This is a genomic window from Komagataeibacter sp. SM21, from assembly GCF_041402665.1.
GTDB classification, from domain to species: domain Bacteria; phylum Pseudomonadota; class Alphaproteobacteria; order Acetobacterales; family Acetobacteraceae; genus Komagataeibacter; species Komagataeibacter saccharivorans.
Genome location: NZ_JBGLOV010000003.1, coordinates 170,137 through 226,174 on the forward strand (window position 1 = coordinate 170,137; position 56,038 = coordinate 226,174).

Consider the following 56,038-nt stretch of genomic DNA (forward strand, 5'->3'; position numbering starts at 1 on the left):
CTGTGCTACCTGTACCAGAACAGGAAATGGGGGCCGGTTGATTACCGCTTCTACTTCGTGTTCTTCTTTACCTTCCCGGCCACACTATGGTTCAGGATACAGTATAGCGAATGCATGTTCGGGCTGTTCCTTATGGGAATGGCATGGTCGGTCCTGAATAACCGCTTTTTCGTGGCGTCGCTCTGTGCCCTGCTTCTGTGCCTGACCCGGCCGACTGGCATATTATGCGTGCTGACATTTGCCGTATTCTACCTGTTCAGCGCATGGCGGCAGACATCGGGAAACAGGGGCGGGCAGCGTCTGGCCTTACTTGCAGCGCCTGTCACGAATGCGGCCCTGCTGGTCACGGCTGGTGGGACCGGCATCTCACTGTTCATGATCTACCTCTATTATTTTATGGGTGACAGCCTGGCGTTTTCGCATGTGCAGATTGCGTGGCATCGGGTCTTTCATTTTCCCGGCTACTGGGCATGGTACAATATTACCCATAAAACCCACCTTAATCTGGTGATTGCGGCGCTGGTGGACGTGCTGGTGATTTACGAAGGGTTCCGGAAGAAACTCTATCTGGAGGCAACGGTGCTGCTGGTCACGTTTCTGGTGGCCTCTTCATCCGGCCTTGTGTCCATCCATCGCATCGTTATGGCGAACCCTTTCTTTTTCATGATCGTATATGCGTGGCTGATGGACAGGCGTCCTGCGACCCGCAGGGCGGTAGTGGCGTTTTTCTGTGTTACGCTGCTGGTGTTTACGGTCATCTGGTTTCATCACACCCATCTGCTTTACTAGGACAAGATGCGCCCTTTTTCACAGTCAGCCCGGTGGTACCTGCTGCGTATCGTGCCGATCATCCTGCTGGGCGGGATCAACCTCTTTGCCTTCAGTCTGCGCTGGCACCCGCATGTCAGCGAGAATTATCGCAATTTCTATATCCGGCATTCGATCGACCTGGGGGAGTATGAGGCCAATGAGATCCGTGGCGTCTACACCAGCCATGAGGATCGCTGGAGCCGGTAGCTGAGCGTATGCTGGTGCCTGTCCATGCCGGATTGAAAAAAGGGGGAGACCATGGTCTCCCCCTTTTCTTATTTGGGCTGGGATACGTTTTCGCCTGTGGCGGGGGCGGCCTTCTGTTCCGTCTGGCCTGAACCGGCATCAGGCGGGACCGGTCGGGCTGCGGGCTGCTCCACCTGCGCGGGCGCAGGTGTGGACGGCGCAGATGGCGTGGTGGTGCCCGATGCGTTGTCGGCAGGCTGCGCCGGTGTTTCCACCTTCGGTGGCGCGGCTTGCGGTGTGGCCGCCGTGTTCTGGGTCGCCGCAGGCGCTGTTGCGGCGGTATCCGTTGTCGGCGTGGATGCAGATGCAGGTGCCTGTTGCGGAGTTGCCGGTGTGGCCTGCGCGGCAGTGCTGCCTGCGTCCTGCTGCTGTTGTGCTGGCGTGGTCGATGTGGCTGCCGGTGCCGCTTCGGACTGGGCAGGCGGCGATACAGGGGCGGGGGCAGGGATCTGTGTTGCCGATGTCGGGGCGCTGGCCCCCACGGTGGACATCTGCGGCAGCGCCGGGGTCGGTGCCACCGGACGTGGCGTCAGGTCCAGTGTGGGCAGGCTGTAGCGGCTCAGCGTATCCGCATCGGTCTGGACGCCATAGGCGTTCATGGGCGGAAGCGGCTGGGGTGAAGGCTGGTCAGCCGCCGGGTTGCGGTCAAGCACTACGCGGGTGTTCTGCGGGTAACGGTTCATGAAGCCCAGCAGCGTGCCGTTGGTCCAGCCAAAGCCGATCTGCATCGGGTATTCGCCGCCGCCCTTGCCGCCTTTGGGATTGATATAGGGATTGACCACATCATATTTTTCCAGAAGCACGCCGGATTTTTCGTAGGTGCCGATCACGCGCCCCATCCAGCGCGCTGCAATATCGCTGGCGAGCGTATCGTAACCGTATTCGTTGAAGCCCTTTACCGCCATCCACTGTAGCGGGGCCCAGCCATTGGGGGCATCCCACTGCTGTCCGCTGGTACGTTCGGTGGCGATCAGGCCACCGACCTGAAGCAGGTTCTTTCTTACGGTTTCCGATACCGCCTTTGCCTGTTCCGGTGTCGCCATCTGCAGGAACAGCGGCATGACGGTCGCCCCGGACAGGATGGAGGTCGATTCGCCCTTCTTCCAGTCATAATCAATGTAGGCGGCCCTGCGCTCGTCCCACAGGACGCGGCGGACCGCTTCAATGCGTTCTTCCGCCAGACGCGCATAGCGCGCTGCCGCTTCCTTGTCGCCTTTCAGCTCATAGGCATGGGCCAGTGTCTGCTGCAGGTGCGGGATCAGGCAGTTCAGTTCGACCGTAAGCAGGTCCGTGGTGTGGATGGTGGACAGGGTATGTCCGTCCGCCAGCCAGCGGGAGGAGAAGTCCCACCCCGTTTCCGATCCCGCCCGCAGGTCACGGTAGACCTCTTCCTTCGGTCGGTCGGAATGGGCGGCGGTGGCCACGTCCTGCGGATAGCTTTCGTCGCGCGGGGTGTCGCGGTCATCCCAGTGGCGGTTCATGACCGTCCCGTCCGGCAGGCGCACCACGCGGCGGTAGGCTCCGCCGGGGGGCACGGAATCCTGCCCGTCCATCCAGTAATCGTATTCAGCCTGCAGTTCGGGCAGGAAGGTGGTGTAGGCCAGTTGCCCGTCATGCATGGCCAGAAGATCGACCATGAGCGAGAAGAACGGTGGTTCCGACCGGCTGAGGTAATAGGTCCGGCTACCGTTGGGAATATGGCCATACCGGTCGATCATCGCCGCCATGTCGCGCACCATGTCGCGCATGAGATCGATTTTCTGGTTTTCATACAGCCCGATCATCGTGAAGTAGCTGTCCCAGTAATAAAGTTCACTGAAACGGCCACCGGGCACGACATAGGTGTAGGGCAGCGGGAGCTGGGATGAATAGGCAACCGCCATGTCCGGCGGGCGGCTCAGCACTTCCCACATGCCGTTGATGTAGTCGCGCACGTTTTCATCCGGGCTGCGCTGGTACGACACGGTCTTGCGTTCGGGCAGGGTGAAGTGCTGCGCCACGAAATCCTTGAGCGAGAAATCAGGACGCAGCCGGGCGATCTTGTACTCGGCCAGCAGGTCTGCCGGGGCTTCATCGGGTATGGCGTCGGCGGCGGTCTTGGCGTCGGTGTAGATATGGGCCTCACCAATGGCCTGGAACAGGCCGTCCAGTGCAATGGACGGTGGGCGCAGGTCCTCGACGGGTGCCAGTGGCACGCCTGCCGCGTGGGGCTGCGTGGTTGCGGCCTGTGCCGCATCCTTCGGCGCAGGGCTGGTGCTGCCTGCCTGTGCCTGACCTGCTGGCGGTGCGGCAGCCGGTTGCGCGGTGGCAGGGGCGGGCGCATTGCCCGGGGCTGCCGGAACGCTATTGGCCGTGGGTCCGCTTGCCGGCATGGGCGTGGCGGGAGCAGGGGTGGCAGGCCGGGCCGCTGCTGTGGGGGCAGCCGGAGTAGCCGTTACGTTCGTATCGCTGTTGGCCGTAGGGCCGCCTGCCGCCGTGGAGGGAGTGGGCGCGGACGCATCAGGGCGTGCGGGAGCCTCCACCGCCGTCGGGGCTGGTGTGGGCGCGGCAGCGGGGGGGGTGGCTGTTGTCGTGGTGTTGCCCGTACCGGACCCGTCCGCTGTGGCGGGTGACGGGGCAACGGGCGGCGTATCGGTGCTGGCGGGGCCAGCCGCCGGAGTCGTGACGGGTGATGCAGACGGCATGGTTCCGCTCCCAGACAGCGGTTCAGGCGTTGGCACCGAAGGCGTCTGTTCCCCCTGTTTCGCGGGTGTGGCCGCTGTACTGTCAGTCGGGGCGGGAACGGTGGCGGAAGGTGCCGCTGCTGTCCGTTCCGCACCGGCGGGGGGCGCGGACGGGACGGCAGCGGAGGGCTGCGCGGGGGACGTGGCCTGTTGGGCGGCAGGTTCTGTCTGGGCCAGAGCCGGGGTCCCTGCGTAAAGCAGACCGGCCAGAAGAAGCCCGGCATGACGGGGAAGGGACCGGGAGAGACTTGAACCACACAGAAGGGAAATTTTCACGAGACGCCGTTTCTTCGAACAATGGATACCCAATTCTTGCACAATGCCCTGCCTTTCCTGCCTATCACAAAGGGAAACCTTCCAGATGGAGGGAAGTTCATTTTCACGTATGGCACCGGTCACGAAGGCTCCCCAACTTTCCCATGGGGGCAAAGCGGGCTATGCTGCCCGCCCCCTGCCGGGCTGAGCGGCCTGAGCGTTTCGTGTCCCTTACCTGTTCCGCCAACCGGAGTTGCCATTCATGCCCGCATCCCTTCAGGGTCTTTCCCCGCTGGCTGCAACCGATGCCCTGTTTTTCGAGCGCGCGGGCGCCCGCCTGGGCCGCCCCGATGCCGAACGCCTTGTCCAGCAGGCGCTGGAGGGCATGGACGATGGGGAACTCTTTCTGGAATATCGTGAAAGTGAGGCCATCTCCCTTGATGAGGGCGTGATCCGTTCCGCCACCTTCGACACATCTTCCGGCTTTGGCCTGCGTGCCGTGCTGGAGGAGGAAACCGGTTTTGCCCATTCCGATGAAATAAGCGAAAGCGCCATCCGGCGCGCGGCTGAAACCGTAACCCAGATACGCGCTGGCCGCACGGGCACGCTGGCGACGGGGCCGCGTTCGACCAATCACCGCCTGTATCCGGACATCAACCCGCTGGGGGAAGGTGCGTTCGCCACCCGTGCGGCCATGCTGTCGGAACTTGATACCTATGCCCGGGGGCGGGATGCGCGCGTGGTGCAGGTGATGGCGTCCATTTCGGCGGAATGGCAGGCAATCCAGATCCTGCGCCCCGACGGGCAGCGCATGGCTGACATCCGCCCGCTGGTCCGCATGAATGTATCGGTCGTGGTGGAACAGGACGGACGGCGTGAGAGCGGCGGCCACGGACTGGGTGGCCGCTACTCCTATTCCCGGCTTCTCGCGCCGCAGGTGTGGAAGAACGCGGTGGATGAGGCGCTGCGCATGGCGCTGGTCAATCTCGATGCCCGCCCGGCCCCGGCGGGGGAGATGGAAGTGGTGCTGGGGGCCGGGTGGCCCGGCATCCTGCTGCATGAAGCCGTGGGCCACGGGCTGGAAGGCGATTTCAACCGCAAGGGTACCTCCGCCTTCGCGGGGCTAATGGGCAAGCGTGTTGCGGCCCCCGGTGTGACGGTGGTGGATGACGGCACCCTGCCCGAACGGCGCGGCAGCCTGACCATTGACGATGAAGGCACCCCCACGGGTCGCACCGTAATGATCGAGGACGGAATCCTGACCGGCTATTTGCAGGATCGTCTCAATGCCCGCCTCATGGGCGTGGCTCCTACGGGTAACGGGCGGCGACAGTCCTACGCCCATGCGCCCATGCCGCGGATGACCAACACCATCATGCTTGGCGGTGACGCCACGACGGAAGACATGATCCGCACCACAAAGCGCGGCCTCTACGCCGTCAATTTCGGTGGGGGACAGGTGGACATCACTTCGGGTAAATTCGTGTTCGCCGCATCCGAAGCCTATCTGATCGAAGACGGCCGCATCACTGCCCCCGTGCGGGGGGCAACCCTGATCGGTAACGGTGCGGACGCCATGACCAAGGTGACCATGATCGGTGGCGAACCCGCGCTGGACCCTGGCATCGGCACCTGCGGCAAGGCCGGTCAGGGCGTGCCGGTGGGCGTGGGCCAGCCGACCCTTAAAATGACCGGCCTGACGGTAGGTGGCACGGGGGGCTGAGGCCCCCGTCAAAACCATGGAACAGGCCGCGTCGTGGTGATCGGCGTCGTGTAATGCCTTACCCTTCCGCCCCGCCGTAACCGGTGGGGGCGGAGGACGGTGTTCAGCTACGCGCCGCCGCCATCAGTTCCTTCATGTGGCGGATGACGGCGGGCAGGCCGTCAAAAATGGCCTGACCGATCAGGAAGTGACCGATATTGAGTTCAGTCACCTGCGGCAGTGCTGCAACGGGCGTTACGTTGTCATAGGTCAGCCCGTGGCCCGCATGGACTTCCAGCCCGCATCGCGCGGCATGGGCGGCGCCCGTGGTCAGGCGGCCCAGTTCCACGGCCCTCGCCGCTTCATCCGTGGCGTCGGCATAGGCGCCGGTATGCAGTTCCACGACCGCCGCGCCCAGTTGCGCCGCCGTTTCGATCTGGGCTGCGTCCGGGTCGATGAACAGCGAGACCCGGATGCCCGCGTCCCGCATGCGCGCAATGCGCGGGGCAAGCATGGTGGCCTGCCCGCGTACATCCAGCCCGCCTTCGGTCGTGACCTCCTGTCTGCGCTCGGGCACGAGGCAGCACGCATGGGGGTGCAGGCGGGTGGCGATAGCGGTCATTTCCTCCGTCGCGGCCATTTCCATGTTCAGCGGAATGCGCAGTTCACCGCGCAGGCGCTCAAGGTCGGCATCGCGGATATGGCGGCGGTCTTCACGCAGATGGGCGGTGATGCCGTCCGCGCCCGTGTCCTGCGCCAGAAGGGCGGCGCGGACCGGGTCGGGGTGGTGGCCGCCGCGCGCGTTGCGCACGGTTGCGACGTGATCGATGTTGACCCCCAGCCGGATCGTGGCGGGACGGGATGTATTCATGACCTGTTCCTGTGTTCGGCCATCTGCATGGCCATGCGCAAGGCGGCGACAAGGCTGGACGGATCGGCCACGCCGCGCCCCGCAATGTCGAAGGCGGTGCCGTGATCGGGCGATGTGCGGATGATGGGCAGGCCCAGCGTGATATTGACCCCCTGCGTCATGTCGATGGTCTTGAGCGGGATCAGCGCCTGATCGTGATACATGCACATCGCTACATCGTATCGCGCCCGTGCCGCGGGGGTGAACATGGTATCGGGGGGCCACGGGCCGCTTATATCCATGCCATCGGCACGCAGGGCCTCCAGCGCGGGGGCGATGACCGTCTGCTCCTCCGTGCCCATGCTGCCGCTTTCGCCCGCGTGGGGGTTCAGCCCGGCGATGGCGATGCGCGGGGAAGCAATGCCAAAATCCCGGCGCAGCGCCGCATGGGTGGTGCGTGTCGCGGCGATGATGCCTGCCGTATCCAGTTCATCCAGCGCGCGGCGCAGGCTGACATGGATGGTCACCGGCACCACACGCAGTTCGGGGCAGGCCAGCATCATGACCTCCGCGCCGGAGACGTCGCACAGGGCTGCGAGGTATTCCGTATGGCCCGGATAGGGGAAGCCTGCGTTTTTCAGCACGATCTTGCTGATGGGGCAGGTGACGACAGCCGCCGCCTGTCCCGTGCGGGCCAGTTCCACCGCCCGCGCGATGCTGGCGGTGATCGCCCCGGCATTGCGACTGTCCGGCTGACCGGGCGTGGGGGGCACAGGCAGGCTGACCGGCAGCACCGGCACGGCGTTGGCAAACACACCGGCGGCCTGTGCGATGGTGTCGATCTCACGCACCGGCACGTCGTACTGCCCGATCGCCTGCGCATCCCCGATAACGGCGAAATGCCCCGCCCCGTGGCGCATGGCCCGCCACGCACCTGCCGTGATCTCCGGCCCGATGCCCGCCGGGTCGCCCATGGTCAGGGCCAGCGGCAGTTCACCTTCATGCATCGGGGGTGGCCATGGCGTGCAGGATACGGACCCACGACCGGATGCCCTTGTGGAAGGATGTCAGTTCATACTTCTCGTTGGGGGAATGGGCGCGGTCGTCATCCAGTGCGAAACCTACCAGCAGCGCTGACATGCCCAGTATGCGCTGCATGTCCCCCGCCACGGGAATCGAGCCGCCACAGCCGATGGTCACCGCAGGCGTGCCCCATTCATCCCCCAGCGCGGCAAGCGCTGGCTGCAGGCCGAACGCCTGCTCCGGCACGGTGCAGGCAGGAGAGCCGCCGGCCTGGGCAAAGGTAACGGTGCAGTCTTCGGGCAGCATGCTGCGGACATGGCTGCAGAAAGCCTGACGGATGCGGACAGGGTCCTGCCCCGCCACCAGCCGGAACGAAACCTTGGCCACCGCCTCACCGGGCAGCACGGTCTTGAACCCTTCACCGGTGTAACCGCTGGAAATGCCGTTGATCTCGAAGCTGGGGCGGCACCATGTCTGTTCGATGGCGGTATAGCCCTTTTCTCCGGCGGGAACCGAAAGTCCGACCTCGCCAAGGAATGTGGCGTCATCCGGCGCGATTTCACGCCACCGCTCACGCAGCGCCTGCGGCGGGGCCTGCACGCCCGCGTAGAATCCCGGCAGCGTCACGCGCCCCGTTTCGGGATCGCGGATGGAGGACAGGATCTGGCACAGCAGTTCCGCCGGGTTGCGCGCGGCATTGCCATAAACACCGGAATGCAGGTCGCGCCGGGCACAGCGCAGGTGGACTTCCTCGCCCACCATGCCGCGCAGGGCGGTGGTGATGGCGGGCACGCCGGGCAGCATGGCGGTATCGCAGATCAGCCCCACATCGGCGCGCAGCTCCTCACAATGGGCTTCCATGAAGGGAACGAGGTTGGGGCCGCCGCATTCTTCCTCCCCTTCGATCAGCAGGGAGATGCGCACCGGCATCGTGCCCTGTGTCGCGCGGATGGCGCGTATGGCCTCGATAAAGGTCATGACCTGTCCCTTATCATCCGATGCGCCACGGGCGACGATACGCTGCGTGCCGTCTTCCGCCGTATCCATGACCGGCTCGAACGGGCCACTGTTCCACAACTCCAGCGGATCGACGGGCTGCACGTCGTAATGGCCATAGAACAGCACATGCGGCCCTTCTGGCGGGGTGCGGTCATGGGCGATCAGGATGGGATGGCCAGCGGTTTCGCATATCCGCGCGTCAAAGCCGAGACTGTCGAGTTCGTCATGCAGCCACTTCGCCGCGTGCGCGCAGTCCGCCGCGTGTTCGGGCTGGGTGGAAATGCTGGGTATGCGCAGGAAGGCGAACAGCCGATCGACAGCGGCATCAAGCGTGCGGTCCGCCTGCTCCAGAACGGGAGAAAGGGCGGAAGGGGTATCGGTCATGGGGTCTCCGTTTGCAGTCGGCAGCCGCGCGGGCCGGATCGTGATTTTGCCCGCCAGCGGATCAAAAGCAACTTAATCCATGCCTCAGCATTGCCCGTGCAGGAACCCCAGCGCGGGCAGGGGCCGCCATGCGCGCGGCAGGTCCGCCCTGCGGTAGGGCCGGATGCTGTAATGGGGCACGGCCACGTTGTTGCGTTCCAGAAAGCCACGATAGGCCGCAACCTGCCTGCTGCGCCATTCGCAGTCGGCTTCGGCCGCATTCCGTGTGGGATAGATGCTGGCGACGCGCGTGTCGCGCCCGGTGCGTGCGATCACGGCCCAGGATTCATCACGCCGCGCCGTAGTACGAAAAATGACGACCTTGCCCATTGTTTCGCCCCCGTGCCGGTCGCAACGGCGCTGTCGCGGCCTGTACCTACAGGCAACCACGGCTGCCGTGCGCGATCAAGCAGTGCGCCGGATGAATTGATTTTCTTGCAGGTCCCCGTGGTTGGCGGTAGGGAAACAGGATCATGATACGTCTTTTCATCACCCTGCCCGTGATCGTGGCGCTGATCATTTTCGCCGCCTGTAATCAGGCGCCGGTGGAACTGTCATGGCTGCAGTGGAAATGGACGTCATCGCCCGGCGTGCTGGCGCTGCTGGTCGCGGCCCTGCTCTATGCCACGGGATCGGCCAGCGTATGGATCGTGGTGCTGCGCCAGATGCGGCGCGCCCGCCGCGCCGAACAGGAAGTGCGCACCCTGCGCGCCCGTCTGGACAGCACGGATGAAACCGCTCCGCGTGTTCCCGGCCTGACGTCGGCACCTGCCGACTCGCCCATGCTGCGGGCCTATGCGGCGCAGCCTGCAGCCCCCGTCACGCCGCCCGCCGTAACGGAAACGCCCCCGGCCCCCGTGCCGGATGCTCCCGGCGGCACGGAACGTCCCGGTTCCTGAACCTTTTCCTTACGCCCCATAGCCTGCACCGGAGTTACCGCCAATGCGTGGACGGTCCACCCGCCTGATTGTTGCCCTCGATACCAAGGACACGGCGCAGGCCGTGCGCTGGCGGCACGAAACCGCCGGACATGCCGGGGCGGTCAAGCTGGGGCTTGAGTTTACCTATGCCTGCGGGCTGGACGCCGTGCGTGAGGCGGCGGGGGACAGTCCGCTGTTCCTTGACCTGAAACTGCACGATATCCCCAACACCGTCGCATCCGCCATTGGCAGCCTTGCCGCACTGCGTCCCGCCATGCTGACCATCCATGCGTCAGGTGGCCGGGCCATGATCGCGGCGGCTCGCGTTGCGGTGAACGAGACCTTTCCCGAAAATGCACGTCCCCTGCTGCTGGCCGTCACCGTCCTGACCAGCATGGATGCCGGTGCCCTGCATGAAACCGGGGTTGAGGGCAGCGTGGAAGCACAGGTCGTGCGGCTGGGCCGTCTGGCCATTGAATCCGGCGCGGACGGGCTTGTCTGTTCTTCGCATGAGATCGCGCCCCTGCGGCAGGCGCTGGGCGACAAGCCGGTGCTGGTCGTGCCCGGTATCCGTCCGGCAGGCAGTGCGCCGGGGGACCAGAAACGGGTCATGACCCCCGCCCAGGCACGCGATGCCGGGGCGGACTGGATTGTGGTGGGTCGCCCCATTACCCGTGCATCCGATCCCGCCGCCGCCGCCGCCGCGATTGCGGCGGAACTGTCTGCCTGAACCGGGTCGAGGGCACGGGTCATATGACGGTCAGGGTCAAGATATGCGGTATCCGTGATCGGATCGGGCTGGATGCAGCCTGTGCCGCAGGGGCGGACTGGATCGGATTCGTGTTTTTCGGCCGTTCTCCACGCCATGTAACGCCGGATGTGGCCGGAGAGCTGGCGCGTGGCATGATGTCCGCTGGCCCGCAGCGCATCGGACTGTTTGTCCGGCCCACGGATGACGAGATCCGCACCGTGCTGGATCATGTGCCGCTTGATGGATTGCAGATCTATGATGATGGTCCCCGCGCCGCCGTTATCCGCGCGCGGTTCGGCCTGCCGGTATGGCAGGCGACCGGGATTGCCGCTGCTGCTGACCTGCCCCGAAACTGTGCGGTGGATGGGCTGGTCATCGAATCCCGTGCGCCTGCCGGTTCCGACCGGCCCGGTGGCAATGCCCATGCCTTTGACTGGACCCTGACCAAAGGCTGGCAGGCCCCCGTCCCATGGCTGCTGGCCGGGGGCCTGACGCCTGACAATGTACAGCGCGCCATAGATCAGAGCGGCACGCGTGCCGTAGATGTGTCATCCGGGGTGGAGTCCGCCCCCGGCGTCAAATCCGCAGCACTGATCCACGCTTTCGTAAAGGCCACGCGGGGCGCGCCTTAACGGTAATATCCGCCGTAATAGGCCGGTGGCGGCGGTGGAGGCGGCGGCGGATAGGCATAAACCGGATAGGGCGGCGGATAACCGTAGCCATAGACCGGGTAGCGATAGCCGTAACCATAAGGTCCGTAGCGGTAAGGGGACATGGCGACACCCAGTGCGGTCCCGGCGGCGATGCCCATGCCGAAGCCACCCCAGCCCCAGCCACCACGCCAGCCGCCGCCGTGCCAGCCGGGGCCACCCCATCCGCCCCCACGCCATGCATAGGCGGAAGGTGCGGGCAACGCGCCGACCAGTCCCACGGACACGGCCAGCAACAGGGCCAATTTACGCATGTGGTCAGTTTCCTTTATCTGACATCCTGCCATCGGATATTGGTGCCTTCCGGCCAGATATCCAGCCTTGGGCACCTGTCATTATGTGACAGATCATTCACGATCATGCGTAAGGCGTTTTCATGGCAGGCATCGCCCTGTCTGTAACCGGGGCCGTTTCCCTCCGTCTGGCGGCAGGGGAGTGGTCAGGGCACCTATCGCCGGGTTTTCGGGTCGCGGGATGCGTTCAGCCAGCCGCCCAGACGGCCAAGTGCTTCCTTCAGCGGGCCATCGGGCATGTCGTCGATCTGAACGGGCGCAGGTGCCGTGCGCGGGGCGGGCCGGGCGACGGGGCGGGGCGTCATGGTCAGGTCCTGAACCATTCTCAGGCGTTTGACCACGCCCTGCCCGCATGTGGTGTTGATGCGGGCGATGACGGCGGGCGCAAGATGCTGCAGTTCCATCGCCACCGGCCCTGAACAGGCCACGGTCAGCGTCCCGGCGGCCAGTCTGCGCGGTACGGTCGTGGCGGCCAGATGGGGGCCGACTATATCAGGCCAGTCCGACATGACCTGCACGGCGGCGGGGGACTGCTTGCGAAAAACCGGCCTGCTGATATGGGGCAGAAGGGCCGCCATGCTGCGCGTGCGGAACGACCGGGGCGGCGGTTCCGTGGGGGTGGTGGCGTTCTTTCGCTTGCTGTCGGGGGGCGGGTTCGTCATAAACGGGTCCGTGTTACCTTCTGCCGCTGATCTGTTACGCTGGTATGACCGGCACCGTCGCACTCTGCCATGGCGCGCGTTGCCCGGCCAGAGCGCAGATCCCTATCGGGTCTGGCTGAGTGAGATCATGCTGCAGCAGACCACCGTTACGGCGGTCATTCCCTATTTTGAACGGTTTGTGGATGCGTTCCCCGATGTGAACGCGCTGGCCCGCGCCCCGCAGGATCAGGTTATGACCATGTGGGCCGGACTTGGCTATTATGCGCGGGCACGCAACCTGCATGCCTGCGCCCGTGCGGTGGCGGCGCGGGGCGGCGTGTTTCCCGATACCGTGGCGGGGCTGCTGGAACTGCCGGGAATCGGGGCCTATACCGCTGCGGCCATAGCCGCCATTGCCTTTGGTCGTCCGGTCGTGCCGGTGGACGGGAATGTGGAACGCGTGACGGCGCGCCTGTTTGCCCAGACGGACCCGTTGCCCGGCGCGCGCAAGGCTATCGCCCGTCAGGCCATGACCCTTAACGCGGATGCCCCGGCGCAGGGCCGACCATCCGATTTCGCGCAGGCGCTGTTTGATCTGGGCGCCGGTATCTGCACCCCGCGCGCGCCGGCCTGCGCGCTGTGTCCATGGCGTGACGCCTGCGCGGGTAACCGGCAGGGAATCGCCGCCACCCTGCCGCGTCGCGCGGCGAAGGTGGCCCGTCCCGTGCGCTATGGCGTGCATTTCTGCATGATGGATGCGGCAGGCGGCATGCTGCTGGTCCGGCGGCCGGAAAAAGGCCTGCTGGGCGGCATGATGGGCCTGCCCGGCCCGGTATGGCGCGATACCCCCTGGACGGAGGGGGAGGCGATGGAGCATGCGCCCGACGCACCCCGGCTGCGCGCGAAATGGCATGGAACGGGGCAGGTGAAGCATGTCTTCACGCATTTCACATTGCTGGTGGACGTGTATGCGGCGCAAATTTCCGCCTTTCCCAACAGTATCGCGGGACAGGGCGGGGAAGTGAATTACGCGGGGGAGGAAGCCGTGGCCCTGCCATCGCTCATGCGCAAATGTGTCGCGCTGGCGCGCGCCAGTCACGTTTTTGATTGACGTGGGCATGATACGCGCTGTTGACTGATGGAAGTCCGATCAGGAAAGGGACCGTGATGCTCACCTTTGTCCAGATGCTTTCCCCTGTTGTCGCCCTGCTGGGGCTTGTCGGTATGGCGCGTTGTCTCAACGCCCCGGTCCGGGCCATGCAGCCGGTCCGGGTACGCACCCGACGCTGACTGAACTTCTGACCTGAAGGCAGGACCCCATCTCCTGTTCCTTTGCATCCATACGCGGCTTCATGTAGCAGCCGTGTCATGACATTCATTACCGTACATCGCGCGGCGCGGCAGGAAGTTGCGTCCGCGCGCGCCGGGGTGCTTCTGAGCAATCTGGGCACCCCGGATGGAACCGGTTACGCCGCTGTCCGGCGTTATCTGGCGGAATTCCTTTCGGACCGGCGTATCATCGAAGCCAGTCCCCTGATCTGGAAGCCCATCCTGTACGGCCCGGTGCTGACATTTCGCCCCCGCCGGTCGGGGGAAGCCTATCATCGCATCTGGCATCATGACCGCGATGAAAGCCCCCTTCGCACCTATACCCGCAATCAGGCTGCCGGGCTGGCCGAACGTCTGGCGGCGGATGGCGTGCCGGTGGCATGGGGCATGCGTTATGGCAGGCCCTCCATCAGGCAGGGCGTGCATGATCTGGTGCAGCAGGGATGCGACCGTATCCTGCTGGCCCCGCTCTATCCGCAGTACAGCGCTACCACGACGGCCACTGCCAACGATCAGGCCTTTCGCGCGCTTATGCGCATGCGCAACCAGCCTGCCATCCGCACCCTGCCGCCCTTTGCCGATCATCCGGCCTATATCGCCGCGCTGGCCCGTTCCATTACCGCACGACTCCAGACACTGGATTTCAGGCCGCAGATGATCGTGGCGTCCTTTCACGGGCTGCCGAAGGTTTATGTGGAAAAGGGCGACAGCTATCAGGCGGAATGCGAACGCACCATCGCCGCCCTGCGTCAGGCGATGGGATATGACGGGCAGATGATGCCGCTGACCTTCCAGTCACGTTTTGGCCCGGCCAAATGGCTTGAACCCTATACCGCGCCCTTTATCGAATCCCTGCCCGCGCGCGGGATTACCCGGATTGCCGTGATCACGCCGGGCTTCATCGCTGACTGCATCGAAACGCTGGATGAAATCGGCAATGAAGCCGGTGCCGCCTTCGTCAAGGCAGGTGGCGAGGAACTGGCGCTGATCCCGTGCCTGAACGATTCGCCTGATGCCATCGACCTGCTTGAAACCCTTGTGCGGGAGGAACTGCAGGGCTGGGTGCCGCAGCCGGGGCAGGAAAAAGCCATCGACGCACCCTGACCGGCCCGGATGAAGGGCGGCCGTAATGCCAGCCCGCTTCCGGTGGGGGGAAACATACATCCCCCCATGCCGGTTGCCCGATCCCGGTCGGCGCTTATGGCCGGTCGCAGCTTTCAGTCAGGTCATTATAGACCTGTCCCGCCGGACAGGAACGGGACGGTTTCGGCTGCGCGGGGGCCTGCGTCGGGACTGGCGCAGGCTGGGGATTGACCAGCGTGGACAGATCCTTGTCATAGATGGTGTCATCTTCCGGCGTGGTATTGCCCGTGCCGCTATAGACTTCCGGTGCGGCCTGATAGCTGGCCCCGGCTGCGGCGGCACCCATCGCACCCCCCATGGCCATGCCGGGCCATCCCCAGCCCCAGCCACCCCACGGGTATCCCCAGCCACCCCAGCCGACATAGGCAGGGTAGTAGCCGCCGCCCCAGCCACCATTCCAGCCCCATCCGCCCCAGCCCCAGTTGCCGCGCCAGCGGCCTGAACGCCCGCCGTCCCATCCGCCACCGCGGCCTGCATTGTTCCAGCCTCCACCATGGCCTCCGCCATAGCCACCGCCGCCCGGACCACCCCGACCGCCACCGCCGCCGCCATGTGGTTCGGCATGGGCGTGCGGAGCCACCGGCCCGCATGCGATCAGTGCCAGCATCATTCCGGTCGCCACATGTTTCAGCTTGTGCATCTTCCATTCCTGCATGTCTGAAGAGGGTTTATCGCAGAAAATAGTCCGTTCGGGAAAGGCGTGGCGCGCATCATGCCGCCCGATGGTGCGATAACGCATGGCCTGCCGGATCGGATGCCCCGGCGCACCCATCGCCACCGGATCGTGCGCGGTATCCCGTTGAGGGGCTGCCTGTGGATCATAGGGGTATTTCTGCCCGGTCCGCACCAATGCGCAAGCGGGAAGTGCGCGAAAGATCCCCGGAAAACGGCCCGTGTAACATTCTGAATTATAAAGCCACATTCCGGTGTTATTCCCCGCCCGTGGGGCACGCTAGGATGCTCCGCCCGGACGGAGGCATTGACCGGGGCCGGATGGGCGTCTGATATGAAATGCAGGACCATCCGCATATCTGATCCGGGGCAGGCAGCCGTGCAGACCCCGAATAATTAAGTATTCGGAACGGAAGAAGCCGCTTTTCATATATGAATACCATACCAAGAGTATCAGGAACGATTGGCAGGTTATGGATCTGTGCCGGGATATTTCTGGCGACCTGTATGCTTGCCCCGCATATTGCAGTTATCGGGTATCATGTCTCCCTGTCCAGTAACGAGGGATGGAATGCCTATCAGGCCCGGCATGCCATGGGGATGGGGGGGGCCAGCCTGTACCCGCCGCCGGGCGGCATGGTGTTCAACAACTATCCGCCCAGTTCCTTTTACGTGGTGGGTGCGCTCGGGTGGCTGCTGGGGGACATGATCCTCGCGGGGCGCATCGTCTCGTTATTCGCCATGCTTTTCTGCGCTTTTGCAACCGGCCGGATCGTCACCATCATGGGGGGCACGCGCGCCGCCGCATGGTTCGCGGGTCTGCTGGTCATATTCTACGCGGCGGTTTTCTATAGCGATTACGTGGTCATGAATGATCCGCAATGGCTGGCGGAAGCCATTATCATGGCCGGTTTCGTGCTGCTGCTGGGGAACCGGGGCAATGCACGCGACGGCATGCCTGCGTGGCGGGCGTTCTGTGCCGGTCTTGTCATGGTGGCGGGACTGACCTTCAAGCACAATATCCTTGCCCTGCCGCTTGCGATCACCCTGTGGCTGCTTGTGACCGACCGGCGTGGCGCGCTGGCATGGATGCTGGGCGGGGTCGTGGGTGTGTCCGTTCTGGGCGGCCTGTTTTATGCCTGTTTCGGCCCGGATTTCATCCATGGCGTTTTTGGGCACAAGCGCATTTTCCAGATACATGGGGCCGTAAAGGGGGTGGGCAACGTGCTGGGGCTGGGGGGCATGATGGTCTCCGCGCTGCTTCTGCCCCGGCTGGGCCTGCGCAACCGGATGGGTCTGCTGCTGGGGACTTACCTGTTCTGGTCCGTCCTGTCGGTGGTGATCCAGCGCACGGGTGCTGGTGTTACACATAATGCGTGTTTTGAAGCCCTGATCGCAGCCGCGCTATGTGCCGGGCTGGCCGTATCGGGGATGGAAAGGGGTATGATCCCGCCCGGCCGGGTGCCTGCGTGGATGGGTGTTGTCATGCTGGCGGGGCTGGACCTGCTGCCCATCGTGGCCTGTACGCCGGTTTACGTGCCCTTTCTGTATCGCAGCACGGCGGAGGTCATGGCCCACGAACCCGCATGGCGCGAAACGATCGGGGCGGTCCGGCATATGGATGGCAATGTCGGGTGCGAGACGCTGGCCATCTGCTACTGGGCGGGCAAGCCCGTGGTCATGGATTTCTTCAATTATTCCCAGCATGTGGCCGTCACGCATGACGCCACGGCCCTGCGCCAGGCTCTGGACAGTCATGGTATCGTGGCCTTTGTCAGCAGTTCACGCTTCCTGCCGCCGCGTTATGTCTGGGAATATTCCAGCCTGTGGGCCATCATCCGCGACCGCTACACACATGTGCAACTGCGGGGCGTGGCCTATATCGTAACCCCCTGAATGGGGGAGGCCATCCGCCCCCGGTGGCCGGTGTGCCGGGAGCGGATGGAACGTGGTTCAGGGGCGTCCGACCCCACGCAGGCGGTGCAGCGTCACAATGGCCGCCGTCAGCACAAGGGCGGCGCAGGTCTGGTGCACGGTGCCTGCCCAGACCGGTACGACCAGCAGCAGCGTGGTGATGCCCAGCGCGTATTGCAGCAGCACCAGCCAGCCCAGAACCATCAGCGCATCATGCACGTCCTTGCCCAGATTGGCCGTGCGCAGTCCCAGCACGATGGTAAGGCCGATCAGCAGCGCCGTGCCGGTCGCCAGCAGGCGGTGGTCGAACTGGACCGCCGGAATGTTCTGGAACCAGTTCAGCCAGAAGGGATGCAGCCGTGCGTAGCCACGGGGGATCAGGTGACCATCCATGAGCGGGAAGGTATTATAGGCAAATCCGGCATGCGTGCCTGCGGTAAAGCCGCCCGCAATGACGGTGATGCCCACCAGACAGCATATGGTCCATACCAGCCGGTGGATGCGCACCACTGCGGTCGTGGCCGGGATGAAGGCGGGGCGCGGCGTGCGTACCGAAAGGGCTGTCCACAGAATGGCGATATACAGCGCAAAGGCGCAGCACAGGTGCAGTACCAGCCGCACCGGGGCAACGGCGGTGCTGTCCGGATTGAACCCCGATGCCACCATGAACCACCCGATGGCCCCCTGAAGCCCGCCCAGCACGAAAAACAGGATCAGCCGCAGCATGAGCCGCCGGTCCAGCGCACCGGTGATGGAAAACCACACCAGCGGCACCAGCAGCACAAGGCCCATGAGCCGCCCCCAGAAACGGTGCGTCCATTCTGCCCAGAAAATCTGCTGGAAACCCGAAAGGCCGAAGCCGTCATGCAGGATCTTGTACTGGGGAATGGTTTTGTACAGTTCGAACTGCCGTTCCCATTCCGCATGGCTTAGCGGCGGGATCATGCCGGTAATGGGCCGCCAGTCCATGATGGACAGGCCCGACCCGGTCAGGCGCGTATAGCCGCCAAGCGCGATCATGCCGATCAGCATGAAGCAGATTGCGAACAGCCACGTGGAAATACGCTTCCTGTTGCGCATTTCCTGCGCGGAAGGCGGCGTGCGGCCCAGCAGGGAGCCATGGGGAGAATATGCGGACATAATCGGATTTAGACCGCCCTTGCAGTCCGCCGCAAGGCGATGCTAGGCGCGGTGTATATAATTACTGCCGGACGGGACGCACGCATGACATTACCGCACGCCGTACCGCCCGCATCATCTCCTGCGGCTTCGCTGCGCATGCTGGTGCGGCCGGTGCTGCTGCTGGCGGTTTTTGCCGTTCTGGCGGTGGCGGTCAGCCGTATGCCGGGACTGCGGCATATGCTTGCGGCGGGACCGGCACTTCATTCCGGGGTGCGGGGTGTCGTGCTGTTCGTTGCGGTGGCCAGCCTGTCCTGCGCGGTCGGGCTGCCGCGGCAGATGGTGTGTTTTGCTGCTGGCGCCGCCTACGGAATCGGCGCGGGCTGCGTGCTTGCGACACTGGCGACCGTTGCCGGCGCCCTGTGCGGTTACGGCTGGGGGCGGTGGGTTGGCGGGGCACGCATGCCCGCGCGACTGGATGCAGTCATGGCGCGGCTGGATGCGTTGGTGGGGCGCGAACCCTTTGCCGCCGTGCTGATGCTGCGCCTCATGCCGGTGGGCTCGGCACTGCTGCTCAGTCTGGCGTCCGGCATGCTGGGCGTGCGGGTCGCGCCCTTCATGTTCGCCACGTTGCTGGGCAGCCTGCCGCAGACGGTCGTATTCGTGCTGGTTGGTGCGGGCACGCGGCTGGATGGGGGGCTGCGCATCGGTATCGCCACCGTCCTGTTCGGCCTGTCCGCGCTGGTGGGACTGTGGCTTATGCGGCGTATGCGAAACCGGGCGGTATAGGAATAACGAATTGCAGAAATGCCGCAATTAGGTGGTGAAAAGCAGGGCCGTGCTGGTCTACTAGTCCCGACAAGTCTTTTAATACTGGAGCGCCTCATGGGCTCATCCGCAATGGCGGGCCGTTCAGCAGAAACCCCCGCGCCGGAAACGGCTGTCCGCCCCATGGGCTGGATCGCCATCCTGCTTGGTTTCCTGACGGCGGTCGGTCCCGTATCGACCGATATATACCTGCCTGCCTTCCCCGAGCTGGAACACACGCTGCACGGACGCGCCGGGTCGGCGCAGATGACGCTGGCCGTGTGGTTCGTCGGGCTGGCGATCGGCCAGATCACCATGGGGCCGCTTTCGGACCGTTTCGGGCGGCGTGTGCCCATGCTGGTGGGCACGTTCGTGTATACGCTGGCATCGGTCGGGTGTGCGGTGGCGCAGGATATCTTCACCTTTTCCGCGTTTCGCCTCATTGCCTCGCTGGGGGCATCGGCCAGTCTCATCATTCCCAGCGCCTGCGTGCGCGACATGTCGCATGGCAATGAATCCGCGCGTCTCATGTCGCGGCTGGTGCTGGTGATGGGGGTCGTGCCCATTCTGGCCCCCACGCTGGGTGGCATGGTGCTGTCGATCGCATCGTGGCGGTCCATCTTCTGGGCTTCGGCCGTGTATGGCCTGATCTGCATCGTGCTGATCTGGCGTGTCCTGCCCGAGACGCTGCGGCCTGCGAACCGCAGCGAGTTTTCGCCCGTAACCCTGTTCAGCCGTTATGTGATGCTGGCGCGCGATCGCGGTTTCATCACGCATGCGATGATCGCGGGGTTCGCCTGTTTCATGTCCTTCACCTACCTGTCCGCCGCCCCTTCGGTGTTCATCAACCAGTTCGGGCTGTCGCCTGCGCATTTTGGCATGATGTTCGGCGTCTTCGCGGTGTGCATGATCGGGGCGTCGCAGCTTAACGGCCTGCTGGTGGGGCGGATCGATGCGGGCCGCATCCTTGGCGTGGCGGTGGGTGTCGCGGTTGCGGGCACCATCGCCATGACGGCGATGGCCATCGTCATCGCCTTCGCCATGCAGCATGGCGGTCATCCCCCCCTGTGGATGCTGGGCTGCCTGATCCTGTCGATGATGGTTTCACTGGGCACCACGGGCATTGTCGGCCCCAACGCCACCGTTGGCGCGCTGGCGGATCATCCGCGCTTCGCGGGCAGCGCCTCGGCCTTCGTGGGCACGCTGCAATATGTGCTGGGTGCCGTGGCGGGTGCGTTCGTGGGCATGCTGCCCGCCAATTCCCCCATACCGATGGCCGGTGTCATGCTGATGGGGGCCGCGATCATGATGGTCATGGTGGTGCTGCGCCCGGCCCGTCCGCCCGCCACGGCGGAGACGGAGGAATAAAATCTCCCGTTATGACAAAACGCACGGGGCGCATATCAAAGCATGTGCAACATGGGCCGATGGGCTTGTCCCCCCGCCGCGTGGCGGCTACAGCGGGGAGCCGTCTGCAAGGGCGACATTTTCGTGAACGGGGCACGCCTGTCCCGGATTTATATGACCACGCAACGGGGACTGCGCACCGATCATGACGACCGCCAAGATCGATCTGAAACAATACATCCGTAACATTCCGGATTTCCCCAAGCCCGGTATCCTGTTTTACGACATTTCCACCCTGATGCGCGACGCCGATGCGTGGCAGATCGCCATGGGCCGTCTGGCCGCCGCCGTCGCACCCTGGGCGCCGGACGTGCTTGCCGCCATCGAATCGCGCGGGTTCCTGACCGCGGCCCCCCTGGCCAGCCGTCTGGGCTGCGGGCTGGTGATGCTGCGCAAGCCGGGCAAGCTGCCGGGTGAGACGGTGTCCTACAGCTACGATCTGGAATACGGGTCCGATTCGCTGCACATCCAGTCCGATGCGATCCAGCCCGGCCAGCGTGTGGTGGTGATGGATGACCTGCTGGCCACGGGTGGCACGCTGGTCGCCTCCATTTCCCTGCTGCGCAAGGTCGGGGCCAATGTGGTGGGGGCTGCGACCATGATCGAACTGACGGGGCTTGGTGGCCGCAACCGTCTGGATATTCCGGTCAAGACCCTCGTCTCCTACGAGGAATAGGAACTGCGTCGGGTGCGCGTGGCATGGCGTACACGCTGCCACCCGGCTGTGGCCCTGTTCGTTCGGGCCGTATGATGTAACAGTATGCGTGGATCGTGTTTGACAGGGGAGGCTGAACGCCAGGATGAAAGGTCTTGAGCTTTCCCTGATCCGCTTCCAGGATCAGGTCCGCGATTTTTTCAGGCGCCTGTGGCCGCCGGGCATGACCCCGCGGCAGGATCATCTGCGCTGGCTGTACGCACCCGGTATCTTCACATTCGGTTATGCGCTGCGCACGACCATCACCTCGCTCATCGCGCTGGGCATTGCCCTGTGGTGGGAACTGGGCAGCCCGCAATGGGCGGCGCTGACGGTATGGATGGTGGCGCAGGGCACGCGCGGCAAGAGCGTGGCCAAGGCGCGATGGCATCTGTTCGGCATGGTGGTGGGCACGATATGCGCCGTCATGCTGGTTGCGGCCTTTCCACAGGCCCCGGTCATGTTCATCCTGATGCTTGCCGCCGGGATCGGACTGTTCTGTTTCATCGGCACGCTGCTGCCCGGTCCCGCCACCATGACCAATTACCGTATCCACGGCATGCGGGCGAGCGGGTTCACCTACGCCATCATCTCGCTTGACGGGATAGCCGACCCCCAGCACATCTTCATGACGGCAATGGCACGCGCGACCTATATCGTGCTGGGCATCGTGCTGGAGACGACCGTGTCCTCCCTGTTCCAGTTCCGGCTGGAGGAGCGCGCGCAGGACCGTCTGGCCCATAATTTCCTGACAGCCATCGACGGTGCGGGCCAGACGCTGGCCGCCCTGCTGTCGGGCGATGCCCAGATCCTGCGCAAGGCGCGCGGCGTCTTTACCAATATCACCACGCTGAGCGACCAGATCGAGTTTGCCGAAGTCGAGATGGGCTCCCATCGCGGGCATGAAGGCGACCATGCGCGTGCGGCCCTTGCGCGGGTGGCGATGCTGCTGTCACGCGGGCTGGATCTTGCTGCCCTCATGAACGGGCCGGGGGGTACGCCGGGGGCCGCTTTCCGGGCGACATCAAGCAAGGTGCAGGCCTTTCTGAAGGACATGGCCCCGCAATTGGACGCCAGCGATGACATATCGCCCGTGCTGGCCCGTCTGGCCGACCTGCAGGCCGCCTGCAGGCAGAGCGTGACCGATTCCCTTGATGAGGAAATGGGTACACCCGGCAGCCTGCCACCCGATCCGCAACTGGTGGAGATGCTGTCGCAGCAGCGCATGCTCAATCATGCGCTGGGCGTCATGCTGGACGAACTGGAACAGGCGCTGCTTCAGTTCGATGCCAGCCGCCATCCGTTGCTGCACGATCATTTCCATTACCGGCTCAAGACCTTCCGGGACTGGCAGCAGGCTTTCACCAACAGCCTGCGGGCCTCCGTCACCGTTTTCGGGTCAGGCGTCATCTGGATCACCACGTCATGGTCGGCGGGGCTGACCTTCATGATGTTCGTCTCGATCGTATGCAGCCTGTTTTCCACGCTGGAAAAGCCAGCGCTGGCCACCCGCGCCTTTCTGGGTGGGGCCATCATTGCCTCCCTCATGGCGGGTGTACTGGTGCTGTGGCGGCTGGCGTCGCCCACTACGTACGAAATCATGGCCGCATGCCTGTTCCTGCCCATGCTGGCAGGCGGGCTGGCCTTTGCCTATCCGGCGCTGGTGCTGGGTGCGGTCTCCTATAACCTGTTCCTGCCGATCCTGCTGGGGCCGGGCAATCAGTCCCGGCTGGATGAAGTGGCGTTTTTCAACACCGCCATGCCGCTGATCCTTGGTCTGTGGTATGCCATGTGGGCCTTCCGGCTGATCCTGCCGTTCGATACCAATGACATGCGCTGGCAGATGCGTACCGGCATCCTGCGTGGCCTGCGCTATGTCGCGCGGGCGCGCGTGCTGCCGACTACCCTGTATGTGGTCGAGCATAATGTGGACCGCTTCGTGCGGCTGCTGACCAATGCGGAGGATACGCCCGATACGATCATCGATGCCTACCTGCAGGGCATCCTGTCCGCCATGACCATCGGGCTGAATGTGATCCGCCTGCGCACCATTCTGGAACGCCACCAGCTACCGCCAGAGGCCCAGCGCGTGGTCAGCGACATGATGGGACGCATGGCGCAGTTCAGTGGACGTTACGGTGGCCATTATGGCCGGACCGCGCGTTCCGCCAAATTCGCCATCGTCCATTTGCAGGAAATGGCGGGGAAGGCGGACAATCTGGGCGTGCGTCTGGAAATCGACCGGGCATTGAGCTGCATGTACGTGATTTCGTATGAACTGGATCACAACCAGAAGTTCTTCGATGCTTCCAGCCCCTATCTTGACCCGGTCATGGCCTGAACGGGCAGGCGCGGAAAATCCGTAACCGGGCGGGTCGGTCGGGTATCCGTCCTGCGTGCCGCGCATGATGTGGCGATACAGAAAAGGGGGCATTTCCGCATTGGACATGCCCCCTTTCCTATGACCTGTGGCCGTGAAAACGTTCCTAGCCCTGCTGCCGGGCCACGAAATTTTCCAGCCAGTGGATGGTGTAGTCACCCTTGCGGAACTGGGGGTCATCCAGAATCCTGCGGTGTAGCGGGATGACGGTCTTGACCCCTTCGATCACGAATTCATCCAGAGCCCGACGCATGCGTTCGATGGCTTCCAGCCGTGTCGGCGCACGCACGATCAGCTTGGCGATCATGCTGTCGTAATAGGGGGGAACGCGATAGCCCGCGTAAAGCGCGCTGTCGATTCGTACACCCAGCCCACCCGGCGGGTGATAGACGGTGATCGTGCCCGGAGTGGGCATGAAGCTCTGCGGATCTTCCGCGTTGATGCGGCATTCGATCGCATGGCCGGAGAAGTGGATGTCCGACTGGCTGTAACCCATGGGTTCGCCCGCCGCGATGCGGATCTGTTCCCGCACCAGATCCACGTCGCACACCATTTCCGTCACCGGATGTTCCACCTGCAGGCGGGTATTCATCTCGATGAAGCAGAACTGTCCATCCTGATACAGGAATTCCAGCGTTCCGGCGTTGCGGTAACCCAGCCTGGTCAGGGCGGATGTCGCGATTTCCCCGATCTCGTCACGCTGCTGCGCGGTCAGGGCGGGAGAACCCGCCTCTTCGAGCAGCTTCTGGTGGCGGCGCTGGAGCGAACAGTCACGCTCGCCAAAATGCACCACGTTGCCATGCGTGTCGGCCATGATCTGGAGTTCGATATGGCGCGGCTTGTCGAGGTATTTTTCGAGATAGACCTCGTCATTGCCGAAGGCTGCGCGGGCTTCGGTGCGCGCAACGCTCCATGCCTCTTCCAGATCGGCTTCGGTAGGGGCGACCTTCATGCCACGTCCACCGCCGCCTGCCGCCGCCTTGATCAGCACGGGATACCCCACGCGGGCGGCGACTTCGCGCGCCTGCTCAAGGTTTTCCAGCGCGCCATCCGATCCGGGGACCAGCGGCACGCCCAGCGCCATCATGGTGGTCTTGGCGGTGATCTTGTCGCCCATCATGCGGATATGCTCGGCCGTCGGGCCGATGAAGGTGATACCGTGGGCTTCCACCGTTTCCGCGAAGTCGGCATTTTCCGACAGGAAGCCGTAACCCGGATGGATGGCGTCCGCGCCGGTAATGGTGGCTGCCGACAGGATGGCCGCGACATTCAGATACGAGTCGCGGCTGGCTGGCGGCCCGATGCACACGGCTTCATCTGCCAGACGGACATGCATGGCGTCCGCATCAGCCGTGGAATGGACGGCTACGGTCGGAATGCCCAGTTCGCGGCAGGCCCGCAGGATGCGCAGGGCGATCTCGCCGCGATTGGCGATCAGGATCTTGGAAAACATTACTCTATGATGACCAGCGCTTCGCCGAACTCGACCGGGTCACCCGACTGGACCAGAATCCGGCTCAGCGTGCCCGCGCGCGGGGCCTTGATCTGATTGAAGGTTTTCATCGCCTCGATCAGCAGCAGCGTCTGGCCCGCGCTGACCTGCTGGCCTTCCGTCACGAACGGCGGGGAGGACGGGTCGGGCGCAAGATAGGCCACGCCCACCATCGGGCTGGTCACGGCGCCGGGATGCTTGGACGGGTCGGTGACGGGCGCTGGCGCCGGGGTCGCAACCGCGACCGGTGCGGCGACAGGGGCCGGGGCGGGCACGGCATGCGCCACCGGGGCGGCTGCGCGGACAACGCGGATGCGGTTGTCCTTTTCCGCGATTTCGATTTCGGTCAGGCCGGTATCGGTCAGAATTTCGGCCAATGCCCGAATGGCATCCGCATCCACGAGCAGTCGGCTCATTGATCGTCCTCGTCCAGAATCATGTCTGTCATGGCCTGAAGCGCAAGCGCATAGCCCCGTACGCCAAGCCCGCAGATAACGCCAATGGCGGCGCGGGAAACGTAGGAGTGATGACGGAAGGCTTCACGGCGGTGAATATTGGAAATGTGCACCTCGATCACCGGCAGATCAACGGCAAGCAGCGCGTCGAGCAGGGCAACGGAAGTGTGGGAGTAGGCAGCCGGGTTGATGATGATGCCGCGCGCGCGGCCCCGGCATTCCTGTATCCAGGATACGAGTTCCCCCTCGCCATTGGTCTGGCGGAAATCAATGGCGACATCCAGGCGTTCGGCAGCCTGGACGCAGACCTGTTCCACGTCATCAAGCGTGGCGTGACCATAGACCTCGGGCTGTCGCAGTCCGAGCATGTTCAGGTTGGGGCCGTTCAGCACGGCAATGAGAGGGCGCTCCATGATGCACGCGCCTAGCACGCCCGCACTCCGGTTCCAAGTCCGTTCGTGCCTGCGCGCCCGCAGGGGGGAGGCGAAGATGGTAGGATATCGGTGCTCACTGTGCTATACGGCACGAATGACAGGGTATCCCGATCACCGACGTGGTGATGAGGAGGCGAGTCACGGCGCGGCGCGGTTTGTGTGTTCGGTTGTGGTTACATGTCTTCTGTTCGTTGCGTCGGGCACCGAGCATGCTGCCTGTGCAACGACGCATGAACATGCGCGGGGCGTGGTCCGGTCGCCTGTGATGACATCCGTTCCCGAAAACTGGCACCAGCATGGCATGGCAAGCTGGTATGGTACGGGTGGAAAAATGTCCCGTGCCACGGCATCGGGTGAAACATTCGATCCTGATGCGCTGACGGCGGCGCACCCCCTGCTGCCACTCGGCACCCGCCTGCGCGTGCGTTCCATGCGGACGGGGCGTTCGGTGGTGGTCCGGGTGAATGATCGCGGGCCGTTTCATGGCCACCGCATCATTGATCTTTCACCGGAGGCTGCGCGCCAGCTTGGCATGCTGGGCGCTGGCACATCGCCCGTCGCCATAGAACCCGCACGACCTGAGGATGAAGTCGCCAGCGCACCGCGCTGAAGCGTCCATGATGTGCTGGTAGCGGGATTTTTCACGTTTCGTGACCGGCTGCCGGTTTTCAGGGCTGTCCTGTTCCGCTCCGTACATCACCGATTTCAGGTGGCCGGTGGGTAAGCTGGCTGCAAAGAGCCGTGGATGGACTGCGCAGGCAGATATTCCGGCCCTGCCCGGACCGGACCGGCCTGCCGCCAGCGGGTGCCGTGAAGCTACCCGGCTGTTACAGGCGCTGGTGCTTCGTCCAGCCTTCCATCGTCTTTTCAGGTGAGCAGCGCAGCTTCAGTTCGATTTCCAGCCCCGCGTTCAGTTCCGCGCCCAGCAGCACGACATAGGCCGATACGTAAAACCACATCATGATGGCGATGAACGCCCCCAGCGGCCCATAGGTCACGCTGTAGCCCGCGATGTGGCTGACGTAATAGGAAAAACCCACCGATGACAGCAGCCACAGCACCGTCGCCCCGACCGAACCGGGCAGGATGCAGCGCCAGTAGGTATGGGGCCGGTTGGGTCCGAATCGGTACAGGACCGAACACAGCGACAGCACGAACAGCAGCATGAGGATGGGGCCACCCATCCGCACCAGCAGTTCCACCGAACCCGGCGGGGCCGCCAGATTCAGCCGCTGCGGTAGGTAATCCAGAAGGAACGGCAGCGCCACCATCAGCGCCAGTGTCAGGATGCCGCCACAGATGGAGCAGAACGTCAGCGCCATGCCCATGGCCTGGAACCGCAGGAAGCTGCGGGTTTCCGGGGTGTTGTAGGCAACATTCATCGCCATGATGAGCGAGCGCGTGGCAGCCGATGCCGACCATGTGGCGATGGTGGTCGATACGATCAGGTTGAGCGTGAGCGAGGAATGCGATTCGGCCACCAGAAGGTGGATGCGCGCGCCGATCATGTCATAGGCGGAAGGCGGCAGCAGGTTGCGCAGCACCACAAGCTGCGGTTCCACCGTCTGCGGATCGAACAGCAGTCCGTACAGCGAGATCAGCGTACTCATGGCAGGAAACAGCGAAAGCGTGGCGTAGAAGGCGCACCCCGCCGCTGCCAGCGTGATCTGGTCGGATATGATGTTGCGCAGCACCTGCCGCAGCACCTTCCTGACCTGCTGCATGGAGAAATTGGGCAGCGATGGGGCGGGCGGGGGCATGTCCGTCATATCAATCTGGGTAGAGGAGGAACCAATCAATGCGGGCTTCGTGTCCTGTATGCTGGTAATTGACCCGTCAGGCCGTGCAGGCGATCGGGTGGGTGGCGGCTGTGGAGATTGTGCCACGATCCCCCGACCCTAAATGAAAAACCTTCCATAGGAATAATTTTTCTATTGCGTCACGCGCGTATTGTCCGCATATGCGCTCCCTACGCAACAACGCACGTGCCACTGGCCCTCTGAGGTTACGCAACGACGTCAAGCGTTCTGGCAATCGGGCTGCCACGCAGGTGGGGGTCCTTATTGGTCGCTGGTCCGTTAGACCGTTTCGCAACATCTGTCCGTTTGTGCAATTCCAGAATTGTATTCATCCGGGCGGCAGAACAGAAGGGATTTGGGTGCGATGACTCCCAAAATCGCTCGTTATCTGGCTGAGCAGGCTCCTGCAACGCCATGCCTTGTCGTTGACGTTGACCGGGTGGAAGAACGCTATCGCGCGCTGCGCGAAGCGCTGCCGCTGGCCCGGATCTACTACGCCGTCAAGGCCAATCCCGCCAACGCCATCCTGCGCCGTCTCGTGGGGCTGGGGTCGGCATTCGACGCCGCCTCGTGGGAAGAGATTTCCATGTGCCTCGAAGCCGGTGCCCGCGCGGCCGACATCTCGTTCGGCAACACGGTCAAGAAGGCCAGCAACATCGCCCGCGCCTATCAGGCGGGGGTGGACATGTTCGCCTTTGACTGCGCGGAAGAACTGGACAAGCTGGCCCGCCACGCGCCGGGGTCCCGCGTCTACTGCCGCCTGATCGTGGAAAACGAGGGTGCGGACTGGCCGCTGTCACGCAAGTTCGGCACCACGCTGGACAATGCGCGCGACCTCATGTTGCGTGCCCGTGACCTTGGTCTGGACCCGTATGGCCTGTCCTTCCATGTCGGTAGCCAGCAGACGGAAACCGGTGCCTATGAAGCGGCGATCGCCCGTGTGGGCATGCTGTTTACCGACCTGAAGGCAGCCGGGCTGGACCTGCGCATGGTCAATCTGGGCGGTGGATTCCCCATCCGCTACCGTGATGACGTGCCGGGCATCGACCGTTTCGCGCTGGCGATCAGCCACGCCATGACCGAGCATTTCGGCAATGACCTGCCGGAAATGATCGTGGAGCCGGGCCGTTTCATGGTGGGTGACGCGGGCGTCGTTTCCTCGGAAGTGGTGCTGGTCAGCCGTCGTGGCATGAATGACGGCGTGCGCTGGGTCTATCTCGATATCGGTCGTTTCGGCGGCCTGGCCGAGACCGAGGGCGAAGCCATCCGCTACGGTATCCGCACGTCGCATGACGGTATGGAAACCGGTCCCGTCGCCATTGCAGGCCCGACCTGTGACGGTGCGGACATCATGTATGAAAAGACCCCCTACGCCCTGCCGCTGGCGCTGGAGTCGGGGGACCGGATCGAACTGCTGTCCACCGGGGCGTATGTCTCCACCTACTGCTCGACCGGTTTCAATGGCCTGAAGCCGATTCAGGAACACTATATCTGACAGGGTTGCGACCCGTCTTAAGAACCCGCGACCATCAGGGCGGCAGGACGAAGGTCTTGCCGCCCTGCCTGTATCGGGGGGATACACACGGCAGTTCAGTCCGTGCCGGAGGTGCCTGCCCATGTCTTTTTCCATAATATCGCGTGTACTGGGCCTGTCCGCCGTGATTCTGTGCGGTACGGGAGTGGTGCAGGCTATCGCAGCACCCGTGCTGGTACAGGCGCAACCGGCGGCGGGACAGAAAGTGGCGGCGGGCAATGTGGCGGTCAGGCTGTCCTTCGATGGCGTGATCGACCCGTTCCGTGCCCGACTGCTGCTGCTGGGGCCGGATGGTGCGCCGCGGCTGCTGCCCGCGTCACCCATTGATGATGAACAGCATGCCATCACCACGACCGTGGCGCTGACGCCGGGGCATTACGTGCTGCAATGGCGCATGGCCACGCGCGGCGGCAGCGCGGGGCAGGGGACGCTGCCCTTCGATGTCGGCGGGGTTGATTCTTCCCTCGCCAGACACCCGTAAAAAGGATTGCGCGGCGGGCTTATTCCACCGCCGCACGCAGCCCGGCCCCGGCCGCCAGCGGGCATAGCGGGATCGCCGCGGCAAGGAAGGCGCCCAGCAGTTCCAGATCCGGCCCCCATGACAGGCCCGTCTGCGCCGCATCCAGCGCGGCGGCGCCAAAAATAAGCGCGGGCGTGGTCAGCGGCAGCACCAGTAGCGGCAGCAGCACCCCGCCGCGCCGCGCGCCCAGCACGACGGATGCCGCCATCCCCCCGATCAGCGACAGGATGAGCGTGCCAAGGAGCAGTCCCGTCAGCAGCACCACCATGCTGCCTGCGGGCATGCCCAGCATGATCGCCAGCGGCCCCGCCGCCAGCAGGAGCGGCACGCCGGTGGTCAGCCAGTGCGCGATCATCTTGGCCAGCGCGATGAGGGGGGACGGCAGCCCGGTCATGAGGAGCTGGTCAAGCGACCCATCCTCCAGCTCCGACCCGAACAGCCGGTCCAGCGGCAGCAGGGCCGCCAGCAGGGCGCAGACCCACACGATACCCGGCGCCATGCGGCGCAGCAGTTCGGGCGATGGTCCCAGCGCCAGCGGGAACAGCGCCCCGGCAAGAATAAAGAACAGCACGGCCCCCAGCGTGTCCGCCCCATGGCGCAACGCCAGGCGCAGGTCACGTTCCAGTATGGCCATGATGAGGGAGGGAATCTGGAATTTCACAGCAGGTCGTCCTCGGGGAAATCCTCCATCGGCTGTGGGATGTCGGATTCGTTCAGGCCCGGCAGCGCCAGCGTCCGGGGGTTGGGCAGGGGCAGCGGAACGTGGGTGGTTGCAATCACAATTCCGCCAGCCTGCCGGTGGGCGGCAAACAGGGTGCCAAGCAGGCCCATCGTGCTGGTATCCAGCCCCAGGCTGGGTTCATCCAGCAGCCATAAGGGGGCCTGCGCCAGCAGGACGCGCGCCAGTGCCGCGCGGCGTTTCTGCCCCGCCGACAGCATGCGCGCGGGCAGGTCGGCCAGCCCGAGAATATTGAGTGATTTCATACACGAATCAGGATCTCCGCCCCCGGATCGCGCGGCCAGTGTCAGGTTTTCGCGCAATGTCAGGCCCAGCTTCAGCGCGTCCTGATGGCCAAGATAGGCAACCCGTCCCGCATGCTGGCTGCGGTCGGCCAGGGTATCCACGCCTGACCACAGGACATGGCCGCCTTCAGGTTTGCGCAAACCCGCAAGCACCCGCAGCAGCGTCGATTTGCCCGCCCCGTTCGGACCGGTCAGAAGCAGGGCGTCGCCTGCGTCAAGCGTGAATCCGACCCGATCGAGAACCAGCCGTTCACCGCGGAAAACCGAGATATTTTCCACTTCCAGCAAGGGGCGGCCGGGGGGAGTAAAGGCAGGAATGACGGAAATCCTCCGATCAGGGGTGACAGGGCGCGGGGGCGAAAAAAAACGTCTGCTCCCGCTTTCTTGTTACCGGGTCCAGCTTGTGTCGCAACCGCGTCCGGGTATGTTCTACCCCCGTTGGGAGATCAAGCCGGTTGTCCCTGACAAGGTCGCAAACCCCGTACCGCAGAACCGGATTGCGGGGACACGATCATACGGGATGATCCGTTGCTGATGCCTCGGAGGAAACAAAGCCAATGAAGACGGTTGGGCACGACTCACTGAAAACGGGCCGTACACTGAATGTGGACGGCAAGACCTATCATTATTTCTCAATCCCGGAAGCTGAAAAGACCATCGGCTCCGTAAGCCGCCTGCCGGTCAGCCTGAAAGTGCTGCTGGAGAACGTGCTGCGGTTCGAGGACGGGCATTCCTACTCGGTAGAGGACGCCAAGGCCATCGCCGAATGGCTGAAGGAAGGGCGCAGCACGAAGGAAGTTCCCTTCAAGCCCGCGCGTATCCTCATGCAGGATTTCACCGGCGTTCCCGCCGTGGTCGATCTGGCCGCGATGCGTGACGGTATCCTCAAGCTCAAGGGCGACCCGCAGAAGGTGAACCCGCTGGTTCCCGTCAACCTTGTGATCGATCACTCGGTCATGGTGGACGTGGCGGGCTCGCCCGAAGCGCTGCAGGACAACGTGACCATCGAGTTCGAGCGCAACGGCGAACGTTACGCCTTCCTGCGCTGGGGTCAGGAAGCGTTCGAAAACTTCTCCGTCGTCCCGCCGGGCACGGGTATCTGCCACCAGGTGAACCTTGAATATATCGCGCAGGCGGTATGGACGGCGAACGTGGGCGGCAAGGATTATGCCTATCCCGACACCCTGTTCGGCACCGATAGCCACACCACCATGGTGAACGGCATGGGCGTGCTGGGCTGGGGCGTTGGCGGGATCGAGGCGGAAGCCGCGATGCTGGGCCAGCCCATCGCCATGCTGATCCCCGATGTGATCGGCTTCAAGATGACGGGCAAGCTGCCCGAAGGGGCGACGGCGACCGATCTGGTGCTGACCGTGACCCAGATGCTGCGCAAGAAGGGCGTTGTCGGCAAGTTCGTCGAGTTCTTCGGCCCTGCCCTTGACCACCTGCCGGTGGCCGACCGCGCGACCATCGCCAACATGGCCCCGGAATATGGCGCGACCTGCGGCTTCTTCCCTGTTGATGACCTGACGCTGGATTACCTGCGCCAGACCGGTCGTGAAGAACACCGCATCAAGCTGACGGAAGAATACCTGAAGGCGCAGGAAATGTTCCGCCACGCCCATTCGGAACACCCCGTCTTTACCGATACGCTGGAACTGGACCTGTCCACCATCGTGCCGTCCATCGCAGGCCCCAAGCGCCCGCAGGACCGCGTCGTGCTGAAGGGTGCGGACAAGGCGTTCGATACCGAGCTGACCGGCAGCCTTGGCGTGCCCGCAGCCGAGAAGGACAAGAAGGCGAAGGTCGCTGGCACGAATTACGAGATCGGCCACGGCGACGTGGTGATCGCGGCCATTACCTCGTGCACCAACACCTCCAACCCCGCCGTGCTGATCGCGGCTGGTCTGGTGGCGAAAAAGGCGCGTGCGCTGGGCTTGAAGCCCAAGCCGTGGGTCAAGACCTCGCTCGCACCCGGATCGCAGGTGGTGACGGATTACCTGAACCGTGCCGGCCTGCAGGATGAGCTGGACGCGATGGGCTTCAACACCGTCGGTTATGGCTGCACGACCTGTATCGGTAACTCCGGCCCGCTGGAAGATCACATCGTCGATGCGATCGAGAACAACAAGCTGGTCGCGGTTTCGGTTCTGTCCGGCAACCGTAACTTCGAAGGGCGTATCTCGCCCAACGTGCGGGCCAACTATCTGGCCAGCCCGCCGCTGGTTGTCGCCTACTCCCTGCTGGGCACGATGCGTGAGGACATCACCACCGCGCCGCTGGGCACTTCCAGGGATGGCAAGCCGGTGTACCTGAAGGACATCTGGCCGACCAACCACGAGATCGCCGCCCTGATGGGTTCCGCGATCACGCGCGAAGAGTTCATCAACCGCTACAAGCACGTAAGCCAGGGCACGAAGGAATGGCAGGCGCTGAAAGTCGCCACCGGTTCCGAGACCTACAAGTGGGATGCGTCCTCCACCTATGTGCAGGACCCGCCGTATTTCCAGGACATCACCCCCGAGCCCAAGCCGCGTGGTGACATTGTCGGTGCGCGCCTGCTGGCCCTGCTGGGTGACAACATCACGACCGATCACATCTCGCCTGCCGGCGCGATCAAGGAAAGCTCGCCCGCGGGCAAGTATCTTGAAGCCCATGGCGTGGCCAAGAAGGACTTCAACTCCTACGGTTCGCGTCGCGGCAATGACCGCGTGATGGTGCGTGGCACCTTCGCCAACATCCGCATCAAGAACGAGATGGTGCCCGGAACCGAAGGGGGCGTGTCCAAGCACTTCCCGGACGGGAAGGAAGCTTCCATCTATGATGTGGCGATGGAATACAAGAAAGAGGGCGTGCCCCTGGTCGTGATCGGCGGCAAGGAATACGGCATGGGTTCCTCGCGTGACTGGGCGGCCAAGGGCACCCTGCTGCTGGGCGTGCGCGCCGTGGTTGCGGAAAGCTTCGAGCGTATCCACCGTTCCAACCTGGTGGGCATGGGCGTGCTGCCGTTGCTGTTCCAGGAAGGCACGACGCGCAAGACGCTGGGCCTGAAGGGCGATGAAACCTTCGAAATCCGCGGTCTGGACAAGATCACGCCGCGCATGACGATGACGATGACCATCACCCGCGCCGATGGCTCCAGGCAGGACGTTCCCCTGCTGTGCCGTGTCGATACGCTGGACGAGGTGGAGTATTTCCGCAATGGCGGCATTCTCCAGACCGTGCTGCGTGGCATGACGCAGGCGGCCTGACCATTCGGCCCATTCCGGTCCCCGCCGGAATGAAGTAACAGAACGGCGGCCCGTATCATGCGGGCCGCCGTTTTTTTTGTCAGAAACCATCTATGCGCGGAAAGCATAGGTACCGTTGCGTTACGCACATATCCGCGGTGTCTTTTCTCTGTATTGTGTATAAATCAGATGCCGTTTAAAGCTATGTTTATGTAATAACATATCCGGATGTGATGGGGCCTCATGGATCTGCTTTCTGCTTTGCACAGCTTTGTCCGTGTAGCGGCGACGGGATCGTTCTCTGCTGTTTCGCGGGAAACTGGGGCCAGTCAGCCGACCATTTCGCGTCATATCGCCCTGCTTGAGGCCCATTACGGCGCAACGCTGTTCGCCCGCACCACGCGCAGCCTGATGATGACGGAAGACGGGCGCAGCCTGCTGCCCCATGCCTATGAAGTGCTGGAAATCCTTGAAACGGCGGAAACGGCGCTGGGCCGCCGCCGGGCTTCGGTTTCGGGGCTGGTGCGGCTGGGTGTTACAACGGCATTTGGCCTGTACCTGACCAGTCGGCTTGGCAGATTGCTGGAAGAACATCCCGACCTGTCGGTCGAACTGGTCATGCGTGACGGATTCGGTGATCTGGTGGAGGAGGGACTCGATCTTGCTATCCGCATCGGCTCCATCGCGGAAGGATCACTGATCGCCCGTCGTCTGGGGTCCGTGCATCGCTGCGTGATCGCTTCCACCGATTATCTGGCACGCCGTGGCACGCCCGAACATCCGCGCGACCTGCTCAACCATCCCTGTATTGCTTACAGCTATGGCGGTACGCGCCATGACTGGCAGTTTGCGCGCAAGGGGGAAAGCGAGACCACGGTTGCGGCCAGCGGTCCCTTCCGCGCCAATAGCAGCGAAGCGGTGCTGCAGGCCGTCCGGGCGGGACTTGGCATCGGCATGTTGCCTGCCTTCCAGGTGGAAGAAGATATTGCGGCGGGGCGGCTGAAATGCCTGCTGCCGGAATGGACGATTCCCGAACTGCCCTTTTATGCGGTGCATACCGGGCCGCGTACGCTGCCGCTGCGCACCCGCACCGTTCTGGATTTCCTGATCGAGATATCGGACGTATTGCGGCAGGGCTGAGGCGGTTCTTCCCACCCGGCTTCCGTCGTAACGTCGCGCCGGGCGGGTTCAGGCGATCAGTCCAGCGGGCTGCCCTGTCCGGGTAACGGGGCGGCCGGATCGCGCGACAGGCGGGCGCGCTGCGCCTCGTTGGTGGCCAGCATGTCGCCATTGAAGCCATCATGCAGCACCGGTGCCCAGGCCGCGATCCATGTGTCCGTACGCTTTACAAAATCACTGGCCGCCGGTTGCTGGGCAAGGTTTTCCTTCGTCCAGCTTTCCGGCGATCGAAGCGCCTTGGTGGCGTCCGTGTTGACGGGGTTGAGGAACATCGTCACCGTCTCGACATTGACGTTATGGTCCCCGGCGGGCTGGCTGTAACTCCATCCGGTTTTCAGGAAGACCGGCGGCAGAATGAACCCTTCTTCCTTCAGGCGGTTGGCGATGACAGCCGTACGGTTGATGGAAGAGGGATAGACCGCGGCGGTGAACCAGCATTCCATGGCCGGGGGATGGGCCGAGATCACGCGGGACATGAAATTGCGGTCGTCATGACACGTTGCATCGATGTTGGTGATCGCGGATTCGGGCACGGGCTGGATATTGCCTTCCGCGCCGATCAGTCCGGTCACGACATGGCCTTCGACCCGGACCAGAATATTTTCCAGCACCTCGCCATGCGGGCCGTTAACCACGCTCATGACCGGATGCCACACACCCGCCGGTAACGGCAGGACGCGCCCGGCAAACGGGATGGAGTTTGTCAGGCGATCGGTAATGGGCAGCATGGTGACCGCGCCGTCGCCACCACCGCCGTTTCCGCCGCCGCCATCGGCTGCGGCATTATCGGTTGCCGGTGGCTCATCCACCATGCCCAGATGGTTATGGATGCTGGCGGTAATCGGCTTCAGCGCGGGCAGCAGGCGGATCAGATAGGCAGGCGGAAAAATGACCGCCAGCAGCAGGAAGGGGAAAATGGTGTAAAGGCTCATCCGCCACAGGGGCGCGCGATGCCATAAACGCGAAAAAGCAGACATTCAGCAGTCCATGCCGCAGGTAGCCATGCCCGTCATCCGGTCGGGGCAGGAAAATGTTGTAAAAAGCCGACCAGCCCCATCGTCGGGTAAAGGCAACGGGCTGGACGGCGCGGGCATGGATCAGGAACTGACCCGCGCGCGCTGGCCATTGGCTTCATCGGCGATTTCGGCCGTGATCCCGTCCTCGTTCTTCACCACGCGCACCAGCTTCGCACCCTGCTGGCGGGCGGTGATGAGCGAGTCGCTTATCATGTCCTCGATGGAGCGGGCCAGATCACGCGCACTGGCGGCCGGTCCCATGCGGTCCTGCCGGCGCATGACCTCGAACAGCAGGGCCGGGTCGATGCCGCCGGTTTCCACTTTCAGCCCGTAGCTGTCGATCATCGCTTCGATCTCGAGGGCCGATACGCGCGCGATATCGAGTCCCTCCAGCGGGCGGAATACGAAAATGCGGTCCAGACGGTTCAGAACTTCGGGCGCGAACCCGGCCTGACGCAGGGCCTCCACCGATTCGGCACGCATCTTGTCCGGCTCATCCGCCAGCCGGTCCGCGATCTCGGACAGGGCATCGGTGGCGATGTTGGATGTCAGGATGAAAATGCATCGCACGGTCGAGATCTGCTGGCCCGTCGATGCCTCGGTTACGTGGCCATCATTCCATGCGGTCAGGAATTTCTTGAAAACGTCGGGATGCGCCTTCTCGATTTCATCCAGAAGCACCACCGCATCGGGCTTTTCCTTCAGCCCGCCCGTCAGCTTGCCGTAGGTGTCCGAGCCGACATATCCCTTGGGCGATCCGAAAAGCTGGGTCGCGGCATGGGGCGAACTCATCTGCGTCATGTCGAAATTGAGCAGCGGACGGTCAAGCTGGCGGGCAAGCTGCTTGGCCAGATAGGTCTTGCCCGTGCCGGGCGGCCCCGCCAGCAGGAATATCCCCACCGGCTTGCCGCGCACCTGCAGCGCCAGGCGGCGGCGTAGCTGGGTCGCCACGTCCTCGCATACCTGATCCTGCCCGATCACGCGCGCGCGCAGGCTTGCCGCCAGCTCCTCCGCGTCGATCACGGTTTCCTTCTGCTCACGCGCGAGCATTTCCTCCAGCGCGTTGCGATTGGTCAGCCTGGCCAGTACGTCCATCATCCATCCCCGTCTGCGTCGAATTCCCTTGCGGGCCAGTTTTTCGGCCCGGCTCTCGAACAACAGCCCGGCCAGCGCCAGCAAGGCGCTGCCCGCAGCCACGACCGGATATGCCGGGGCACACCATTCCATGAAATGCCGCAGGCTGGCGAGTGAAAGATGCAGCGCCATCGCCGCCTGCAGGCTGCCCAGCACCAGAAAGATGACCATGATGAACGGCACCAGCCGTTCCATCAGGGCCGGATAGAGCGGTTTCATTGTACCACAACCCCGATCACGATCTCAGTATCCCGCAGCAGCACCGGCAGTGGCGTGGGGCCGGGTACGAATACCGCCCCCGTCCGTATGCCCGTGGGACCCGGATCGGTGGCCGGGGCCACCGTCACGTTTCCCGCAATGCGGATCGGCAGGATCACGCTTTTGGGCTGCGGGCCAAGATGCACCGTCTGGACCAGCCCCAGTGACTGAACGTTCACCACCGCGCCGGTTCCCGACATGTCATACATGGGCATATCCGCCAGAACGATTTCACGCCGCTTCAGCGCCGCCATGATCTCACCCTTCTGTTCGGGTGTGTAGGATGTCTGGCTCAGCATTTCTTCCGCCCTGTCGGCGGCGATCATGGGCATCTGGCCCATCATGTCCGGCCTGTTCTGGACCGGTGCATTAAGCTGGAGATGGCCGCCATTGTCCGTGCCACGTCCACCCGCTTCCGCCGCCACCGGGGGCGTGGCGCTGCCGTTCCCCCCTTCGCGTGGCGTAAGAAAACCACCGGAACCAAGGCCGCCCGCCGCCACTACGGCCGCGATCAGGCCCACCACGACCAGCCTGCGGCTGCCTGGGCGTGCGCTGCGTTCCCGTGTCGCTTCCGGCGGTGTGGGCAAGGGCGTCATGCGCGCATAATGTGGGCGATGTGAAGGATATGGCAAGATGATAAGTAGAGAGGAAATGTAACCCCGCCGCCTGCATATAGTCCTTGCGGTCAGGGGTGGCGTGACCTATGTTACGGACAATTCCTTCATTTCCGGTTTTTTTCTTTGGGGGGTGGCCGCAGGGCTGCCTTTTTTGCATTGGACGCTGATCTGCCTTTCCTGACGGGCCTCGATGCCCGCATAGCCGCCATGATCGCGCCCGCGCTGGCCGATATGGGGTTTGAACTCGTACGGGTGGCGGTGCTGGGGCGTGAATCGCCCACGGTGCAGATCATGGCGGACCGGGCCGATGGCTCGCTTATCGCCATTGAGGACTGCGAACAGATCAGCCATGCGGTGGGCGCGATCCTGGACGTGGAAGACCCGCTGCCGGGTGCATGGACGCTGGAAGTCTCGTCGGCGGGTATCGACCGGCCGCTGACCCGCGCCAAGGACTGGGACCGTTTCGCCGGGCATCTCGCCCGCGCCGAAATGAACATGCCGATTGATGGCCGCAAGCGCTTTGCCGGTATCGTGCTGGGCGCACGGGACGGTCATGGCCTGATGCGGCTTGACGACGGGGCCGAGGTTGCGCTGCCTTTTGCCGAAATGCGCAAGGCGCGCCTGGTCCTGACGGACGAACTGATCGAGGCGAGCGCCCGGATGATGCAGCCGGGCGCTGCTGCTGACGAAAACGGGCCGGCGGAGGATTCCCCGGCTGAAACGCATAAGGCCAGTGGCAAGCCGGGCCGCCGCGCCAACTGAACGATGTTGTGGAGACACTGATGGATACGTCCGTTGCCCGTCCCGAACTGCTGCTGGTGGCCGATGCCGTAGCGCGGGAAAAGTCGATCGACCGCGAGGAAGTGCTGGAAGCGATGGAGCAGGCCATCCAGAAGGCCGGTCGCGCCAAATACGGTCACGAAAAGGATATCCGCGCCACGATCGACCGCAAGACCGGGGATGTGCGTCTTTCGCGCTGGACCGAGGCGGTCGAGGCGGTGGAAAATGAAGAAACGCAGATTCCGCTGTACATCGCGCGCAAGTTCAAGCCGGAAATCCAGCTTGGCGAATACCTGATCGATCCGCTGCCGCCCATCGATTTCGGGCGTATCGCCGCCCAGACGGCAAAGCAGGTGATTGTCCAGCGCGTGCGCGAATACGAGCGTCGCCGCCAGTTCAATGACTTCAAGGACCGCGTGGGCGAAATCGTCAACGGGACCATCAAGCGCACGGAATACGGCAACCTGCTGGTCGAAATCGGTGATGCCGAAGCCCTGCTGCGTCGTGATGAGCTGATCCCGCGCGAAAGCTTCCGCAATTCCGATCGCGTCCGCGCCTATATCTACGATGTGCGCGACGAACCCCGTGGTCCGCAGATCTTCCTGTCCCGCACGCATCCGGCATTCCTTGCCAAGCTGTTCGCGCAGGAAGTGCCCGAGATCTATGATGGCATCATCGAGATCAAGGCCGTGGCCCGCGATCCCGGTTCGCGCGCGAAAATGGCTGTCATTTCACGCGATGCCTCGATCGATCCGGTCGGCGCGTGCGTGGGTGTGCGTGGTCGCCGCGTGCAGGAAGTGGTGAAGGAACTTCAGGGCGAGAAGATCGATATCATCCCCTGGAGCCCGCAGGCCGCGACCTTCGTCGTCAACGCCCTTGCCCCGGCTGAAGTCAGCAAGGTGGTGATGGATGAGGAAGCCGGTCGTGTCGAGGTTGTGGTGCCCGACGACCAGCTCAGTCTCGCCATCGGGCGGCGCGGGCAGAACGTCCGCCTTGCCAGCCAGTTGACGCGCTGGGATATCGACATCCTGACCGAGGCCGAGGAATCGGAGCGCAGGCAGGAAGAATTCCGTCGCCGCAGCAACCTGTTTGTCGAAGCACTGGACGTTGACGATGTCATCGCCGGGCTGCTGGTGACCGAAGGCTTCCATTCCATCGAGGAACTGGCATTCGCCGATCCCGATGAACTGGCCAACATCGAAGGCTTTGACGAAGACGTGGCCGGTGAACTGGTCCGTCGCGCCGAAGGCTACCTTGCGGGGCAGGAAGAGGAACTGGACAACAAGCGCCGTGAGCTTGGTGTCACGGACGACATCGCCGTGCTGGGCGTGTTCACGAACCAGATGCTGGTGACGCTGGGTGAAAAGGGCGTGAAGACGCTTGATGACCTGGCCGACCTTGCCGGTGACGAACTGGTTGAAATCCTTGGCAGCGATGCCATTGATGAAGATGCGGCCAACGAAATCATCATGGCGGCGCGCGCGCACTGGTTCGATGGTGATGAAAACGCAGCCCCGCAGGAGACGTCCGACGTCTGAGCAGGATAACACGCACGCGCAGGACGCGGATGACATCACACAGGAAGAGCGCGGTCCGCTGCGCCGCTGTGTTGTCACCCGTGTCCGGTTGCCCAAGGAGGAAATGTTCAGATTCGTCATTTCCCCCGATGGAGTCGTGATCCCTGATCTTTCCGCACGTCTGCCCGGACGGGGAATTTGGTTGAGCGCACGCGCGGATGTGTTAGAAACAGCACGCACACGTGGCGTATTCGCCCGCGCGGCACGGGGAAGGGTTGTTATTCCCCCTGACCTGACCCATCTTGTAGTAGACGGGTTGCTGCGGCGGATGATGGATGTCGCGGGGCTGGCACGGCGGGCCGGGCAGATTGTCTGCGGTTTCGCCAAGGTGCGTGAGTGGGTTGTGGGCGGTCGCGCCGGTCTGGTCATCCAGGCGGCCGATGGCAGTCCCGACGAGAGGAAGAGAGTTTTGTCCGGTGCACGGGACCTTCCGGTTACGGTTGTTCCTACGGCATCGGGTCTGGGTGCGGCATTTGGCCGTGACCATGTTGTTCATGCAGCGATGCTGCATGGTGAACTGGCACGCCGTTTCCGTATCGAGAGTGAACGTTTTGCGGGTTTGTCCGGCAGGACTGGCCCGAATTCGGCGGAGCGGTCCGCCGGACGGTGTGAACAGGCGGGTACATGAGCGAAGGCAACGATCAGGATCAGGGTAAGGGACGCTTGTCCCTGCGGCCGGCGGGCCGGAGGGAAGTCGGACGGACGGTGGATGCCGGTTCCGTGCGGCAGAGCTTCAGCCATGGTCGATCAAAGGTAGTCCAGGTCGAGGTGCGCAAGAAGCGCGGGGCCGGGGCTGCGGGTAATGGATCGGGGCCCGCTGGCGGTCGCGCCGGTGGACGGGGCGGTCGCGCCCTGACGGCGGCCGAACTGGCGACCCGCCAGCGTGTGCTGGAAGAACAGCGTCGCGAAGCTGTCCAGCGCGAGAAAGATCTGCGCGAGCAGGAAAAGATCACGATTCTCTCTGCTGCGGAAGAAGCCCGCAGGCAGGAAGAGGAAAATGCCCGCCGTGCCGAAGAAGAGGCACAGGCACAGGCAGATGCCGCAGCGCAGGAGGAAGCCCGCAAGCGGGAAGCCCAGAGCGCGGCTAAGGTTTCCGCACCTGAAGCGGTCGAGCCTGCTGGCCCGGTCGTTTCTTCCGTGCCGATTCCCGGTGAGGTCACGCTGGCCCCGCCGATGCAGCGCCTGCGTCCTCTGGCCGAACGGGCGATCATGCCCGCACAGCCGGTGCGTCCGTCGCGTCCGGCTGGTGGTGGCGCTTCGACCGCCCGCGCCCCGGGTGCCGGAGCCGGCGCCGGTGCGGGTGAGACACTGCGCCTGCGCACCGGTCGTGCGGAAGGGGGCGAGGAAGAACGTCGTCCCAGCCGTCGTCCCGGTGGGAATGCCGTGCCGAACCGCCGCCCCTCGGGTGGCGCAAAGAAAAGCAATGACAGCCGTCGCGCCGGACGTATTGACGTGCAGGCCGCGATTGAGGGGGATGACGACAAGACCCGCTCGCTCGCCTCGGTCCGCCGCCAGCGTGAACGTGAGCGCCGTCAGGCCGAACTGGAGCGCCTGCGTTCCGATCAGGTCCGTGTGGTGCGTGACGTGATCCTGCCCGAGACCATTACGGTGCAGGAACTGGCTAACCGTATGGCCGCCCGTCAGGGCGAGGTCATCAAGGCGCTGATGAAGATGGGCGTCATGGCGACCGTCACCCAGTCGCTTGATGCCGACACGGCGGAACTGGTCGTGCAGGAATTCGGCCATCGTGTGCGCCGTGTCGCCGATAGCGATGTCGAGATCGGAATCGAGGGTATCGAGGATCAGGCTGAAGATCTCAAGCCGCGTCCGCCGGTCGTGACCGTCATGGGTCACGTCGATCACGGCAAGACCTCGCTGCTGGATGCGCTGCGCACGACCGATGTCGCCAATGCCGAAGCCGGGGGCATCACCCAGCATATCGGTGCGTATCAGGTGTCGCTGGCCTCTGGCGCGAAGATCACCTTCATCGATACGCCGGGCCATGAAGCCTTCACCGCCATGCGTGCCCGTGGCGCCTCCGTCACCGACGTGGTGGTGCTGGTGGTTGCGGCGGATGACGGCGTGATGCCGCAGACGATCGAAGCCATCAAGCACGCCAAGGCGGCTGATGCCCCGATCATCGTGGCCATCAACAAGTGCGACAAGCCCGACGCCAATCCCGACCGGGTGCGTCAGGAACTGCTGAACCACGAAATCGTGGTGGAAAGCATGGGTGGCGATACGCAGGATGTCGAAGTCTCGGCGCTGAAGCGCACCGGGCTGGATAAACTTGAAGAAGCGATCCTGCTGCAGGCTGAAATCCTTGACCTGAAAGCCAACCCGGACCGGGTGGCGGAAGGTTCCGTGATTGAAAGCCGTCTGGATCGTGGACGTGGTCCGGTTGCAACCGTTCTGGTCCAGAAGGGCACCCTGCGTCGTTCCGACATCGTGGTGGCCGGGGCCGAATGGGGCCGGGTGCGCGCCATGATTGACGACCGTAACCGCCAGCTGGCGGAAGCGGGTCCGTCCATGCCGGTTGAAATCCTGGGCATTACCGGGGTTCCGGGTGCGGGTGAGCCGTTCGTGGTGGTGGAAAACGAGAATCGCGCCCGCGAAATCTCCGAGTTCCGCCAGCGCGTGATCAAGGATCGCATGGCTGCGGGCCAGACTGCCGCACGCGGCACGCTGGATCAGATGCTTGCCCGTATCCAGGCAGGTGCGCAGAAGGAAGTCGCGGTCCTTATCAAGGCGGACGTGCAGGGTTCGGCTGAAGCCCTTGAGGCGACGGTGCAGAAGCTGGAGCATGAGGAAGTCAAGATCCGCGTGCTGAATGCCACGGTCGGCCAGATCACGGAAAGTGATGTGCAGCTTGCCAAGGCATCGGGTGCGGTCGTGATCGCCTTCAATGTCCGTGCCACGACGCAGGCCCGTGAACTGGCCCAGCGCGAAGGTGTGGATATCCGCTACTACTCCATCATCTATCAGGTGGCGGACGATGTGGAACAGCTTGTGCGTGGCAAGATCGCGCCGAAGCACCGCGAGAAGTTCCTTGGCTATGCCGAAATCCGCAAGGTTTTCGAAATTACCAAGGTCGGCAAGGTCGCCGGTTGCTACGTCACCGAAGGCGTGGTCAAGCGCGGCTGTGGTGTCCGTCTGCTGCGTGACAACGTCGTGATCCATGAAGGCGATCTGAGCCAGCTCAAACGCTTCAAGGACGACGTGAAGGAAGTGGCGCGCGGTTACGAATGCGGTCTGTCCTTCGCAGGGTATAATGACCTGCGTGAGGGCGACGTTGTCGAATGTTATGAAATGGAACTCGTCCCGGCATGAGCCGTAATTCATCCAGAAAAGGGATGAGCGAGAGCGGGCCGGCAGGGAAACTTGCCGGCCATTCCGCATCAGGTCCCTCGCAGCGCCAGTTGCGCGTGGCGGAAGAAGTGCGTCGCGTACTGGCGGAAATATTTGCCCGTACCGAATTCCGCGACCCGGATCTGGCCGATGTCCATATCACCGTTACCGAAGTCCGCATCTCACCCGACCTGAAGCACGCGACGGTATTCGTAGCGCGGCTGGGGCGTAGTGACGTGGCGGAACTTCTGCCTGCCCTCAAGCGTGTAAGCCCGTTCCTGCGGACGCGTCTGTCCCATGCGCTCAGGTTGCGCGGGGTGCCGGACCTGCATTTCCAGCCCGATACGGCGCTGGATTATGCGATGGAGGTCGACAGCATGCTCCGTCAGCCGGAAGTAAGACGCGATCTGGAAGACTGATCCGTAATGCGGACTGACTGAAAAAAGGCCGGTCTGGCGAAATGCCAGACCGGCCTTTTCTGTAAATGTCGGATGCGTGGGCAGGTCAGTTACGACGTCCCATAAGCAGCAGTTGCGGGTTGCGCTCCACATCGGTTGCGAAACCGCGCAGGGCCGCTGCCGCTGCGGCAAGGTCGCGCAGGGACGAATCGATATTGGAACGGTCAGCGGAACTGGGGGCCGTGATATCGTGCAGCCCGGCCAGCGCACCTCTGGCCTCGGTGACTGTATCATTGGAATTGACCAGAAGCGTGTGCAGTTCGCTGCCCCGCGCATCAAGCTGGGCCGTGCCCGTATTGGCCAGATGGTCGATGGAGGCCAGCGTCGTATCCATCCGGTGGTCCAGATCACGGATGGCGTCGGTTGCCGTATCGACCGTTACCCGTGTGTGGTCCGAGGTGGCACGTACGCTGTCCACCAGCGGCGGCAGGTCCTTGTCCAGCCGGTCGGCCAGCGTGCGGATGCTGACCAGCATGGTATCGGCATTATTGGCGATGTTCTTGAGCGGCAGCGTCGTCAGCGCATCGGTCAGGCGCTGCATTTCCGATTCCCGCGCCGGGATTTCCGTATATCCGCTGAAGCCGGGATGCAGGTGCGCCGGTGTGGCGGGATCGAATGTCAGGTCGATTTCTTCCTGCCCGGTCACGAAGCTCTGCATATGCAGTTCGGCGCGCAGGCCGCGTTCGACCAGCCTGGGCAGTTCATGTGTATCGAGCGCCCTGCCATGGCTGGTCGCCATGTGCGCGCCATTGGCCTCAAGTTCCAGCGTTACGGGAATATAGGCCTGATGCGTGTCGGGATCGAACTGGACGGAAATACGTTCCACATGCCCGACCTGCACGCCGTCGAACGTGACGGGCGCACCCACACCCAGACCGTTGATGGGGCTGTCGAATACGACCACGGCGTGGCTGGTGGGGGAGAAGGGATGGAATTTCCCGAACAGCGCGATGGCCGTCACACCAAGCAGGGCGCCACCCAACACAAATGCACCGACCGTGGTCTGCCGTTCAGCCATGGTGTTCAGGTCTCCCTACACGCGGAATGAAAAAATATTCCAGGAACACGATACCCATGCGCCTGTTTGCCGCAAGATGGCACCACATCCACGCCTGGCAAAGCGGGATAGGGTGATGGCAGGCATGTGCCACCTTCGCCCTTACTATCATGTGTGTCCCTTACGGCCAGCCCCCCTGATGGAATGGGGCATTGCCGTGCCTGCGTGCCTCGTCTAAACGCACGCCTTCCCCCTGACTGGATGCAAGGTGCCGTGCAATGCGACGCAAACGTGGACGCCCGCTTGATGGCTGGCTGATAATCGACAAGCCGTCGGGCATGACATCCACGCAGGTCGTGGGCCGTGCGCGCTACCTGTTCGATGCGGCCAAGGCTGGCCATGGCGGCACGCTGGACCCGCTGGCGACCGGCCTGCTGCCGATAGCCTTCGGCAAGGCGACCAAGACCGTGCCCTATATCATGGATGGCACCAAGCGTTATCACTTCACCCTGCGCATAGGGGAGGCACGCGACAGTGACGATGCCGATGGCAACGTGACGGCAGTATCCGACGTGCGCCCCGATAACGCGGCCTTTGCGGCGGCGCTTGGGGCGTTCCGTGGCGATATCATGCAGGTGCCGCCGGTGTTTTCCGCCCTCAAGGTGGGCGGCAAGCGTTCTTATGACCTTGCGCGCGCGGGGAATGCACCCGAACTGCAGTCACGGCCCGCGCATATCGACCGTTTTGAACTGATCGCCCGGCCCGATGCCGATACGGCGGTGTTCGAGGTGGTGTCGGGCAAGGGGGTGTACATGCGTTCGCTCGCACGCGATATCGCGCTGGCCTGTGGCACTGTGGGCCATGTGGTGGCGCTGCGGCGGCTGAACGTGGGGCCTTTTGATGAATCCCATGCGATTCCACTGGACAAAATTGTCGCAAGCGCCGACAACGCGCCTGCTCCCCCGGATCTGCTACTTCCGGTCGCGACCGCGCTGGCCGACATCCCGGCGCTGGCCCTGACCCGTGAGGAAGCGGATGCCCTGTCATACGGTCAGGCCCTGGACCTTAACCAGTTGGCGGACCGGATGCCGGACCACACCGATCCCCGCAGCGGGGTCGTGCGTGCGATGGACGGGGCGCGTGTGGTCGGGCTGTGCCGTCCCGTGGACGGCTGGCTGCGATCGGTACGCATGCTGTGAACTGAATATCTGTCTGTAATGGAGAAAGACGATGTCGATTACTGCTGAACGCCGCACGGCGCTGATTGGCGAATACCAGAACGCCGCCACGGACACGGGCTCACCGGAAGTGCAGGTTGCCCTGCTGACCGAGCGGATTGTGAACCTGACCGATCACCTCAAGACCCACGCGAAGGATTTCCATTCCCGCCGTGGTCTGCTGATGCTGGTCGGCCGCCGCCGCCGCCTGCTTGATTATGTCAAGCGCAAGGACCAGGCCCGCTACGAAACACTGATCAAGCGCCTCGGCCTGCGTCGCTGATTTGCGACATGACGGGATCGCGGTCATAATGCGTTCCCGTTCGGCCCGTCCGGGTGCGGCGCATGCATGTGCATGGCCGCGCCCGGCGGCGCCGGATATTTTCAGGTACCCATAACGGGTGCCATCAACACGCTGCCGACGCCACGGCGGAGATGTCCGGACCGGATCGCAGCGTTTCAGGCCACATGGTGTTCTGACGGCAGTGCCGTCATCACTCCATGCCGTCCGAGGCGCTGCCATCAATGTTCCAATGTCCGGCCCGCCTGCATTGCGGCAGTCAACGGACAGGGTTGTCTGGATGTTCAATTATTTTCGCAAGGAAATCGAATGGGGCGGTCGCCCGCTGGTGCTGGAAACGGGCAAGGTCGCCCGTCAGGCCGATGGCGCGGTTGTCGTAACCTATGGCGATACGGTCGTGCTCTGCACGGCTGTTGGCGCCAAGAATGTGAAGCCGGGGCAGGATTTCTTCCCGCTTACGGTCAATTATCAGGAAAAAGCCTACGCCGCGGGCAAGATCCCCGGTGGCTTCTTCAAGCGTGAAGGTCGCCCGACCGAGGCCGAGGTTCTGAACTCGCGCCTGATCGACCGTCCGATCCGCCCGCTCTTCCCCGAAAACTTCCGTAACGAGGTTCAGGTCATCGCGACCGTTCTGAGCCACGACATGGAAAACGATCCCGCCGTTGTGGCGCTGATCGGCTGCTCGGCGGCGCTGACGCTGTCCGGCATCCCGTTCTTCGGTCCGGTGGGCGCGGCGCGCGTGGGTTACAGCGATGGCAAGTACATCCTCAACCCGACAATCTCGCAGGTGCGTGACAGCGAGCTGGATCTGGTCGTGGCCGGCACGTCCGAAGGCGTGCTGATGGTCGAGTCCGAGGCCGGGGAACTGTCCGAGGACGTGATGCTGGGCGCCGTGACGTTCGGTCACGAAGCCTTCCAGCAGGTGATTGACGCGATCATCGACCTTGCCGAAAACGCAGCCAAGGCCCCGTGGGACCTGGCCGAGCCGACGGCTGAGGAAATCAAGCTGCGCAAGAAGGTGGACAAGGTCGGTCGTGCCCTGATCGCCGAAGCCTACAAGGAACGGGCCAAGCAGGTCCGTTACAAGAAGGTTGCCGCCGCCCGTGAAGCGATCCTTGCCAAGATCGGTGAGGCCGACGCCGATGCGGCCAAGCCGATGATCAAGGATCTGGAAGCCGACGTGGTCCGCACGGAAGTGCTCGACACCGGCTACCGTATCGATGGCCGCGATCTGGAAACGATCCGTCCGATCGTGTCCGAGGTCGGCATCCTGCCGCGCGCGCATGGTTCCGCCCTGTTCACCCGTGGCGAGACGCAGGCGCTGGTTGTGGCCACCCTGGGCACCGCGCAGGACGAGCAGATCGTGGACGCGCTGGAAGGCGAATACCGCACCAACTTCATGCTGCACTACAACTTCCCGCCGTTCTCGGTTGGTGAGTGCGGGCGCATGGGTTCGCCGGGCCGTCGTGAAATCGGTCATGGCAAGCTGGCATGGCGCGCCATCCACCCGCTGCTGCCGGGCAAGGATACCTTCCCGTACACGATGCGCGTCGTGTCCGAGATCACGGAAAGCAACGGCTCTTCTTCCATGGCCACGGTATGCGGCACGTCGCTTGCGCTGATGGATGCCGGTGTTCCGCTGAAGCGCCCGGTGGCGGGCATCGCCATGGGCCTGATCAAGGAAGACGACGAATTCGCCGTGCTGTCCGACATTCTGGGTGACGAAGATCATCTGGGTGACATGGACTTCAAGGTGGCGGGCACCGAAAAGGGCGTGACCGCGCTGCAGATGGACATCAAGATCACGTCCATCACGCCGGAAATCATGAAGATCGCGCTGGGTCAGGCCCGTAACGGCCGTCTGCATATCCTGGGCGAAATGGCCAAGGCGCTGACCGAAGGCCGTTCGGATGTTTCTTCCTCCGCGCCGAAGATCACCACGATCTCCGTGCCGAAGGAAAAAATCCGCGATGTGATCGGTCAGGGCGGTAAAGTCATTCGTGAGATCGTTGAATATTCGGGTGCGAAGATCGACATTAACGATGACGGCACGATCATGATTGCCGCCACTTCCGACGATCAGGCCGAAAAGGCCATCGAGCGGATCCGTGGTATCGTGGCCGAGCCCGAAGTGGGCCAGATCTACAACGGCAAGGTTGTGAAGACCGCCGATTTCGGTGCGTTCGTGAACTTCCTTGGCCCGCGTGACGGACTTGTCCACATCTCCGAACTGGCGCAGGGCCGTGTCTCCAAGACGACGGATGTCGTCAAGCAGGGAGACGAGGTGAAGGTGAAGGTTCTGGGCTTCGACGATCGCGGCAAGGTCAAGCTGTCCATGCGCGTGGTCGATCAGGAAACTGGTGCCGACATCACCGAGACCGTGGGCGCGAAGCCCGGTCGGGCGCCTGCCGCGCGCTAAGACGCGGAAATGACACCCCCGCAGGCGGCCACGCATCAGGCGTGGCCGCCTGCGGGGGCAGATACATGACGATGGAATGGTGATGAAGCCGATCAATGCGATCCGTATGGGCGGGACGGATATTCTGCCCCTGGTCGAAGGGGGGAAGGGCGTCTCGATCTCAACCGGCGTTTCCGCGGGGCACTGGGCCGCGGCCGGTGGGGTGGGCACGGTCTCGATCGTGAACGCCGATTCCTATGACGGGGATGGCAATGTCATCCCGCAGGACTATCACGGCAGGACGCGGCGCGAACGGCACGAGGAACTGGTCGATTACGCCATTCGTGGCGGTATCGCGCAGGCGCGCATCGCGCATGAGATCGCAGGCGGCAAGGGACGTATCCATGCTAATATCCTGTGGGAAATGGGCGGGGCGGAACGGGTCATCAACGGGGTGCTGGAAGGCGCGCCGGGACTGATCCAGGGTCTGACCTGTGGTGCGGGCATGCCGTATCGCCTGTCGGAAATCGCCGCGCGGTTCGGTATCCATTACTATCCCATCGTGTCATCCGCACGCGCGTTCAACGCGCTGTGGCGCCGGGCCTATCACAAGACGGGCGACCTGCTCGGCGCGGTCGTCTATGAAGACCCGTGGCGCGCGGGTGGTCATAATGGCCTGTCCAACACCGAAAACCCGCTGGAACCGGAAGATCCGTTCCCCCGTGTGCTGGCGCTGCGCAAGCAGATGCGCAGCTTCGGACTGGATGATACCCCCATCATCATGGCCGGTGGCGTCTGGTGGCTGGAGGAATGGCAGGACTGGATCGACAATCCCGAACTGGGTCCGATCGCCTTTCAGTTCGGCACGCGACCGCTGCTGACGCGCGAAAGCCCGATTCCCGATTCGTGGAAGCGCCGCCTGCTGACGCTGAAGAAAGGGGACGTGTTCCTCAACCGCTTCTCGCCCACGGGTTTCTATTCATCCGCCGTCAACAACAGCTTCCTGCATGAACTGCGGGCACGCAGTGAGCGGCAGATTGCCTTCTCGCCCGAGGAACTGGGCGCGCACACCATGGCGCTGGCCATTGGCGCGCGCGGCCGGCAGGTCTTCGTCACGCCCGAAGACGGGCAGCGTGCAAAGCTGTGGATGGAAGAAGGCTATACCGAGGCCATGCGCACGCCGGACAATACGCTGGTGTTCGTGACCCCGGAAAAGGCACGCGAAATCCTTGCCGATCAGGGGGCCTGCATGGGCTGCCTGTCGGAATGCCGCTTTTCCAACTGGTCGCAGCGTCCGCCCGCCTATTCCAACGGGCACAAGGCGGACCCGCGTTCCTACTGTATCCAGAAGACCCTTCAGGCCGTCGCCCATGCCCATGGGCCGGATCAGGATGAGGTGATGGATCACAACTTGATGTTCGGCGGCACCAATGCCTGGCGCTTCGCCACCGACCCGCTTTACGCCAACGGCCATGTGCCGACGGTGGCGGAACTGATGGAACGGATACTGACCGGGCGTTAAACCCGTTCATGCGGACATGAAAAAGGCTGGCATCCCCCGGGAGCCAGCCTTTTTTACTGAGACGGGACCGCTCAGTCCGTCATGGGCAGGCAGGCATCGCGGAACAGGGCGAAAGCCAGTGCGCGATGGCTTATGTCGTTCTTTTCCGCTTCCGTCATTTCGGCAAAGCTGCGGGTGCCCTTGCCGGGGGCAAAAACAGGATCGTAACCGTGCCCGTTCGTGCCACGCGGCGGCCAGACGACATGGCCATCGATCCGTCCCTCGAAGGTTTCGGTGTTTCCATCCGGCCATGCCAGGCACAGCACGGAAATGAACCATGCGCTGCGATCGGGGTTGTCGCCCATCTGTTCGTGGATGCGGCGCATGGCATCGGGATAGTCCTTTTCCGGCCCGGCCCAGCGGGCCGAGAAAATGCCCGGAGCACCGCCCAGTGCTGCGACGCAGAAGCCGGAATCATCGGCCAGAGCGGGCAGGTTGGCAGCTTTCGCCGCAGCCTGCGCCTTAAGGATGGCGTTGCCGTCAAAGCTGTCGGCCGTCTCCTCCGGTTCAGGTAGCGACAGTTCACCAGCCGAGACAACGCGGATGTCATACCCGGCCAGCAGGGCGGCGAATTCCGCAACCTTGCCCCGGTTATGGGTGGCGAGGACCAGCGTATCCCCCCGGCGCAGGCGATTGGTGTGCGTATTCATGCCCTGGTCACCTGCTCGATGGTTGCGGCCTGTATGCGGAACAGTTCCGCCGTGCCCGTGCGCGCCAGACGCATGAGGGCGTTGAACTGGTCTTCGGTAAAGGGGTCCTTTTCCGCCGTGCCCTGAATTTCAACAATGCCCCCTTCGGCGGTCAGGACGAAATTGGCGTCGGCGGCGGCGGTGCTGTCCTCATCGTAATCGAGGTCGAGCACCGCACCTTCCGCGGTCAGGCCACAGGATACGGCCGCCACCTGTCCCTTGAGCGGCAGGGCGGCCAGCGTGCCGTCACGTACTAGCTTTTCCAGCGCCAGACGCAGGGCGACCCATGCGCCGGTAATGGCGGCGCAGCGCGTGCCGCCATCGGCATTCAGCACGTCGCAGTCCACGGTGATCGAGATTTCTCCCAGCGCCTTCAGATCCGTCACCGCGCGCAGGGAACGCGCGATCAGGCGCTGGATTTCCTGCGTGCGGCCGCTCTGCTTGCCCTTGGCGGCTTCGCGGTGGCCGCGGCTGTGGGTGGCGCGCGGCAGCATGCCGTATTCCGCCGTGACCCAGCCCTGTCCCTTGCCGCGCAGGAAGGGTGGTACGCGGGTTTCGACACTGGCGGCACACAGGACTTCGGTCCCCCCCATGCGGATCAGGGCGGAACCTTCCGCATGGCGGGCGAAGCCGGTCTGGATGGAGACGGGACGCAGGGCGTCAGGGGCACGGCCGGATGGACGCATGGGCATAACTCCGCAAAGTGATGGGGCGGCATAGCCTGCAATCCGCCCCCTTTTCCAGTCCCGCGTGGGCAGGGATGTGATTGATCTGCTATAATGAAGGCCATGCGGGACGCCCGCATGAACTGAGGCATGAAAGGCAGGAGGCATGGCTATGGAAACCCGATCCCACGTAGTGCCGCCGCCCCTGTTATCGGGGCTGGATGCCCGCTCCGCCGCGATCCTGCGCGAAATCGTGGAACAGTATGTCGAAACGGGCGAGCCGATGGGTTCGCGCACGCTGTCGCAGCGCCTGCCGCTGTCGCTGTCACCCGCCACGATTCGTAACGTCATGGCGGAGCTGACGGATGCGGGGCTGCTGTTTTCCCCCCATGCGTCGGCGGGACGGCTGCCCACGGAAAAGGGCGTACGGCTGTTTGTGGATGGCCTGCTCCAGTTCGGCAGCCTGAGTGATGAGGAACGCGAAAGCATCGCGGGCATGCTGGATGTGAAGGGCCGGTCGCTGGAGGATATGCTGGCGCAGGCGTCATCCATGCTGTCGGGCCTGTCCTGTGCCGCAGGCGTGGTCATGGCGCCGAAAAGCGATGGCACCGTCATCAAGCATATCGAATTTGTGGCCCTTGGTCCGGGCAGGGCGCTGGTCATTCTGGTCAGCGCGGACGGTCAGGTCGAAAACCGCGTGATCGAGACACCGTCTGGCCTGCCGCCTTCCGCACTGGTGGAGGCGGGGAATTACCTCAATGCCCATCTGTCGGGCCAGACGCTGGACCGTCTGCGCGAGACGGTCAGCACCGACATGACCGCCAACCGTACCGAACTCGATCATCTGACGGCGGAAGTGGTTGCCAGTGGCCTTGCAACGTGGAGTGGCGCTGACGAACGCGGCGGCACCCTGTTCATTCGCGGGCAGGGGCGGCTGCTGGCCGATGTGACCGAAATCGAACGCCTGACCACCATCCAGATGCTGTTCGAGCGGCTGGAAACGCAGGAAACCATGCTGCGTCTGCTTGATCTGGCGCGCGAATCGGAAGGGGTGCGCATTTTCATCGGTGCCGAAAGCGGGCTGTTCGGGATGGCGGGCATGTCGGTCGTCGTCGCCCCCGCGCGCACGGACAGCAACCGGATCGTGGGTGCGATTGGCGTGATCGGGCCGACGCGCATCAATTACGCCCGTATCATTCCCGTGGTCGATTACACCGCGCGCGTGATCGGCCGCATGCTGGGCTGAAGGGCAGGGGGCAGGGGGCAGGGGTGTGATGCAGCCCATACATGCAACCGGACTCGCAGCCCCCCATTATGGTTACACGACAGTAACCGCGCGCCGTCTCCACGGCGTGCCGAAAGCGCAAGGAGGATGGGATGTTCACTCCCGATGCAAGGCGGTCCGGTTCGTTCATGATTGGCGGTGACCTTGAGGTCACGCGGCTGGGCTTCGGGGCCATGCGCATTACAGGTCCGGGCATATGGGGCGAACCCGCCGACAGGGCGGCGGCCCTTGCGACATTGCGCCGCCTGCCCGAACTGGGGATCAATTTCGTCGACACGGCGGATGCCTATGGTCCCTATGTCAGCGAGGACCTGATCCGCGAGGCGCTGCATCCCTATCCCGACACGGTCATCGCCACCAAGGGCGGCCATACGCGGCATGGGCCGAATATCTGGAAGCCGGTGGGCAACCCCGATTACCTGCGTCAGTGCGTGTTGATGAGCATGCGCCGGCTGGGCGTGGAACGCATCGACCTGTGGCAGTTGCACCGTGTCGGCGCGGACTGCACGCCCGAACAGCAGTTCGAGGCGATCGCCACCATGCGCGCGCAGGGGCTGATCCGCCATGTCGGCCTGTCGGAAGTGACGGTCGAGATGATCGAGCGCGCGCGGCTGTATTTTCCTGTCGCCACGGTCCAGAACCGCTTCAATCTGGTCAACCGCTATTCGGAAGATGTGCTGGATTACTGCACGCGTGAAAATATCGGCTTCATCCCGTGGGCACCGCTCGCTGCGGGCGGGCTTACGCGCGGCGAGACGTTCCTGACCCGCCTTGCGACGGAAAAAGGTGTCCAGCCCGGCCAGATCGCGCTGGCATGGCTGCTGCGCCGCGCGCCGGTCATGCTGCCCATTCCCGGCACCGGCAGCCCCGAACATGTGGCTGATAACGCTGCCGCAGCAGCGATTGTGCTGAGTGATGAGGAATTCCATCAGCTTAATAACGAAGGCCGCGCCGAATGGGGCAGCCGTAACGCCGTATAGGGACCGGCGGCATCCCGGTAGATGGATCGGGGGCGACGGCGCCGCCGGACAATGCTAGACAGGGGGCTTCGACACAGAACGGCCCTTTTCTTTCCCTATTGGATACCGGATGACGCTTGCTGACGGATCAGGCCGCGATGGCCGGAGTGATGGACCTTCCCGACCGGAAACCGCCAGCCCCCGTCGGCCACGATACCGGATGGTGCGCTGGCTTGCGGGCACGACGCTGGCCATGGCCCTGCTGGGTGGCAGCGTGGGCGGGCTGGTCGTATGGCGCGAATATGCGCGCCTGAGCGAGGGGCTGCCCACCGTGGACGGCCTGCGCACCTATCAGCCGCCGGTCATGAGCCGCCTGTATTCCGGCGATGATCAGGTCATGGCCGAACTGGCGGCGGAACGGCGCATATTCGTGCCTTACAGCGCCATACCCGAACGCGTGCGCAGCGCCTTCCTTGCCGCGGAGGACCAGAAATTCTTTACCCATGGCGGTGTGGACCCGCTGGCGATCCTGCGCGCCGGGCTGACCGACATGATGATGCATGGCACCAAGCATCGTCCCATCGGGGCTTCGACCATTACGCAGCAGGTCGCGCGGATCATGCTGCTGGGATCGAATGCCGTCTCGATCGACCGCAAGATCAAGGAAGCCCTGCTTGCCATGCGTCTGGAACAGACGCTGAGCAAGGAGCAGATCCTCGAAATCTATCTCAACGAGATCTATCTGGGCGAAGGTGCGTACGGCATTGCCGCTGCGGCCCAGACCTATTTCAACAAGCCGCTGGATCAGTTGGACAATGCGGAGGCCGCCTTCCTTGGCGCGCTGCCCAAATCGCCCACCAACTACAATCCGCACCGTTATGTGCAGGCGGCGACCACCCGGCGCAACTGGGTGCTGGACCGTATGGCGGACCTGCATGTCATCACGCCCGAGGAGGCGCATGCCGCCCAGCTTGAACCGCTGGTTCCCGCCAACTTCACCCGTCCCGGTCCGGTACCCGGTTCCGAATGGTTTGCCGAAGAGGTGCGCCGTGAACTGATCGAACGATACGGCATCGGCACCACGATGGAAGGCGGCCTTTCGGTCCATACGTCGCTCGATTCGCATCTGCAGCAGGTCGCGACTTCGGCCCTGCGCGACGGGCTGGAGCGGTACGACCGCGCCCATGGCGGCTGGCGCGGGGCGGTGGGACATGTCGATGCCCGGAACGTGGGCGGGGAGTGGGCCAGTGAACTGGCCCATGTCACGCCCCCTGCCGGTATACTGGAGCAGTGGCGCATGG

At 63.7% G+C, this 56,038-nt stretch carries 52 protein-coding genes (2 of these 52 running past the window's edge); 31 read left to right on the forward strand and 21 right to left on the reverse strand.

The window, feature by feature from the left end:
• Nucleotides 1-789, forward strand: the 3' portion of a protein-coding gene (locus ACBR42_RS04735) for a hypothetical protein (protein ID WP_371207382.1). Its footprint begins 315 nt before the window's first position; 789 of the gene's 1,104 nt are visible here — the last part of the coding sequence; its start codon lies off the left edge, out of view; its stop codon occupies nt 787-789.
• Nucleotides 790-795: 6 nt separating this feature from the next.
• On the forward strand, nt 796-1,017 hold the full coding sequence (locus ACBR42_RS04740; protein WP_110546795.1) for a hypothetical protein: 222 nt from the start codon (nt 796-798) through the stop codon (nt 1,015-1,017).
• A 68-nt stretch (nt 1,018-1,085) separates the two neighbouring features.
• On the opposite strand, the gene treF is transcribed toward ACBR42_RS04740, so the two are convergent.
• Nucleotides 1,086-3,428, reverse strand: coding sequence for an alpha,alpha-trehalase TreF (gene treF, locus ACBR42_RS04745; RefSeq protein ID WP_371207437.1), 2,343 nt, complete (start codon nt 3,426-3,428; stop codon nt 1,086-1,088).
• Nucleotides 3,429-4,296: 868 nt separating this feature from the next.
• On the opposite strand from treF, the gene tldD reads away from it, so the two are divergent.
• The gene (gene tldD, locus ACBR42_RS04750) at nt 4,297-5,757 is read left to right on the forward strand and encodes a metalloprotease TldD (protein ID WP_102325016.1); all 1,461 of its coding nucleotides are present in this window, start codon (nt 4,297-4,299) and stop codon (nt 5,755-5,757) included.
• A gap of 103 nt (nt 5,758-5,860) precedes the next feature.
• On the opposite strand, the gene ACBR42_RS04755 is transcribed toward tldD, so the two are convergent.
• From ACBR42_RS04755 to ACBR42_RS04770, 4 genes are all read right to left on the reverse strand, one after another.
• Nucleotides 5,861-6,607, reverse strand: coding sequence for a pyridoxine 5'-phosphate synthase (locus ACBR42_RS04755; protein WP_371207383.1), 747 nt, complete (start codon nt 6,605-6,607; stop codon nt 5,861-5,863).
• A complete protein-coding gene (pdxA, locus tag ACBR42_RS04760) occupies nt 6,604-7,593 on the reverse strand; it encodes a 4-hydroxythreonine-4-phosphate dehydrogenase PdxA (RefSeq protein WP_102325018.1) in 990 nt (329 codons plus the stop codon). The genes ACBR42_RS04755 and pdxA overlap by 4 nt, the downstream gene beginning before the upstream one ends.
• Nucleotides 7,586-8,992, reverse strand: coding sequence for a M20/M25/M40 family metallo-hydrolase (locus tag ACBR42_RS04765; protein ID WP_371207384.1), 1,407 nt, complete (start codon nt 8,990-8,992; stop codon nt 7,586-7,588). The genes pdxA and ACBR42_RS04765 overlap by 8 nt, the downstream gene beginning before the upstream one ends.
• Before the next feature lie 84 nt (nt 8,993-9,076).
• Complete coding sequence (locus ACBR42_RS04770; RefSeq protein ID WP_102325020.1) at nt 9,077-9,361, reverse strand: hypothetical protein; 285 nt, start codon at nt 9,359-9,361, stop codon at nt 9,077-9,079.
• Nucleotides 9,362-9,504: 143 nt separating this feature from the next.
• Between ACBR42_RS04770 and ACBR42_RS04775 the strand changes: the two genes are divergently transcribed.
• From ACBR42_RS04775 to ACBR42_RS04785, 3 genes are read left to right on the forward strand one after another with little or no spacing between them, the layout of a single operon-like run.
• Complete coding sequence (locus tag ACBR42_RS04775) at nt 9,505-9,930, forward strand: LapA family protein (RefSeq protein ID WP_371207385.1); 426 nt, start codon at nt 9,505-9,507, stop codon at nt 9,928-9,930.
• Between the two features lie 43 nt (nt 9,931-9,973).
• Nucleotides 9,974-10,681: an orotidine-5'-phosphate decarboxylase gene (gene pyrF / locus ACBR42_RS04780; protein ID WP_118962632.1), complete on the forward strand. Its 708-nt coding sequence runs from the start codon at nt 9,974-9,976 to the stop codon at nt 10,679-10,681.
• Nucleotides 10,682-10,704: 23 nt separating this feature from the next.
• A complete protein-coding gene (locus tag ACBR42_RS04785) occupies nt 10,705-11,334 on the forward strand; it encodes an N-(5'-phosphoribosyl)anthranilate isomerase (RefSeq protein WP_371207386.1) in 630 nt (209 codons plus the stop codon).
• Here ACBR42_RS04785 and ACBR42_RS04790 read toward each other — a convergent pair.
• Together ACBR42_RS04790 and ACBR42_RS04795 are read right to left on the reverse strand one after the other, a co-directional pair.
• A complete protein-coding gene (locus ACBR42_RS04790) occupies nt 11,331-11,666 on the reverse strand; it encodes a hypothetical protein (protein ID WP_102325024.1) in 336 nt (111 codons plus the stop codon). The genes ACBR42_RS04785 and ACBR42_RS04790 overlap by 4 nt on opposite strands.
• A gap of 194 nt (nt 11,667-11,860) precedes the next feature.
• Nucleotides 11,861-12,367 (reverse strand): DUF721 domain-containing protein, encoded by a 507-nt coding sequence (locus ACBR42_RS04795; protein WP_110546788.1) that lies wholly within the window; start codon nt 12,365-12,367, stop codon nt 11,861-11,863.
• 10 nt (nt 12,368-12,377) lie between these two features.
• Here ACBR42_RS04795 and ACBR42_RS04800 point away from each other — a divergent pair, with 10 nt between their 5' ends.
• The 3 genes from ACBR42_RS04800 (at nt 12,378) to hemH (ending at nt 14,779) form a co-directional block, all read left to right on the forward strand.
• A complete protein-coding gene (locus ACBR42_RS04800) occupies nt 12,378-13,457 on the forward strand; it encodes an A/G-specific adenine glycosylase (protein WP_282757934.1) in 1,080 nt (359 codons plus the stop codon).
• Between the two features lie 56 nt (nt 13,458-13,513).
• Nucleotides 13,514-13,636, forward strand: a complete 123-nt coding sequence (locus tag ACBR42_RS04805; protein ID WP_258373377.1) for a hypothetical protein — start codon at nt 13,514-13,516, stop codon at nt 13,634-13,636.
• 78 nt (nt 13,637-13,714) lie between these two features.
• A complete protein-coding gene (gene hemH / locus ACBR42_RS04810) occupies nt 13,715-14,779 on the forward strand; it encodes a ferrochelatase (RefSeq protein ID WP_102325027.1) in 1,065 nt (354 codons plus the stop codon).
• Nucleotides 14,780-14,873: 94 nt separating this feature from the next.
• On the opposite strand, the gene ACBR42_RS04815 is transcribed toward hemH, so the two are convergent.
• Nucleotides 14,874-15,590 carry a hypothetical protein gene (locus ACBR42_RS04815; RefSeq protein ID WP_371207388.1) on the reverse strand — a complete coding sequence of 239 codons (717 nt, stop codon included), beginning with the start codon at nt 15,588-15,590 and terminating at the stop codon, nt 14,874-14,876.
• Nucleotides 15,591-15,997: 407 nt separating this feature from the next.
• Between ACBR42_RS04815 and ACBR42_RS04820 the strand changes: the two genes are divergently transcribed.
• On the forward strand, nt 15,998-17,386 hold the full coding sequence (locus ACBR42_RS04820; RefSeq protein WP_371207389.1) for a hypothetical protein: 1,389 nt from the start codon (nt 15,998-16,000) through the stop codon (nt 17,384-17,386).
• A 57-nt stretch (nt 17,387-17,443) separates the two neighbouring features.
• On the opposite strand, the gene ACBR42_RS04825 is transcribed toward ACBR42_RS04820, so the two are convergent.
• Entirely contained in the window at nt 17,444-18,484 is a 1,041-nt protein-coding gene (locus ACBR42_RS04825; protein WP_174234140.1) for a COX15/CtaA family protein, read from the reverse strand.
• Nucleotides 18,485-18,628: 144 nt separating this feature from the next.
• On the opposite strand from ACBR42_RS04825, the gene ACBR42_RS04830 reads away from it, so the two are divergent.
• The 4 genes from ACBR42_RS04830 (at nt 18,629) to ACBR42_RS04845 (ending at nt 23,772) form a co-directional block, all read left to right on the forward strand.
• Entirely contained in the window at nt 18,629-19,312 is a 684-nt protein-coding gene (locus tag ACBR42_RS04830) for a TVP38/TMEM64 family protein (RefSeq protein WP_371207390.1), read from the forward strand.
• A 96-nt stretch (nt 19,313-19,408) separates the two neighbouring features.
• The gene (locus ACBR42_RS04835; protein WP_102325030.1) at nt 19,409-20,698 is read left to right on the forward strand and encodes a multidrug effflux MFS transporter; all 1,290 of its coding nucleotides are present in this window, start codon (nt 19,409-19,411) and stop codon (nt 20,696-20,698) included.
• Between the two features lie 184 nt (nt 20,699-20,882).
• A complete protein-coding gene (locus tag ACBR42_RS04840; RefSeq protein ID WP_118962627.1) occupies nt 20,883-21,413 on the forward strand; it encodes an adenine phosphoribosyltransferase in 531 nt (176 codons plus the stop codon).
• A gap of 124 nt (nt 21,414-21,537) precedes the next feature.
• On the forward strand, nt 21,538-23,772 hold the full coding sequence (locus ACBR42_RS04845) for an FUSC family protein (protein ID WP_102325032.1): 2,235 nt from the start codon (nt 21,538-21,540) through the stop codon (nt 23,770-23,772).
• A gap of 145 nt (nt 23,773-23,917) precedes the next feature.
• On the opposite strand, the gene accC is transcribed toward ACBR42_RS04845, so the two are convergent.
• Genes accC through aroQ form a run of 3 tightly spaced genes read right to left on the reverse strand, consistent with a single transcriptional unit; the run spans nt 23,918 to nt 26,171 of the window.
• Nucleotides 23,918-25,264, reverse strand: a complete 1,347-nt coding sequence (gene accC / locus ACBR42_RS04850; RefSeq protein WP_102325033.1) for an acetyl-CoA carboxylase biotin carboxylase subunit — start codon at nt 25,262-25,264, stop codon at nt 23,918-23,920.
• Nucleotides 25,264-25,719 (reverse strand): acetyl-CoA carboxylase biotin carboxyl carrier protein subunit, encoded by a 456-nt coding sequence (locus ACBR42_RS04855; protein WP_102325034.1) that lies wholly within the window; start codon nt 25,717-25,719, stop codon nt 25,264-25,266. Before ACBR42_RS04855 ends, accC begins: the two co-directional genes overlap by 1 nt.
• On the reverse strand, nt 25,716-26,171 hold the full coding sequence (gene aroQ / locus ACBR42_RS04860) for a type II 3-dehydroquinate dehydratase (RefSeq protein ID WP_102325035.1): 456 nt from the start codon (nt 26,169-26,171) through the stop codon (nt 25,716-25,718). The genes ACBR42_RS04855 and aroQ overlap by 4 nt, the downstream gene beginning before the upstream one ends.
• Before the next feature lie 286 nt (nt 26,172-26,457).
• Here aroQ and ACBR42_RS04865 point away from each other — a divergent pair, with 286 nt between their 5' ends.
• A complete protein-coding gene (locus ACBR42_RS04865) occupies nt 26,458-26,802 on the forward strand; it encodes a septal ring lytic transglycosylase RlpA family protein (RefSeq protein WP_367220171.1) in 345 nt (114 codons plus the stop codon).
• Nucleotides 26,803-27,019: 217 nt separating this feature from the next.
• Here the strand turns inward: ACBR42_RS04865 and ACBR42_RS04870 are convergent, their stop codons facing one another.
• The gene (locus tag ACBR42_RS04870; protein ID WP_102325282.1) at nt 27,020-27,961 is read right to left on the reverse strand and encodes a YihY/virulence factor BrkB family protein; all 942 of its coding nucleotides are present in this window, start codon (nt 27,959-27,961) and stop codon (nt 27,020-27,022) included.
• Between the two features lie 394 nt (nt 27,962-28,355).
• On the opposite strand from ACBR42_RS04870, the gene ACBR42_RS04875 reads away from it, so the two are divergent.
• Both ACBR42_RS04875 and ACBR42_RS04880 read left to right on the forward strand, forming a co-directional pair.
• On the forward strand, nt 28,356-29,486 hold the full coding sequence (locus ACBR42_RS04875; RefSeq protein WP_102325037.1) for a type III PLP-dependent enzyme: 1,131 nt from the start codon (nt 28,356-28,358) through the stop codon (nt 29,484-29,486).
• A 121-nt stretch (nt 29,487-29,607) separates the two neighbouring features.
• Nucleotides 29,608-30,006: a copper resistance protein CopC gene (locus ACBR42_RS04880; RefSeq protein WP_371207391.1), complete on the forward strand. Its 399-nt coding sequence runs from the start codon at nt 29,608-29,610 to the stop codon at nt 30,004-30,006.
• 19 nt (nt 30,007-30,025) lie between these two features.
• Here ACBR42_RS04880 and ccmB read toward each other — a convergent pair whose 3' ends face one another.
• Entirely contained in the window at nt 30,026-30,679 is a 654-nt protein-coding gene (gene ccmB, locus ACBR42_RS04885) for a heme exporter protein CcmB (protein WP_180967551.1), read from the reverse strand.
• Between the two features lie 23 nt (nt 30,680-30,702).
• Nucleotides 30,703-31,347 (reverse strand): heme ABC exporter ATP-binding protein CcmA, encoded by a 645-nt coding sequence (ccmA, locus tag ACBR42_RS04890; protein WP_174234138.1) that lies wholly within the window; start codon nt 31,345-31,347, stop codon nt 30,703-30,705.
• A gap of 278 nt (nt 31,348-31,625) precedes the next feature.
• Here ccmA and acnA point away from each other — a divergent pair, with 278 nt between their 5' ends.
• On the forward strand, nt 31,626-34,319 hold the full coding sequence (gene acnA / locus ACBR42_RS04895; RefSeq protein WP_371207392.1) for an aconitate hydratase AcnA: 2,694 nt from the start codon (nt 31,626-31,628) through the stop codon (nt 34,317-34,319).
• 222 nt (nt 34,320-34,541) lie between these two features.
• Nucleotides 34,542-35,438: a LysR family transcriptional regulator gene (locus tag ACBR42_RS04900; RefSeq protein ID WP_102325042.1), complete on the forward strand. Its 897-nt coding sequence runs from the start codon at nt 34,542-34,544 to the stop codon at nt 35,436-35,438.
• A 56-nt stretch (nt 35,439-35,494) separates the two neighbouring features.
• Here ACBR42_RS04900 and ACBR42_RS04905 read toward each other — a convergent pair whose 3' ends face one another.
• The 3 genes from ACBR42_RS04905 to ACBR42_RS04915 all read right to left on the reverse strand — a co-directional run bounded on the left by ACBR42_RS04905 (nt 35,495) and on the right by ACBR42_RS04915 (nt 38,481).
• Nucleotides 35,495-36,454, reverse strand: coding sequence for a hypothetical protein (locus tag ACBR42_RS04905; protein WP_371207393.1), 960 nt, complete (start codon nt 36,452-36,454; stop codon nt 35,495-35,497).
• A gap of 120 nt (nt 36,455-36,574) precedes the next feature.
• Nucleotides 36,575-37,846 (reverse strand): AAA family ATPase, encoded by a 1,272-nt coding sequence (locus ACBR42_RS04910; protein WP_102325044.1) that lies wholly within the window; start codon nt 37,844-37,846, stop codon nt 36,575-36,577.
• Nucleotides 37,843-38,481 carry a hypothetical protein gene (locus ACBR42_RS04915; RefSeq protein WP_243705189.1) on the reverse strand — a complete coding sequence of 213 codons (639 nt, stop codon included), beginning with the start codon at nt 38,479-38,481 and terminating at the stop codon, nt 37,843-37,845. The genes ACBR42_RS04910 and ACBR42_RS04915 overlap by 4 nt, the downstream gene beginning before the upstream one ends.
• A 177-nt stretch (nt 38,482-38,658) precedes the next feature.
• Here ACBR42_RS04915 and rimP point away from each other — a divergent pair, with 177 nt between their 5' ends.
• Genes rimP through rbfA form a run of 5 tightly spaced genes read left to right on the forward strand, consistent with a single transcriptional unit; the run spans nt 38,659 to nt 44,626 of the window.
• Entirely contained in the window at nt 38,659-39,264 is a 606-nt protein-coding gene (rimP, locus tag ACBR42_RS04920; RefSeq protein WP_371207394.1) for a ribosome maturation factor RimP, read from the forward strand.
• 20 nt (nt 39,265-39,284) lie between these two features.
• On the forward strand, nt 39,285-40,820 hold the full coding sequence (nusA, locus tag ACBR42_RS04925) for a transcription termination factor NusA (protein ID WP_102325046.1): 1,536 nt from the start codon (nt 39,285-39,287) through the stop codon (nt 40,818-40,820).
• Nucleotides 40,821-40,854: 34 nt separating this feature from the next.
• A complete protein-coding gene (locus tag ACBR42_RS04930) occupies nt 40,855-41,487 on the forward strand; it encodes an RNA-binding protein (RefSeq protein ID WP_371207438.1) in 633 nt (210 codons plus the stop codon).
• A complete protein-coding gene (infB, locus tag ACBR42_RS04935; protein WP_110546778.1) occupies nt 41,484-44,189 on the forward strand; it encodes a translation initiation factor IF-2 in 2,706 nt (901 codons plus the stop codon). Before ACBR42_RS04930 ends, infB begins: the two co-directional genes overlap by 4 nt.
• A 23-nt stretch (nt 44,190-44,212) precedes the next feature.
• On the forward strand, nt 44,213-44,626 hold the full coding sequence (rbfA, locus tag ACBR42_RS04940) for a 30S ribosome-binding factor RbfA (protein ID WP_102325048.1): 414 nt from the start codon (nt 44,213-44,215) through the stop codon (nt 44,624-44,626).
• Nucleotides 44,627-44,711: 85 nt separating this feature from the next.
• On the opposite strand, the gene ACBR42_RS04945 is transcribed toward rbfA, so the two are convergent.
• Nucleotides 44,712-45,683, reverse strand: coding sequence for an MlaD family protein (locus ACBR42_RS04945; RefSeq protein WP_132305289.1), 972 nt, complete (start codon nt 45,681-45,683; stop codon nt 44,712-44,714).
• 257 nt (nt 45,684-45,940) lie between these two features.
• Here ACBR42_RS04945 and truB point away from each other — a divergent pair, with 257 nt between their 5' ends.
• From truB to ACBR42_RS04965, 4 genes are all read left to right on the forward strand, one after another.
• A complete protein-coding gene (gene truB / locus ACBR42_RS04950) occupies nt 45,941-46,861 on the forward strand; it encodes a tRNA pseudouridine(55) synthase TruB (RefSeq protein ID WP_102325050.1) in 921 nt (306 codons plus the stop codon).
• Between the two features lie 31 nt (nt 46,862-46,892).
• The gene (gene rpsO / locus ACBR42_RS04955; protein ID WP_034927253.1) at nt 46,893-47,162 is read left to right on the forward strand and encodes a 30S ribosomal protein S15; all 270 of its coding nucleotides are present in this window, start codon (nt 46,893-46,895) and stop codon (nt 47,160-47,162) included.
• A 298-nt stretch (nt 47,163-47,460) separates the two neighbouring features.
• On the forward strand, nt 47,461-49,599 hold the full coding sequence (pnp, locus tag ACBR42_RS04960) for a polyribonucleotide nucleotidyltransferase (protein ID WP_102325051.1): 2,139 nt from the start codon (nt 47,461-47,463) through the stop codon (nt 49,597-49,599).
• Nucleotides 49,600-49,681: 82 nt separating this feature from the next.
• On the forward strand, nt 49,682-51,100 hold the full coding sequence (locus ACBR42_RS04965) for a nitronate monooxygenase family protein (protein WP_102325285.1): 1,419 nt from the start codon (nt 49,682-49,684) through the stop codon (nt 51,098-51,100).
• 71 nt (nt 51,101-51,171) lie between these two features.
• Here ACBR42_RS04965 and rdgB read toward each other — a convergent pair whose 3' ends face one another.
• Complete coding sequence (gene rdgB, locus ACBR42_RS04970) at nt 51,172-51,789, reverse strand: RdgB/HAM1 family non-canonical purine NTP pyrophosphatase (protein ID WP_102325052.1); 618 nt, start codon at nt 51,787-51,789, stop codon at nt 51,172-51,174.
• Entirely contained in the window at nt 51,786-52,514 is a 729-nt protein-coding gene (gene rph / locus ACBR42_RS04975; protein ID WP_102325286.1) for a ribonuclease PH, read from the reverse strand. Before rph ends, rdgB begins: the two co-directional genes overlap by 4 nt.
• A gap of 145 nt (nt 52,515-52,659) precedes the next feature.
• Between rph and hrcA the strand changes: the two genes are divergently transcribed.
• The 3 genes from hrcA to ACBR42_RS04990 all read left to right on the forward strand — a co-directional run.
• Nucleotides 52,660-53,739 carry a heat-inducible transcriptional repressor HrcA gene (gene hrcA / locus ACBR42_RS04980; RefSeq protein ID WP_371207395.1) on the forward strand — a complete coding sequence of 360 codons (1,080 nt, stop codon included), beginning with the start codon at nt 52,660-52,662 and terminating at the stop codon, nt 53,737-53,739.
• A 131-nt stretch (nt 53,740-53,870) separates the two neighbouring features.
• Nucleotides 53,871-54,758 (forward strand): aldo/keto reductase, encoded by an 888-nt coding sequence (locus tag ACBR42_RS04985; RefSeq protein WP_371207396.1) that lies wholly within the window; start codon nt 53,871-53,873, stop codon nt 54,756-54,758.
• Nucleotides 54,759-54,867: 109 nt separating this feature from the next.
• Nucleotides 54,868-56,038 carry the 5' end (the start) of a penicillin-binding protein 1A gene (locus tag ACBR42_RS04990; protein ID WP_132305297.1) on the forward strand. 1,394 nt of this gene lie beyond the right edge of the window, so the window shows 1,171 of its 2,565 coding nt (coding positions 1-1,171); the start codon lies at nt 54,868-54,870; the stop codon falls past the right edge of the window.

What these genes read in the sequence shown, in the direction of transcription:
- treF (WP_371207437.1), bottom strand. Translation starts at nt 3,428, where the DNA reads ATGCCGGCAAGCGGACCCACGGCCAATAGCGTTCCGGCAGCCCCGGGC.
- ACBR42_RS04830 (WP_371207390.1), top strand. Translation starts at nt 18,629, where the DNA reads ATGACATTACCGCACGCCGTACCGCCCGCATCATCTCCTGCGGCTTCG.
- accC (WP_102325033.1), bottom strand. Translation starts at nt 25,264, where the DNA reads ATGTTTTCCAAGATCCTGATCGCCAATCGCGGCGAGATCGCCCTGCGC.
- ACBR42_RS04910 (WP_102325044.1), bottom strand. Translation starts at nt 37,846, where the DNA reads ATGAAACCGCTCTATCCGGCCCTGATGGAACGGCTGGTGCCGTTCATC.
- ACBR42_RS04755 (WP_371207383.1), bottom strand. Translation starts at nt 6,607, where the DNA reads ATGAATACATCCCGTCCCGCCACGATCCGGCTGGGGGTCAACATCGAT.
- ACBR42_RS04845 (WP_102325032.1), top strand. Translation starts at nt 21,538, where the DNA reads ATGAAAGGTCTTGAGCTTTCCCTGATCCGCTTCCAGGATCAGGTCCGC.
- ACBR42_RS04900 (WP_102325042.1), top strand. Translation starts at nt 34,542, where the DNA reads ATGGATCTGCTTTCTGCTTTGCACAGCTTTGTCCGTGTAGCGGCGACG.
- ACBR42_RS04825 (WP_174234140.1), bottom strand. Translation starts at nt 18,484, where the DNA reads ATGCGCAACAGGAAGCGTATTTCCACGTGGCTGTTCGCAATCTGCTTC.
- rdgB (WP_102325052.1), bottom strand. Translation starts at nt 51,789, where the DNA reads ATGAATACGCACACCAATCGCCTGCGCCGGGGGGATACGCTGGTCCTC.
- ACBR42_RS04875 (WP_102325037.1), top strand. Translation starts at nt 28,356, where the DNA reads ATGACTCCCAAAATCGCTCGTTATCTGGCTGAGCAGGCTCCTGCAACG.
- aroQ (WP_102325035.1), bottom strand. Translation starts at nt 26,171, where the DNA reads ATGGAGCGCCCTCTCATTGCCGTGCTGAACGGCCCCAACCTGAACATG.
- ACBR42_RS04905 (WP_371207393.1), bottom strand. Translation starts at nt 36,454, where the DNA reads ATGTCTGCTTTTTCGCGTTTATGGCATCGCGCGCCCCTGTGGCGGATG.
- nusA (WP_102325046.1), top strand. Translation starts at nt 39,285, where the DNA reads ATGGATACGTCCGTTGCCCGTCCCGAACTGCTGCTGGTGGCCGATGCC.
- ACBR42_RS04790 (WP_102325024.1), bottom strand. Translation starts at nt 11,666, where the DNA reads ATGCGTAAATTGGCCCTGTTGCTGGCCGTGTCCGTGGGACTGGTCGGC.
- pyrF (WP_118962632.1), top strand. Translation starts at nt 9,974, where the DNA reads ATGCGTGGACGGTCCACCCGCCTGATTGTTGCCCTCGATACCAAGGAC.
- truB (WP_102325050.1), top strand. Translation starts at nt 45,941, where the DNA reads ATGCGACGCAAACGTGGACGCCCGCTTGATGGCTGGCTGATAATCGAC.
- ACBR42_RS04785 (WP_371207386.1), top strand. Translation starts at nt 10,705, where the DNA reads ATGACGGTCAGGGTCAAGATATGCGGTATCCGTGATCGGATCGGGCTG.
- ACBR42_RS04740 (WP_110546795.1), top strand. Translation starts at nt 796, where the DNA reads ATGCGCCCTTTTTCACAGTCAGCCCGGTGGTACCTGCTGCGTATCGTG.
- ACBR42_RS04765 (WP_371207384.1), bottom strand. Translation starts at nt 8,992, where the DNA reads ATGACCGATACCCCTTCCGCCCTTTCTCCCGTTCTGGAGCAGGCGGAC.
- ACBR42_RS04820 (WP_371207389.1), top strand. Translation starts at nt 15,998, where the DNA reads ATGCTTGCCCCGCATATTGCAGTTATCGGGTATCATGTCTCCCTGTCC.
- ACBR42_RS04835 (WP_102325030.1), top strand. Translation starts at nt 19,409, where the DNA reads ATGGGCTCATCCGCAATGGCGGGCCGTTCAGCAGAAACCCCCGCGCCG.
- rbfA (WP_102325048.1), top strand. Translation starts at nt 44,213, where the DNA reads ATGAGCGAGAGCGGGCCGGCAGGGAAACTTGCCGGCCATTCCGCATCA.
- hemH (WP_102325027.1), top strand. Translation starts at nt 13,715, where the DNA reads ATGACATTCATTACCGTACATCGCGCGGCGCGGCAGGAAGTTGCGTCC.
- ACBR42_RS04770 (WP_102325020.1), bottom strand. Translation starts at nt 9,361, where the DNA reads ATGGGCAAGGTCGTCATTTTTCGTACTACGGCGCGGCGTGATGAATCC.
- ACBR42_RS04945 (WP_132305289.1), bottom strand. Translation starts at nt 45,683, where the DNA reads ATGGCTGAACGGCAGACCACGGTCGGTGCATTTGTGTTGGGTGGCGCC.
- ACBR42_RS04815 (WP_371207388.1), bottom strand. Translation starts at nt 15,590, where the DNA reads ATGGGTGCGCCGGGGCATCCGATCCGGCAGGCCATGCGTTATCGCACC.
- ccmB (WP_180967551.1), bottom strand. Translation starts at nt 30,679, where the DNA reads ATGGCCATACTGGAACGTGACCTGCGCCTGGCGTTGCGCCATGGGGCG.
- acnA (WP_371207392.1), top strand. Translation starts at nt 31,626, where the DNA reads ATGAAGACGGTTGGGCACGACTCACTGAAAACGGGCCGTACACTGAAT.
- ACBR42_RS04870 (WP_102325282.1), bottom strand. Translation starts at nt 27,961, where the DNA reads ATGACGGACATGCCCCCGCCCGCCCCATCGCTGCCCAATTTCTCCATG.
- ACBR42_RS04855 (WP_102325034.1), bottom strand. Translation starts at nt 25,719, where the DNA reads ATGAGCCGACTGCTCGTGGATGCGGATGCCATTCGGGCATTGGCCGAA.
- ACBR42_RS04915 (WP_243705189.1), bottom strand. Translation starts at nt 38,481, where the DNA reads ATGACGCCCTTGCCCACACCGCCGGAAGCGACACGGGAACGCAGCGCA.
- ACBR42_RS04965 (WP_102325285.1), top strand. Translation starts at nt 49,682, where the DNA reads ATGAAGCCGATCAATGCGATCCGTATGGGCGGGACGGATATTCTGCCC.
- tldD (WP_102325016.1), top strand. Translation starts at nt 4,297, where the DNA reads ATGCCCGCATCCCTTCAGGGTCTTTCCCCGCTGGCTGCAACCGATGCC.
- ACBR42_RS04985 (WP_371207396.1), top strand. Translation starts at nt 53,871, where the DNA reads ATGTTCACTCCCGATGCAAGGCGGTCCGGTTCGTTCATGATTGGCGGT.
- hrcA (WP_371207395.1), top strand. Translation starts at nt 52,660, where the DNA reads ATGGCTATGGAAACCCGATCCCACGTAGTGCCGCCGCCCCTGTTATCG.
- rph (WP_102325286.1), bottom strand. Translation starts at nt 52,514, where the DNA reads ATGCGTCCATCCGGCCGTGCCCCTGACGCCCTGCGTCCCGTCTCCATC.
- ACBR42_RS04840 (WP_118962627.1), top strand. Translation starts at nt 20,883, where the DNA reads ATGACGACCGCCAAGATCGATCTGAAACAATACATCCGTAACATTCCG.
- rpsO (WP_034927253.1), top strand. Translation starts at nt 46,893, where the DNA reads ATGTCGATTACTGCTGAACGCCGCACGGCGCTGATTGGCGAATACCAG.
- ACBR42_RS04880 (WP_371207391.1), top strand. Translation starts at nt 29,608, where the DNA reads ATGTCTTTTTCCATAATATCGCGTGTACTGGGCCTGTCCGCCGTGATT.
- infB (WP_110546778.1), top strand. Translation starts at nt 41,484, where the DNA reads ATGAGCGAAGGCAACGATCAGGATCAGGGTAAGGGACGCTTGTCCCTG.
- ACBR42_RS04795 (WP_110546788.1), bottom strand. Translation starts at nt 12,367, where the DNA reads ATGACGAACCCGCCCCCCGACAGCAAGCGAAAGAACGCCACCACCCCC.
- ACBR42_RS04865 (WP_367220171.1), top strand. Translation starts at nt 26,458, where the DNA reads ATGACATCCGTTCCCGAAAACTGGCACCAGCATGGCATGGCAAGCTGG.
- ACBR42_RS04805 (WP_258373377.1), top strand. Translation starts at nt 13,514, where the DNA reads ATGCTCACCTTTGTCCAGATGCTTTCCCCTGTTGTCGCCCTGCTGGGG.
- pnp (WP_102325051.1), top strand. Translation starts at nt 47,461, where the DNA reads ATGTTCAATTATTTTCGCAAGGAAATCGAATGGGGCGGTCGCCCGCTG.
- ACBR42_RS04775 (WP_371207385.1), top strand. Translation starts at nt 9,505, where the DNA reads ATGATACGTCTTTTCATCACCCTGCCCGTGATCGTGGCGCTGATCATT.
- pdxA (WP_102325018.1), bottom strand. Translation starts at nt 7,593, where the DNA reads ATGCATGAAGGTGAACTGCCGCTGGCCCTGACCATGGGCGACCCGGCG.